Origin of the sequence: Sporomusa sphaeroides DSM 2875, from assembly GCF_001941975.2 — a bacterium.
GTDB classification, from domain to species: domain Bacteria; phylum Bacillota; class Negativicutes; order Sporomusales; family Sporomusaceae; genus Sporomusa; species Sporomusa sphaeroides.
This window is the reverse complement of record NZ_CP146991.1, coordinates 4,915,240-4,956,256: the sequence shown is the minus strand read 5'-3', so window position 1 is coordinate 4,956,256 and position 41,017 is coordinate 4,915,240. Positions and strand designations below refer to the sequence as shown.

The following is a 41,017-nucleotide window of genomic DNA, read 5'->3' as shown; positions in this document are numbered from 1 at the left end:
TTTGTAAAAAAAGTATTTAGGGCGAAAAAAAAATACAACGGCGGTACATAACAAGTCCGCAAGCGTGTATTAGCAAGTTATTTAATCTTGTGGATAAACCTGTGAATAACTATGTTTTTCTGGGGATAAGTTGATAAATGTGGATAATAAGGGACATTTCCACCAAAATTGTTGATAACTGTGCATAACTATATTAACAAATCATCTGCCAGTTATCAACAAGATATTTTCGGTCATGACTAAAAAAGGGATAATTTATCCACAGATATCCGAATTTGTCGGCATCAATATTCTTGACATAGAGCCTTACGCTGGTCTATAATCTATACTAGTGAAATTTTGTAGATTTTAGTGGGTTTCTCCCTTTTATATAAGGAGGTGTTTAGAGTGAAACGTACTTATCAACCTAATACGCTTTGGAAGAAAAGAACTCATGGTTTCCGTGAGCGTATGTCGACAGCCGGTGGCCAAACTGTATTGAAAAGAAGACGTGCCAAAGGCAGAAAAAAATTGTCCGCATAGAGCATAGTCAGTAGGCCGCTTTAGTGGCCTATTTTTTCCATTAATTAAAACTGATTATGAAACTTACTTATATTTATATGTTTTGTAAGCAGTGGCGAAAAATAATTAAGAAACCGGATGATTGAACATGGTCAAAAGGTTTACTCTGCCTAAATGGGGCAGACTTTGTAAGAATAAGAGCTTTCAGGCAGTATATCGATCAGGTAAGTCATATGCCAATAAACAATTGGTAGTATATGTCTTGCCTAATCGTTCTGCTAAACGGCAGGTTGGTTTTGCGGCAGGAAAACGTTTAGGGTCGGCTGTTGTGCGCAATCGCCTGAAACGTCTGTTACGGGAAGCCTATCGGCTGCACCAGGATAAATTTATCACCGGTGTTGACCTGGTGCTTGTTGGCCGTAAGCCATTGGTTGGAGCCGGATTGGCTCAAACAACGAAGGCTGTATTGGAGCTTAGTGCCAAAGCAAAAATATTGGCAGAAAAACTATGAAAAAACTAGTAACTTTATTAGTTATCGGTTTGATTAAGTTTTACCGGGGCTTTATTTCACCATTAAAGCCGCCAAGCTGCCGGTTTGTGCCTACCTGTTCCGAATATGCGTTACTGGCTATCGAAAAGTATGGGGTTGCCCGCGGCTTAGTGATGGCTGTGCGGCGTATCTTGCGCTGTCATCCGTTTCACCCCGGCGGATATGACCCTGTTTAAAATACATATCCTATTGCTTGCAGGAGGGAAACTTTTTTGGATTTTTTAAGCAACATTATGCAAACTGCATTGACTTTCTTCTACAATTTAACAATTAGCATGGGGTTTGCCAACTATGGTATTGCGATAATTTTGTTAACTATCGCGATTAAATTAGTGCTGTATCCGCTAACTGTAAAGCAAGTAAGGTCAATGAAAGCAATGCAGGAAATTCAGCCTAAAATGAAGGCGCTGCAGGATAAATACAAAGGCAATCCGGAAAAGCTCAATAAAGAACTGGCTGCTCTTTATAAAGAGGCAGGCGTAAACCCGCTGGCAGGCTGTTTGCCGCTGCTGGTGCAAATGCCGTTTTTAATTGCCATATTCTTTGCCATCCGTGATTACCAGTATGCTCAATTGCCGCCAAGTTTTTTATGGATGACAGATTTGGCTCAGCCTGATCCTACATATATACTGCCGGTTTTGTCGGCTGTTACTACTTATATCCAGCAAAAGCAAACAACTACCGAAATGAATCAGCAAACCAAGATGATGATGATTTTTATGCCGCTGTTTATCGGGTATATTAGCATAACTTTCCCGGGTGGTTTAGTACTATATTGGGTAGTCAGCAATATATTCCAGATTTTTCAGCAGTGGTTTATGTATCGTAATAATCCGTCTGTCGTTCAGGAGGAGGTACGCTAATTGATGGCTGGTAAGCTTACTGTTACGGAAAAGACCGGAAAGACAATTGACGAGGCAATTGAACTTGCATTGGCAGAGCTTAATGTAAGTCGTGACCGGATTGATTATGAAGTATTGGAAGTTCCTAGCAAAGGGCTGTTCGGGTTTATCGGTTCTAAGCTTGCTAAAGTAAGAGTGACTGTCCGGGCTATTGATTCGGTGGAAGAAGCCAAACAGTTCTTAAACAATGTATTTAAAGCCATGAATGTTACCGTAAGTATGGAAAAGATGAACCAGGGTGATCATGTGGTTATCAATTTACGCGGTGAAGATTTGGGTGTGCTTATTGGTAAACATGGACAAACACTGGATGCCCTGCAGTATTTGACTAATCTTGCCGCTAATCGGGAGGCTGACGAACGCACCCGGATTATCCTTGATGTGGAAGATTACCGTAAACGTCGCGCCGAAACGCTGTCCCGTCTGGCTACACGGTTAGCCGATAAGGTTAAGCGTCGGGGAGAGCGCGTGGTGCTTGAGCCTATGAGCCCGCAGGAACGCAAGATTATTCACATGGCACTTCAGAATGATAACAGAATTGTTACCTATAGTGAAGGCGACGAGCCTTACCGCAAGGTTGTAATTGCCTTAAAAAACAACGGCAGATAAAGTAGATTTAGCTTCAGGTGGGGTTTTCATCCTTGCTGAAGCTGAGTCAGCGGATAATAAAAAAACCGGGGATATTCCCCGGTTTTTATTTGTCCTGACAGCATGTATATGTTTTAAACGCTGCTGGTGCTTAACCGCCGCTTATGCATAACGGCTAGCCACGCCTCGGCGGTGGTAGCAGCGTATTAACGGTTTTGCTGTTTTTTCAATAGGTAATCAGTGTGCGCTGGTATTGTCCGCCGCAATGGCAGTATTCTTCAGTGGAGGCGTTGTCGGTATTGCTTTCCGACACATAATCACAGACTGTGCAGGCTGTTTTTAGTTTAACCAGATAGTGACCGGCTGTTTTTGCCTGGTTTATGGCAGTTGTGACTGCGTTTAGCCCTTCTTTCGGAATAATGAACATCGTATTTTGGCAACCGGCGGCATCCTGATAGCTGATCATCAGGTTTGTTTCCGGTGATGTTGCCGCAGGGGAAAGGCTGCTGATTTGGTCATAGGGAATGATTAGCCAACGGGAACTCTGATCACCGGCAGGCTTGTCAATAAAATACAAGGCATGGCTGGTGATGACTAAGGCTCCGTTTTCTCCGGCAAAACTGGCCGGAGAAATATGATAAATAGCTTCTCCCAGCCAAAGGTTATGAGGGACATTGGCAAGCAGCGCTTGTAAATCAAGACTTAACTTGTCAAAATTACGGTATAGCCTATAAAGGGGTAAAACCGGCGGCATATTTTCCGGCAGAACAGTTATTGCGGCAAATTCAGCTTTAAACGCGTTAAGTATTGGCAGAATTTTGTTGGTGTTGCCCTTATAGATAATAACAGACGGCATATTATCCAGAGCCAGTTTTATTGCCAATCGTCCGCGGAGTAGAATCTTGTCTAAACGCTGCCCCAGGCTTTCCCGGCGGGAGCAGTTTTTCAAAATAACACTGTAGTAGTTGGGTTTACAGTCCAATACAGGCACCTCGCTTTCACCAATATTGTGTACTGCTTACAGTATTTGAAGAATAACAGGGAAAATGGCCACTCCGGTTAATGAGCAGCCACTTAATTTTACTCACTATAAAATGAACCTGTCGACAAGTTCTATTAATTGATTGATTTCAGGCTTGGATACTTGTCCGTTAGCGCCGATGGATTCGCCTTTTAGGCGCATTTCTTCGTTAATAAGCGAAGAAAAGATAACTACCGGCAAATGCTTGCATTTCTCATTTTCTTTGATGCGTTTTGTGAGATGATGACCATCCATTTGCGGCATCTCAATATCTGTTATTACCAATTGGATATTATTTTCGATCGGTTCGCCACTTTTAACAAGCTGCTCAATTTTGTTCCAGGCTTCCTGCCCATTTTCTGTTGAAATTATCTTGGCATAACCGGCAGTATGCAGTGTACTTAATAGCAGATCACGCAGCATTTTGGAATCTTCGGCAACCAGGATGGTTTTATTTTTACGGTTATCAAGTATGGTGGAAGAGGTGGAATCTATTTGGCTGAACTTTTCATTCATTTCCGGGTTTATGTCGGCCACTATTTTTTCGAAATCCAGCAATACAACCATTTTTTCCGCCATCTTAATAATGCCGACAACCATATCGGAGTTTGCAATATGGGGAGGCGGTTCCATGGCTGTCCAGGAAATACGATGAATGCGTGATACTTCATCCACCAGAAAAGCTACATAGTAGTTATTAAGTTCACTGACAATAACTTTGGGGGAAGTGGTTGTTGATTGATTGCCAAGGCAGCGGGGGAGATTAACAAGCGGCATAACCCGGCCGCGCAAAGTAAATATGCCGTCAACCCATGGATGAATATTGGGCATTTTTGTGACAGGAACCGGGTTTATAACTTCCCTTACTTTGGCCACATTAATGCCATAACTGACAGGGCCAATTGAAAACTCTACTATCTCAAATTCATTAGTACCGGTTTCCAGTAAAATTCCCTTTTTATCAGACATTGCCGTCCCTTCTTTCTTATATCTTATGTCACATTTGTACCTGCTATAGTGTGTAGATAAATCGGAATAGTAAATATTTCTATACTTTGCTTACTTTACCTGCTAATAATTTATAATTAATAATAATTTTTTACAGGTATTATTCAATTTAGCCGGAGAATACTATATAGATTAATCATATTTTGCAGGAAATTGGGAAAGAGTGGGGAACAATATATTTTTGCAGTATTAATACAGCGGATATGGGACGTAGTAGATATAAGGAGTGAAAGTACTTGAGCATGCTGACAGGCGATGATACTATTAGCGCTATCGCTACAGCAATCGGCGAAGGCGGTATTGGCATTATCCGGATAAGCGGCAGTAAAGCCATGGCTATTGCCGGCAAACTGTTTATCAGTAAATCAGGTAAAACGGTTGACAGTCTTTTGTCCCATCAGGTTATGTATGGGCATATTATTGATCCCGCGAGTGGTGAGACGGTAGATGAAGCTATTTTGCTGAGTATGCGTGCTCCCAGGTCATATACTTGTGAGGATGTTGTGGAGATTCACTGTCACGGCGGGCCGGTTCCGTTAAAGCGTATCTTAGATTTGACACTTGTCCAGGGGGCGAGACTGGCGGAGCCGGGGGAATTTACCAAACGGGCTTTTTTAAACGGCAGGCTGGATTTGGCGCAGGCCGAAGCAGTCATTGATATTATCAGGTCAAAAACCGATGCGTCGCTGAAAGTGGCTGTGGGCAATTTGTCAGGTCAATTATCCGAACAAGTAAGAGCTTTGCGCCATGCTGTTTTGCGAATGATTGCCCAGCTGGAGGCGGCCATTGATTTTCCGGAAGAGGATATTGAAGAGGCGGCAGCCGCTGATGTTGCCCAATTAATTGCTGAAGCTAAGAGCCGGCTTACCACACTGTTGGCTACCGCCCAGACGGGGCGAATTTTACGCGAGGGCCTGGCAACCGTTATTATCGGCAAACCCAATGTCGGTAAATCCAGTCTGTTAAATGCCCTGCTGCGGGAGAAGCGGGCCATTGTAACCGACATTCCCGGTACTACCCGGGATATTATTGAAGAATATGTCAATATTGGTGGTATACCGCTTAAAATCATTGATACGGCAGGTATTCGCGATACGGCCGATGTAGTGGAGAAAATCGGGGTAGAGCGGGCCAAAGCTTTGGTGGAACAGGCAGATTTGATTTTGTTATTATTGGATTCATCAGCACCGCTGTCGCCGGAGGACCGGGCCGTTCTGGAGCTTTTGCCAGGCAAACAAGCTATTGTGCTGATTAACAAAAGTGATTTGCCAGCCCGGCTGGAGACCGAAGAAGTTGAGAAATATACCGGTGGCCGGCTGGTACTAAAGATCTCGGTTGCCAGGGAAGAGGGGCTGGCTGCACTGGAGCAGGCGATTGTCGATATGGTGTATGGTGGTCAAGTCAGCCCGGGTGAGGCAGCTTTTGTTAATAATGTCCGTCATAGTGCCGCGCTCCGGGCGGCGCTGGAGCGGCTTAACGATGCTGAAGCCACGATTGAGGCCGGCATGCCGTCCGACTGTATTGTTGTTGATCTGCGTGAGGCTTGGGAAAAGCTGGGTGCGGTTACCGGCGACACCGTGGGTGAAGATATAATTGATCAGATATTTACACAGTTTTGTATCGGTAAGTAAGAAGAGGTGACAATGTTGTTTCAAGCAGGAAGTTATGATGTGGTGGTTATCGGTGCCGGACATGCCGGGTGTGAGGCGGCGCTGGCAGCAGCGCGGCTGGGCTGCCGGACACTGGTTACCACTCTGAATATGGATAATATCGCTATGCTGCCATGCAATCCGTCGATAGGCGGACCGGCCAAAGGCCATTTGGTGCGGGAAGTGGACGCGCTGGGCGGTGAAATGGGGATTAATACCGATAAGACCTGCATCCAGATGCGGATGCTTAATACCGGGAAGGGACCGGCGGTACATGCCTTACGGGCGCAGGCTGACAAACGCCTGTATCAGTCGGGTATGAAGCATACTCTGGAAAGTCAGCCCAAGCTGGATGTCAAACAGGCGTTGATTGACAATATACTTGTGGAAAATGGCCGGATTAGCGGTGTTGTTACCGAGCTGGGGGAAATCTACAATGCCAAATGTGTTGTGATTGCTACCGGCACCTATCTGCGGGGTAAGGTCATCCTTGGTGAAACTACTTACCCTGGCGGGCCGGCCGGACAGCGGACTGCGGAAAAACTGTCTGAAGTGCTTAAAGCATTAGGTATTACACTGATGCGGTTTAAGACCGGCACACCGGCACGGGTGGATGCCCGGACGGTTGATACCGGTAAAATGACCATTCAGCCTGGTGACAGTGTGGTCCATAATTTCTCGTTTATGAGCGATATTGCTGACCGGGAGCAAATTCCCTGCTGGCTGACATATACCAATGAACGAACCCATGAGATTATCAGGGCCAACCTGCATCGTGCCCCGATGTATACCGGCATGATCGAGGGTACCGGACCGCGCTATTGTCCTTCGATTGAGGATAAGGTAGTACGGTTTGCCGAGAAATTGGCTCATCAGACATTTATTGAGCCGGAAGGCGCCAGTACTACGGAAATGTATGTCCAGGGTATGTCGTCAAGCCTGCCTGTAGATGTGCAGCTGGCTTTTTTACGAACCATCCCCGGTCTGGAGCAGGCGGAAATTATGCGTCCAGGCTATGCGATCGAATATGATTGTGTTGACCCGACAGAGCTTAAGCCAACCCTGGAAACCAAAAAGGTCGGCGGTTTATTTTCAGCCGGACAGGCCAATGGTACTTCCGGGTATGAAGAAGCTGCCGCTCAGGGGCTGATGGCCGGTATTAATGCCGCTTTGCTGGTACAAGGCAAGCCGCCTTTTATTTTGTCCCGGTCTGAGGCTTATATTGGTGTGCTGATTGACGATCTGGTGACAAAGGGAACAAGTGAACCTTACAGAATGATGACTTCCCGTGCGGAATACCGTCTGATCCTGCGGCAGGACAACGCCGACCTCCGGCTGACGGAAAAAGGGCGGGCCCTTGGGCTGGTTACCCAGGAGCGGTATGAACGGTTTGCGGCCAAGCGCGAGGCCATTGACACTACTCTGGAACTCTTAAAAAGCAGGCAAATTACCCCTATTCCCGAAACCCAGGCTAAAATGACAGCCCTTGGCACAGCAGAGCTTAGGACAGGGATTACCTTGTATGATTTACTCCGGCGCACAGAAGTAACGTATGAAGCCATACGGGCGCAGTTTGATTTACCGGAAATACCGTCACTGGTACGTGAACAGGTGGAAATTGCGGTTAAGTATGAAGGCTATATTCAAAAGCAGGTAGAACAGGTGGAGCGGTCAGCTAAGCTTGAGGTCAAGCATTTGCCTGAGGATATCGACTATAGCCAAATCAGCGGCTTGTCGCTGGAAGCCCGGCAAAAGCTCAACAAAATCCGGCCTCTGTCGGTTGGCCAGGCAGCCCGCATTTCCGGTGTTTCACCGGCAGACATCGCCATATTAATGGTGTATTTAGAGCAGCGGCGAAGTCGTCAGGCATAGAAAGGAGACGGTTATGGGGAGTTTTCAGGAGCTGGTGGCTAATGCTGCTGCTGAATATGGACTACAACTGACAAACGGGCAAATAGCGGCAATGGATACCTATTACCGGCTGTTGCTTGAATGGAATGAAAAAATGAATCTGACAGCCATAACTGAGCCTCACGAAGTGGCTGTAAAACATATGATTGATTCGTTATCCTGTTACCGGGAGGAAATTTTTACTGCTGCCGCCAGGATTGTTGATGTTGGTACCGGCGCCGGGTTTCCCGGGATTCCACTGAAAATTTTTCAGCCGGAGCTAGAGCTTATCCTGATGGATTCGCTCAATAAGCGGCTGAATTTTTTGCGGGAAGTTGCCGGTAACCTAGGTCTGCAAGGGGTTGCTTTTGTTCATGCCCGGGCGGAGGAAGCCGGGAAAAATAAACAGCACCGTGAAAGTTATGATATCGCCGTATCACGGGCGGTTGCCAGACTGAATGTATTATGCGAGCTATGCCTGCCGATGGTCAAGGTGGGCGGCTGGTTTATTGCGCTTAAAGGCGCCCAATATGAGGATGAAGTGCACGAAGCCGCCAAAGCGCTGACTATTCTTGGCGGCAAAGTGGCAGACATCCGGCCTGTCAGCCTGCCGGGGCTTGCTGACAAACGTGCGGTAATCTATATTAAAAAGGTTGCCGCAACACCGCCCTCGTATCCGCGCAAGGCTGGAACACCCGAAAAAAAGCCCTTGTGATTTAAAGGAAAATTCCATTATTTGTAGAATATATCAGGATAAAAGTACAACATGTCTTAATGTTGTTTTGTAGGTGGTGGAAACATGAGAAATTTGGCCAGGTTATTTGGCATCGGAGATGCTTCGCCAAATGTTCCCGAAGTTGTTGCCGAGGCTGTCCCGGAATTGGTTCCGTCAGTTGCCGGTGAACAGCGTGATACAGCTAATGATGCTTCTGATACTGCGATAGAGGTTAGTGCCAGCGAGCTGCAATCAGTGCAGCGGGTTTCACCGGAAATCATTGTGCCCAATCCTTTTCAGCCGCGTAAGACTTTCCATGACGAGTCGCTGCAGGAATTGTCCGCATCTATCCGGGAGTTCGGTGTAATTCAGCCGCTGTTAGTCCGCCGCCAGGGAGAACGCTTCGAACTTATTGCCGGTGAACGGCGGCTTAGGGCCTCAAAACTGGCTGGCCTTGACGAAGTTCCGGTCATAGTACGCGAGCTGGACGACAAGGAAATGGCTGAATTAGCGATGATTGAGAATCTTCAGCGGGAAGATCTGCATTTCCTGGAGGAGGCTGAAGGCTATCAGCATCTGATTGCCAGTTTTAATTTTACTCAGGAGGAATTAGCCAGACGGGTAGGCAAAAACCAATCAACCATTGCCAATAAACTCCGTTTGTTAAAACTTGCGCCGGAAGTGCGCCAAGCTGTTGTGGGACAAAGTTTGACAGAGCGCCATGCGCGTGCGTTGTTGAAACTGGAAGATACGCGTGTGCAAATGGAAGTGCTTGACGGGGTCAGGGAAAATGGTCTAAATGTCCGGGCAACAGAAGACTTGATTGAAACCTATACAGATAATATTTCCCGGGAAAAGAATAATAAAGAAGTCACCCCAAAACAGACGCTGGTTAAAATAATCAAAGATGTCCGCATTTTTATTAATACTATTAACAGTGTAATCAGCCAGATGAAGAAAAGCGGTATGGATATAAAGGTTAAACAGGATATTGAGGGCGATTATGTTACTATTAATATTCAGGTGAAAAATAGCCGTAAATAACTAAGTTTTATACGAATTCATTCTTCATAAGAAATTCATAATGTCGCGGTATGATATAGACAGACGGAAACAGTCCAGAATTTAACTAGGAGGCGATATTATGAGCAATAAAAAAATGTATCTGATTATTGGTGCGGCTGCCCTGATTATTCTGATGGTTGGTGCGGCAGCTATGGCTGCATCAACTGCAAATGACTGTATTGCCCCCATGGATAGCCAGCACCGGGTGATGCTGGATCAATTGGTGCAAGACCAGGTTATTTCCTCAGACCAGGCTGCAACTATTCAAAGCAGAATGGTGGAAACCATGTCACGGCACATGAATACTATGCCGGAGATGATGAATAATAAAAGGGGCGGCATGCCGGATGATACTGGTTCTTGCTGCGGCTCACAGCAGGTTGTTGCCCCGGAATAGCTATGCTGAGACAAAGCCTCCCTGTGTTAGGGAGGCTTTTGTATCGTTGATGGTGGTAATAGCGAGGGATAAACTTGTGGCTGGTTGACTGAAGGCTGCGCATCTAAGCTTCAGACGGAGGGAGAAATCATGGCCCAGTATTCTGTAGTTATTGTTGATGATGATGAAAAAATTGTCCGGTTGTTGAAAGCGTATTTTGAAAAAGAAAGCTTTGCCGTGTTTACTGCCTATGATGGTTTGGCTGCGCTGACTGCGGTAAAAGAACATGCTCCTGATATTGTTGTGCTGGATCTTATGCTGCCTGAACTTGACGGCTGGGAAGTATGCCGGCGCCTGCGGCAGGAGAGTGAGGTAGCGATACTTATGCTGACAGCACGGGATGAGGAGAGTGACCGTTTGGTTGGCCTGGAGCTGGGGGCTGATGATTATGTTGCCAAGCCATTCAGCCCACGGGAAGTGGTGGCCAGAGCCAAAGCCATTCTGCGGCGGGTAGGACGCGCAATAAATAAAGCCGATATTTTGCGTTTCGGCTTGCTTGAAATTGATTCTTTGCGCCATCAGGTTGTATTTAATGGCAATGTTGTTGAACTTACTCCCACAGAGTTTAAGATATTGGAACTGCTTGCTAAAAAACCGGGTCAGGTATTTTCCCGGCTGCAAATTGTTGACGCAGTGCAGGGCTATGCGTTTGAGGGCTTTGAGCGTACCATTGATGCCCATGTGAAAAACCTGCGCCGTAAGATTGGCGACAACCCTAAAGAACCGCGGTATATTCAAACCGTATACGGTATCGGGTACAAGTTCGGAGGAGAATATGAATAGCATTACTTACCGGATTACCGGACTCATGTTTTTGATGGTATTGTTTACCGTTGTTAGTTTGATCACACTGGCAGAATGGCAAATGACAGATTTATTTCATAATTATCTTTTAGGCAGCAGTGACAGGATGACTGACGGATTTTCGGGTCATCAGCCAATGCACGGGCAGCTGCTGGGCGCCTCTGAATTGATCTATTTATCCTCGGTACACCGGGCGCTGATCTGGGTTGGATTAGCCATTTTAGTATTTGGCTTAGGTGTCAGTTTTGCCCTGGCGCGCAGCATAACTGTACCCCTGCGAAAATTGAATCAGGCGGCGGCACAAATTGCCGAAGGCCATTTTGGCCAAAAAGTGCTGGTAGAGTCAAAGGATGAGGTGGGTCAGCTGGCCAACGCTTTTAACCATATGACCGAAGTGTTGGCGGTTAATAACCGTTTGCGCCGGCAGCTGCTGGTAGATGTCGCCCATGAGCTGAAAACACCGCTTACCGTCATTCAGGGAAATCTGGAAGGCATGATTGACGGGGTAGTGGCCAGAGACAGTGGACAGCTGCACTCTCTTTTGGATGAGACAAAACAGCTTAACCGGATGATTAAAGATTTACGGGAATTATCGCTGGCCGAGGCCGGGCAGCTGTCGCTGGAAAAGGAGCCGGCCGATTTGTGTCAGCTGCTGACAAGAGCCGTCAATATGCTAAAGCCTTTGGCTGAAGAAAAAGATATTGCCATTCAGGTTATTGCGCCACAACCGGTAATGGCAGATATTGATATTCAGCGTCTGAACCAGGTTGTATATAACCTGCTTACCAATGCTATTCGCTACACGCCTCCTGGCGGTGAGATAACGGTTGAGCTGCGGGAGACAGCAGAGGCAGGCAGCTGCTGGCGGCAGATAGCGATTCAGGATACAGGCCAGGGAATTCCCGCTGAGCATCTTCCCCATATTTTTAATCATTTTTATCGTGTGAATGCCGCGCGTGACCGCCGGAGCGGCGGGTCGGGCATTGGTTTGGCGATAGTCAAACGACTGGTTGAGCTTCATGGCGGCAAAATCATGGTTGAGAGCCAACTTGGCAAAGGCAGCATATTTTATGTTTATTTACCCCGGTAAACTTGTTCCGGTACAGGGCACCAGGATAATCGCCTATAGGTATCTTGATTAAGACAAAATAAATCCTGACACCAGGAAAGGGGTGTCAGGATTTATTCGTTTATTTACTGTGCGGAGAGTTTGCATAACGAATCGGCCAGTTCTTCTATATATTCCCGCCGGTATACTTTGGCAAGCCAGGAAGCGGGTATGCTGTTTGCCCCGTAATAGGTTCCGGCTAATTGCCCGTAGACAGCAGCGGTGGTATCGGCGTCATCACCAAGGTTTACGGCAAGCAAAGCACCCTCAGCAAAACTGTCGCTATGATAAAAAGCCCATAGTGCTGCTTCCAGGCAATCAACAACATAACCTGTGCCGCGAATGTCCGGCGGGTTTTTGGATTTATACGAGCCGGCGGCAATGGCGGCGATATTTGGCGACAATGGCCTGATCCAGCCTTCCGGCAGGGGTGAGTAATGCCGGGTAAGCAGTGTGGCCTTATCCTGATCCTGAAGTGCGCCGATCAGCAGGGCGGCTAAATAGCGGCAAGCATCAACGGCTTCAGGCGCGGCGTGGGTGGTACGGGAACTGTCTGCTGCCAGGTCGATAGCCAGCGCCGGGTTTGCTGCATACCGCAGCGGGACAGGCGCCAGGCGCATAAGGGAGCCATTGCCGGCGGTACGGGGGTCTTCCGAGCCGGTGTAAGGCTGGCCGGTACGGCTGTAAGTTTCCAGGGCGGCGCGTACGGTTTGGCCAATGGAAAAGCAGCTGCCTGTACTGCTTAGATAGCCTTCTTTGTACCACCTCAGGTAATGCTCCATTTGATCGGCCGGATCAAATTTCTGACTGTGGATCAAGCTTTCTGCCAGGCATAAGGCCATAGAGGTATCATCAGTCCAGTAGCCGGGCTTGAGCGCAAAAGTACCGCCGCCGATCAGGCCGGTTATCGGCGCAAAACTGCCCGGAGGCTTGCCTTCAAGCGTCACTCCCAGGGCATCCCCGGTTGCCAGGCCCAAGAGTGCGCCCCGGTAACGGTTATGTTTCATCGATATTCACTCCCGTATTTTTATTATATACAAGACCTGGCACGGGCGACCGTCAGCCAACGCTGCGCCGCTGGCGCTTAACCTCCGCTTATGCCTAACGGCCGCCCGTGCCTCAGTACTGTTTAGGTTCGGCCAGCCCCGGTTGCTTCCGTGACCCTCCGGCCATTGCCGGAAAAAGCGTTCCGCAGGAGAAAAGCCGGGTGGTATTCCGTTAAAAAATCCGTACTGTTTGAGCGTAGCGAGTTTACGGATTTTAGGAATACCACCCGGCTTTTCAGCTTTTGGAGGCTTCAGGCCTAGACTTTTTGTTACTTTTGGGGCAATGCCAAAAGTAAAACCGTTCTTCTTGTATTCCCGGATTTGCTGATATTGGGCAAAGCCAAAGGCCCGGGGTGGCTGCTTGGCTTAACAGCCAAGCAGTTGTTTAGCAATATTCACCGCCGCTACGCCGTTGGCCGCGTAAGCATCGGCTCCGGCCTGCCGGGCATAACTTTCGGTAAGTACAGCACCGCCTACTATGGTTTGACCGGGGAAGCCGTCAGCCTTGAGCGCGGTAATGGTGGCATCGACTTGCGGCAAGGTGGTGGTCATCAGGGCGCATAAACCGACGATATGGGCCTGATGGTTCCGGGCGGCATCAACAATGGTTTCGGCAGTAACATCTTTACCTAAATCAATGACTGTAAAGCCATTGTTCTCTAATAATGCGGCAACAATATTTTTTCCCAGGTCATGAATATCTCCTTTTACTGTGGCCAGTACTACCGTACCCAGGCTTTGGGTGGTATGGGAGGGGAGTACCTCTTTAATCGTGGTAAAAGCCGTGCGCATGGTTTCAGCCGATAAGAGTACCTGCGGCAGGAAGCAACGCCCCTGCCCGAAGGCTTGCCCGACCTCGTTCATTGCAGCTGTCAGTGCCTGCTCGGTAATGGCAAGCGGGCTATGATTTTCGGCTAAGGCCTGGCGGATCAGCGGCGCTACTCCTGTTGTTTCGCCATTGATTACTGTTTGGCGAATTTGCGTTAAGATATCAGGGGCAGTTGTGGCAGACTCCGGCGCCTGAGCGGGCATATTCACATATTTTTTGCTGTATTCGGCCACCGCCTGGCGGTTGCGTCCCCCTAAAGCCACCGCAGCCGACCAGATGTCTTGCATTAACGGATCAAAAGGATTGAGAATGGGGGCATCAAGCCCGGCATCTAACGCCATAGCGCAAAAGGCGGCATTCATTACATCACGCCGCGGCAGGCCGAAGGAGACATTACTGAGTCCCATGACTGCCGGGCAGCCGAGTTGTTCGCGATATAATTTCAGGGTTAACAGCGTTTCAGCCGCAGCCTGGGAGTCTGTTGCCACCGTCATAACCAAAGCATCCAGCAGCAGATCCTGGCGGTTTAGTCCATGCTCCTCCGCCTGCTGAATAATTTGCCTGGCTATTTTTATGCGTTCGGCTGCGGTTTTTGGTACACCGATATCTGATAGCGGCAGACATAAAACAGCTGCGCCGTATTTTTTGGCAAGTGGCAGGAAGGTATCTAAGCGTTCGGTCTCGGCGCTGACGGAATTAATCAGCGCCCGGCCGGGATAAGCTTTTAGTCCGGCTTCCAGCGCTGCCGGGTCGGTGGTATCAATAGCCAGGGGCACATCGACCAAGGCCGATAAATCTTCGATAGCCTGTTTCATGACAAGTACCTGATCAATACCGGGTACACCCATATTGACATCTAAAATACCGGCACCGGCCTTGATTTGTGCCAGTGCTTCTTTTTTTACGGTGACAAAACTACCGGCCTTGATCTCAGCCGCCAGGGCTTTGCGGCCTGTGGGATTAATTCTTTCACCGATTATTACCGGTGAAACCTGGGGGCCAAGGTATACCGTACGGGTGCGGCTGGTTAGTGCGGTGAAGGTCTGACTCTGTTTGGCCGGCGTGGTTGTCAGCTTATCAGCCGTTTGGCGAATGGCCTGTATGTGCGCAGGGGTAGTGCCGCAGCAGCCGCCAATGTAACTGGCACCGGCAGCAGCCAGTTTAGGTACCCAGACGGCCATTTCTTCTGCCGACATCGGGAATACCGTTTGACCGTTGACCAGTTCAGGCATGCCGGCGTTAGGCTGTACACTGATGGGGAGAGAGCAGGCTTGTGCCAATATTTCCACCACCGGCAACAGCTGTGCCGGTCCCAAAGAGCAGTTGGCGCCGATAACGCTTGCACCTAAAGCTTCTAAGGTAATGGCAGCCGTTCGCGGGTCGGTACCGGTTACTGTCCGGCCGTCGGCATCAAAGGAGAGTTGGCAAATCACAGGTTGTGGGCTAACGGCTTTGGCTGCCAGCAGCGCTGCCCGCATCTCCTGGATATCAATAATTGTTTCAATAATTATGTAGTCAACCCCGGCTTGAGCCAGAGCACTAATCTGCTCATAATATACCGCGTAGGCGTCAGCAAAAGTAAGTTCACCCAAAGGTGCAATAAACTTGCCTGTCGGACCGACAGAGCCGGCAATTTTAGCGTGGGCGCCTGCTGCCTGACGGGCGGCAGCTACACCGGCCGCATTTATTGCTGCGACTTTGTTCTCCAGGCCATAGTGGGATAGTTTGATACGGTTGGCGCCAAAGGTATTTGTTTCTATTATAGTGGCGCCTGCTGCTACATATTGGCGGTGAATAGCCGTTATCTTAGCTGCTGCTTCGATATTCCATATTTCCGGACATTGGCCTGGTTCCAAACCTGCTTGCTGCAGCATGGTACCCATAGCACCATCAAAAATTGCGATCATTTGCTAATAGTCTCCTTTCGTGCGTGGCAACCGGCTTGCCCGCATTTATCACAGGCCAGTTCTTGCTGATGGGATAAGTTTACTGTCTGGTGGTAGGGATATAGACCAACAATGGCAGTAACCGATTTGCGCGGTACCAGCATTTTTGTGTCGGTGACACTAAGCTCAATACTGGCACCTGTCGCTAGTTTTAATATTTCAGGCTGCACTTCGACAGACCAACTGCCATAGCCAGGACTGAAGCGGCGTCCGGCTGTCAGGCCTGAGCGGCCGGCATGCTGACCGATGATAGTGCAGACAGCATCGCAAGCTGTTTCAACTGCTGTTGTTCCGGCAGCATCTAACAGCAGGGCTAAGGTATATTGATTTTGCGAAAATAGATTAGAAACTTCCTGCTCCAGCGGCAGACCGATGGTTACCGCCATTACGGCTACCTGGGAGGCTCCATGCAAGTGTTTAATCACACTGTCGGCAGTCAGTACCAGCGGCTCGGGAGACAGGATGGTATGCTCTTCCTGATCATAGACATAAACCTGCCAGACCCCTTTCGGCATAGCTAAAAGTTGACCTTGCGTGCAGGCTTCTGCCAGCAAAGCTGCGGAAAAATCGGATTTACTGGTGAGCCCGGCATAGCGTTTGGTTTCGGCAGGGTCAATGGTAGTTAAGCGCGGGTGGTACATGGGCATTTTTAGGATACCTCCTTAGCGACAAGCGGTATTATTAGCATTATAGTATATTTTGCTGATTAGTTAAAGTAAGACTTAGCGGATTAAACAGTTTACGATCTTGTTATTAACATAACTATTTAATTATGTAATATATTAAGAAAATATTATGCTGCAAAGTAAAACTTCCTTTACTGTAAGTTCTACTTTGCAGCAGTTTTTGGCAGGAAATTGCGCAGATATGTGGAATGAAAAGATGGAACTAATTATTGCCTCATCCGGCAAGACCATGAAGTATATGCCTTTTTGCCGCCATGCTTTGTTGGTGTCGGCTTACATATGTCCGATATGCGCGCCTCCTTCGCCGCGCCTGACGACAAAAATGCTCGGCGCTATACTCCATAACCCTGCCGGATGAGTCACTATTTTGAGGTGAAAAAAGCTTGGTTAAAGTGATTGCTATCGCCAATCAAAAAGGCGGGGTCGGTAAAACCACGACTGCGGTCAATCTCGCGGCCTGTTTGGCTGAGTTGGGCAAACAGGTATTACTTATCGATATAGACCCCCAGGGTAACTCTACCAGTGGGTTGGGCTTCAATAAGGGGACTATTAAACGTTGTGTCTATGATGCTCTGGTTAATGATGTTCCGGTTGAATCCATTGTCGTCCAAACTCAAATTGATAAGCTTAAATTACTGCCGGCTACCATTCAATTAGCCGGTGCAGAAATTGAACTGGTATCAATGATGTCACGGGAGGGAAAACTTAAGCGGGCACTTGATAAGGCTAAGTTTGCTTATGACTATGTATTAATTGATTGTCCACCTTCGTTAGGCCTGCTTACCATCAACTCGTTGACAGCAGCTAATTCTGTGCTTGTACCCATTCAATGCGAATTTTATGCTTTGGAGGGGTTGACCCAGCTAATGAATACCGTTAGTTTGGTCCAGAAAAATCTCAATCCGGTGCTTACCCTGGAAGGGGTCGTACTTACCATGTTTGATGCCCGGACTAATTTGTCGATTCAGGTTGTTGACGAGGTGAAAAATCATTTCCGGCATAAGGTGTATCAAACCATTGTGCCGAGAAATGTTCGCTTAAGCGAGGCTCCCAGCCATGGGCAACCGGTGATAAAATATGATCCTAAATCAAAAGGGACGGAAGTCTATTTTGATTTAGCACGTGAGGTGATTGGTGATGAGTAAACGTGGATTGGGTAGAGGGCTGGATGCCTTATTTGCTGCACCTGATGCAGCGCAGGCTATAGATACTAACGAACCGGTGAATGAGATTGCAATCAAAGATATTACTCCCAACCTGCATCAACCCCGGCGGGATTTTGATGAAGAAGCATTGGCAGAACTGGCGCAGTCAATTAAGCAGCATGGGGTTATTCAGCCGGTAGTAGTGAGAAAGACCCTTAGCGGCTATGAACTGGTGGCCGGTGAACGGCGGTGGCGCGCCTCCCAAATAGCCGGATTGAAAATGATTCCGGCAGTGGTACGTGAATATACCGATGCGGAAATGATGGAAATAGCGCTTATTGAAAATCTTCAACGCCGTGACCTGAATGCAATTGAAGAAGCTATGGCTTTCCGCAGCCTGATGGAGGAATTTGGCCTCACCCAGGAAGAGGTGGCGCAAAGAATTGGGCGCAGTCGCTCAATGATTGCCAATACCGTTAGATTACTCAAGCTTCATCCTGAAGTGCAGAGTTTTGTTTCACGTGGAACATTAAATATGGGACAGGCTCGCCCGCTGCTTGCTTTAGAAAATCCGGAACTTCAACTAGATGCGGCTAATCAAATTATGGAAGAGGATCTTTCGGCGCGTGACGCTGAAGAGTTGGTACGCCGCCTGGCAGCTCGCCGTCCGGTAAAACCGGCTGAGCCAAAGCAGGAGATACAGGAAGATCAATTCTTCATGAATGAATTTGAGGACCGATTAAAAGTATTACTTGGTACACAAGTTAGAATTAAACCCGGCAAATTAAAAAGCAAGATTGAAATTGAGTACTATTCCAATGAAGATTTAGAACGCATTATGGAAATGCTATCTACTCGTCAGGAAGTAGCTGGTTCTAAATTTCATGGACAATTAATTGTGTAGCAGTTAGGCCAAATTACGGTAGCGGCATAGTAGTGGCTGGTGCTGTAGATGTTTCACGTGAAACATTAGCAAGGGATTCTTGGTGACGGAGGTGCGTGAGGATGCGCCTGGAAAAAGATTTGCTGGGTGAGCGGGAAGTGCCGGCAGACGTATATTATGGTATTCATACCTTGCGGGCAATAGAAAATTTTCCTCTCTCCGGTTATAAAGTATCGGTAGTGCTGATTAAAGCCATTGCGCTAATCAAAAAAGCAGCGGCTGAGGTTAATGCCGAACTGGGGTATTTACCGAATGATAAGGCCCACGCGATAGCCTTAGCAGCAGATGAGGTTATGGACGGACAGTGGGAGGAACAGTTTGTCGTTGATGCGTTACAGGGAGGGGCAGGAACTTCGACAAACATGAATGTCAATGAAGTGCTGGCAAACCGGGCTATCGAATTTCTGGGCGGGCAGCGCGGCAATTATTCGCTGATTCACCCCCTTAATCATGTTAACATGCATCAGTCTACCAATGATGTTTATCCGACAGCCCTCAGAATTGCCGCCATTTGGCTGCTGAAGCCTTTGAGCGATGGTTGTGCAGCGTTGCAAGAGGCGCTGCAGGCCAAAGAAGCCGAGTTTGCCGGAATTATCAAGGTTGGCCGAACGGAAATGCAGGATGCTGTGCCGGTTATGTTAGGACAGGAGTTTAGTGCCTATGCCAGTGCAATCGCCCGTGACCGCTGGCGCTTGTACAAAGTTGAGGAACGACTGCGTCAGGTTGGTTTAGGTGGTACTGCCATTGGTACCGGGCTCAATGCGGATAAGAAATATTTATTTATGGTTAATGAACGGGTACGGCAGTATGCCGGTGTGGGCGTAGCCAGAGCGGAAAACATGATTGATGTTATTCAAAATGCTGATGTATTTGTGGAAGTATCCGGGCTGCTAAAAGCGTTGGCTGTCAATTTAGGTAAAATGGCGCATGATTTTAGATTAATGTCATCAGGACCATGTGCCGGTTTGGGTGAGATACGACTGCCTGAACGGCAGGCCGGGTCTTCCATCATGCCTGGCAAAGTTAACCCGATAATCCCGGAAGCTGTTAACCAAACTGTCTTTCATGTTATGGCCTCCGATATGGCCATTGCTATGGCGGCACAATCAGGTCAGCTTGAACTGAACCCATTTATGCCACTTATTGCGCATCATCTGTTGGAAAGTCTGACCATCTTAAAGAATACTGTAAAAGTTGTCAATGAATTTTGTGTACAGGGAATAACGGCAGAGGTCGAACGCTGTCAAAACTTATTGCATAACAGCCAGGTTAGCGTAACAGCACTGGTGCCGCATATTGGTTATGATTTGGCATCTAAGGTGGCGCGCAGAGCCATGGAGGGAAAAATAACAGTGCGGCAAGCCGCCATTGAACTGGCCGTATTGTCTGAACAACAGCTTGACGCCATCCTGGACCCGCGGGCTATGACTAGACCGGGTATTGCCGGAGCACGAAAATAGGGGGAAATAATATGGAAGAAACACCGAAAGGTTCCCGGCTGCATATTGCCATCTTTGGCCGGCGAAATGCCGGTAAGTCCAGTTTAATCAACGCTCTTACCAGTCAGGATATTGCTCTGGTTTCTGATGTGCCAGGCACTACCACTGATCCGGTATATAAAGCCATGGAAATATTGCCGATTGGTCCGGTCATGATTATTGACACAGCCGGTATTGATGATGTGGGAGATTTAGGTGCACTGCGGGTAGAACGAACCATGCAAGTGCTTAATAAAACCGATTTGGCAGTTATGGTAATTGAGCCGGAACAAGGTGTGACAGAGTTTGAAAAAGAGCTTGTTAAAGCAATCAGAAAACGTAAATTGCCGATTGCCGGTGTAATCAATAAAAGTGATTTGCTGTCAATAAGTCCGGAGCAGCTGGCACAGTGGAGTGTCGAGATAGATGTGCCGTTGATTGGCATTAGTGCCAAAACCGGTCAGGGAATTGAGGAACTAAAACGTCTCATGATTAAGCTGGCTCCTGATGATTGGGAAGGGCCGCCGCTGATTGGTGATTTGGTTTCACCGGGAGACACTGTCGTTTTGGTTGTTCCCATTGATTTGGCAGCGCCTAAAGGGCGCTTGATTTTACCGCAGGTGCAGACCATCCGGGATATTTTGGACAATGACGCCTGTGCTGTTGTGGTTAAGGAACGCGAGCTCAAAGAAGCATTAGCGGGTTTAAAGCAGCCGCCGCATTTGGTGGTTACTGATTCGCAGGAATTTATGAAAGTAGGCGCAGATACGCCGCCGGGTGTGATGCTAACCTCATTTTCGATTCTCCTGGCGCGTCATAAAGGTGACCTGGAAACCCTGGTAACGGGTGCTAAAGCCATTGACAGTCTGGAGCCGGGCGATAAGGTGCTCATAGCGGAAGGCTGTACCCATCACCGTCAGGCTGACGATATCGGGAAAATGAAAATTCCTCGCTGGCTTAGACAGAATGTCGGTGGCGAACTGGAATTTGAATGGGTGTCTGGCGGGACTTTTCCGCCGGATTTGACAAAATATAAATTGATTGTACATTGTGGCGGATGTATGCTCAATCGCCGGGAAATGCTGTATCGTTTGGCTACGGCCAGAGAAGCAGGGGTGCCAATAGTAAATTACGGCTTGTTGATTGCTCACCTTCATGGCATCTTGCACCGGGCGCTTGCGCCTTTTCCGCTGGCACAAATGATTTTGACAGAGTAGGGGCTGAACGAATTGTGATATATCTTGATAATGCCGCTACGACGTGGCCTAAACCGGAAAGTGTGTATCAGGCGGTAGATCAGTGCCTGCGAACAAGGGGGGCTAATCCCGGACGTGGCGGACATGGCATGGCGCGGGCGGCCAGCTTGTTATTATATGAAACCCGCGAAGCTTTAGCGGAGCTATTTGGCATTGCCGATGCCAATCAACTGGTCTTTACCTATAATGCTACCGATGCCATCAGTATGGCGGTTATGGGATTGGCAGATCCGGGTGACAGCATTGTGACTACATCCATGGAGCATAATGCTGTAGCCAGAACGCTTCGGCTTGCCCAGTCGCGAGGGGTAACGATTCATGTAATTCCCTGTGATTCGACCGGGCAGCTTGATATGCAGGCAATGGCAGCAGCCATCAGGCAAAAGCCGAAAGCGGTGGTGATGACCCACGCCTCTAATGTTACCGGTACTATTATGCCGGTTGCCGAGGTAGGTAAACTAACAAAAGAGCAAGGTGTTGCGCTGGTGGTTGATGCGGCACAAACCGCCGGTGTGGAGGATATCCATGTAGCAGATATGGGGATTGATATCCTGGCTTTTAGCGGGCATAAAGGGTTGCTTGGCCCGCAAGGGACAGGCGGCTTGTATATCCATGAGGCTATTACCGTACGGCCGCTGAGGGTTGGCGGTACCGGCAGCTTGTCTGAATCTGATTTGCAGCCGGAGTTTATGCCTGACAGCTTGGAAAGTGGTACACCCAATACACCTGGTATTGCCGGACTTAATGCCGGAGTGCAATTTATTCTGCAAACCGGTCAGGCTGCTATCCGGGCGAAAGAAATGGAGCTGACCGGACAATTACTGGCAGGCTTGCTGGCAATACCGGCAGCCAGTGTCTATGGCAGGCTTGATCTTTTAGGACGGACGGCAGTGGTTTCGTTTACCCTGAAAGGGCAGGACAGTGGGCAGATAGCGCACCTGCTTGACCAGCAGTATGCCATTGCCTGCCGTTCCGGCTTACATTGCGCACCCTGGGCGCATAAAACCATCGGTACGCTCGAGACCGGCACTGTGCGCCTAAGTCCGGGATATTTCAATACACAACAAGAAATTGAGCAGGCGCTTGCCGCCATTCGCGAAATTGCCGCTCAGGGAGGATTCATTCATGAAAGGGACTTTAGTTAATGTCGCGGCTGTAGTCGTTGGCTCAGGCTTGGGCCTGGTGCTAAAACGCGGTATTCCCGAGAAATATCAGAATACCATCATGCACGGGATGGCGCTGGCCGTCGGTGTCATTGGCCTGCAGATGGCATTTAAGACAGAGAATATGCTTATCGTTATTTTGGGGTTAGCTGCCGGGGCAGTTATCGGAGAAGCGCTCAATATTGATGGCGGTTTAAACCAAATAGGTAATTGGCTGTCAGAGAAACTGGGAGGCAAAGACCAGCCCGGACAAAACAATATCGGGCACGGATTTGTTACTGCCAGTTTAGTATATTGTATTGGTGCCATGGCGGTTGTTGGGGCAATCCAGGACGGTTTAACCGGAGATACCAGTACCTTATACGCCAAATCGTTACTGGATGGGATTACTTCGATTGTATTTGCCTCCAGTATGGGGGTGGGAGTAACCTTTTCCAGCCTGTCCATTCTGGCATACCAAGGCTCGATAACTTTACTTGCCGGATTTTTCAGCTCGGTGCTGTCTGACCGGGTGGTTACCGAATTAACGGCAACCGGCGGGATTCTTATTGTCGGAGTGAGCATACTAATGCTGGAAATTAAAAAGATAAAGCTGGCCAATTTGCTGCCTGCCATACCGGCTGCCGCCGCTTTAGCCTACTTTTGGCCGGTATAGGCGTAATAGTTGGCTTTCGCATGGATTTGCCGGTCATAATAGCAGTGAAATCCAGCTTTGACATTTGATCATAGCTAATAATCCTATGCCCGGAATTTTGTATGAAACTTTTGTCGCAAAAAAGAAAGGTGATGCAATGACTAACGTGGATTTATCGCAGTATACCGCATTAATTACTGCTAATTTGCCCTATATACTTCTTATACTGACAGCCTTAATTTTTTTGGCCTTACTTGTTTTTATTAATATTAGCATTAAAATGAATAAGCTTAACAAGCGTTACCGGAGAATGATGACAGGAATCGACGGCGGTAATATTGAGCGGTTGCTGCAGGTGCATATGGAAGAAGTACGTCAGGCAGTTACCAAAGTAAATCAGCTTGACGGGGAATATCGCCGTTTGCAGGCTGTCGCCGCTGCCTCCGTACAACATGTAGGTGTTGTACGCTTTAGCGCGTTTGAGGAGATTGGCAGTGACCTTAGCTTTTCCCTGGCACTGCTTGACAGCAAAAGGAATGGAGTTGTGTTATCCAGCATTTACGGGCGCAGTGAGTCGCGGGTATATGCCAAACCGGTGGTTAACGGTCAGTCAACCTATTTATTAACAGGCGAAGAAAAAGAAGCTATAGACAAAGCGTTGGGAAAAATTTCATAGATTGGCAGGATTTTTGCGTTTTTTGGCGAATAATACCAGGGTTGGAGTAATGCAATCTTGTCTAATGACTAGCCGCTTTAAGATTTCGGGTTGTTACAAAGGGTATTTAGAGCGGACAAGCCCTTGGATGAGGACGACGAACCTTCAGAAGGGTTAAATCCACCTGAAGCTAAGTCTACTTTACGAAGAAGGTGATATTTGTTGAAACAAAAAATGCAGAAGCCTGACAAGCGCGAATATACACTAATGATTGTGCCCCATCATGGCAAATCGGTATTTAGTCTTCGTATACCTATAAAAATAGTCAAATACGCAGCAGTAACGCTGGGTATCTGTCTTACGATACTTTCCGGCACAATGTTAAATTACCGGTATCAGGCCAATATAGCCACCCAGGAAAAGATCGAGTTAGTTCAATTGCGGGAAGTGAGCAGTAAGCAAAATGTAGAGCTGGAAGAGCTGGCTAAGGCGACTGCCGAGCTCCAGGACAATATGAACCGTCTCAACCAGTTGGACAGCGACCTTCGCCGCATGGTAAACAGTGAGGAGTCGGCTGCTGTTTCCCGTTCGGCGCCGGTACGTATCGCAAACTACAACGGACAAGGCGGGCCTGAGGTCAAGCCGGATATTAAACAGTTGACCACCCTGGTCAACGAGCTTAAGGCATCAGTAAGTGAGCGGGAGAAAAGTCTTAGCAATTTGAAAGACGCGTTAATAGAGAAAAATGAACGTTTAGCGGTTACGCCCTCCATTTGGCCGACGAATGGCGAAGTATCTTCCCGCTTCGGCTGGCGCAGTTCGCCCTGGGGTATGGGAAGCAGTTGGCATCCGGGCATTGATATCGCTAACGATATCGGTACGCCTATTGTTGCCGCAGCCGACGGTACGGTTGTCAATAGCGGCTGGTATGGCGGTTACGGTAAAATGATAGAAATTGATCATGGCAATGGCATTGTCACTATTTACGGACATAATTCCCGCAACCTGGTGGAAGCAGGCCAGAGGGTTAAAAAAGGTGAAACCATCGCTCATATGGGAAGCACAGGAATAAGTACAGGGCCGCACCTGCACTATGAGGTTCGCGTCAATGGCACGGCTGTTAACCCGTCAACTTTTTTATAAAATAGGAGGTTAAGCATTAATGTTTGGCATGAAGAAGCAGGCAGGCAGCGGTAACATTGGCGAGCAAGTCGGCACTATTATTGGCAGTGATACTTCTTTTAAAGGCAGCATTACTTCACAAGGCACCATTCGTATTGATGGCCAGCATGAAGGGGATTTAACTATAGCCGGTGATCTGGTAATTGGCGAACGCGGCCAGCTCCAATCGCAGATCAAAGCCCGCAGCATACTTGTTGCCGGCATGATCAGCGGCAATATTGAGGCTACGGATAAACTGGAGCTTATGCCTACCGCCAAAGTTTATGGGGATATTAAGGTGGGTACTCTCACCATTAACGAAGGCGCCGTGTTTCGTGGTGCCTGTCAGATGCTTAAGGAAGTACCGGCCGCAGAAAACGAGTGAAATGATCATAAAAAACCCCCGGAATACTGTTTGACGACAAGTATCCCGGGGATTTTCTATATTTACCAGAATGTATAAGTTTGGCGCGCTATTACAAGGCCGGCTTATTTTCAGTTTTGTGAATGCGTATGTGAACGGCCCAGACCAAAAGATAAGCTATGGGCAATTGTGTCAGCCATTTTCATTACCAGATTCAGTCTGGTGCTTTGCAGCACCAAATGTTCCATAAAGCCGCCAACATTAACAATACCGGTGATATAAGCATTCCCTACCGGCGGCAGGTTTTTGTTGACGGCAGCACCTGGCTTAACAGAGCCATGACCCAGTGTCACGCAGCCGACATTCTCCAGTTTTCCCAGGCAGGCATCTACGGCAATGACAAAAGGATGACTGAAGGAACTGCCAATAAATTTGAGTTTGTCTTCCAGATTGGTGGCGTGTACCGGATCGTCCAGGGTGCCGTAAATGTGGGGAAATAGATTAAGCGTTTTTAGTTTTGTACCGGTTAGCGGACCGAGAGAATCACCTGTTGAGCGGTCGGTACCAATACATAATACGATAATGTCATTTCCGTCGGCCCTGGCGGTTTCAATCAGATTACGGATGGAAATGGCTAAATCGTACATAACATTCGCTTGAGTGACATTAAACTTTAATTCGCGGCTTGGCCCGGGAACCGGTGGTGATGGCTTAGGCGGAGCTAATTTGTTTAAACGGGGAAAGTTTAAAAGATTATTTAGCATAGGCAAACTCCTGTTGCATATTTACTATTACCAGTATGTGTGAAAAAGCAATAATCTATACATCCGGGCAGGAATTTTTGCCAGAAAACAGGAATACACTATGAAATGTTTACCAGGTTATATCAATAGTTAAGGAACAATAGGGAGGCAGCAAGATAGATGGAGGGGAATAACAAGTTACGTTCTATACCGTCGATCGACCGGCTACTGTCGATTGCGTCAGCCGATAAAGAGATCAACGCCTATCCGCGCGAACTGGTGGTTGCTTGTTTGCGCCAGGTGGCGGCTGAGGCCAGAGAGGCACTCAGGCTGAACTCTGAGCAGGAATGCAGTCCGGCAGCCCTGCTGGTTGAGGCCAGGGAAATGCTGAGCCGGTGCAGCCGTCCCAGCCTGCGCCGGGTTATTAATGCCACAGGCGTAGTGCTGCATACCAATCTGGGGCGGGCGCCGTTAGGCAGGCGGGCCAGGGAATGTGTAACCGATGTAATGGCAGGCTATAGCACGCTGGAATATGATACGGAAACAGGCGGGCGCGGCAGCCGTTATGCCCATGTATCGGAGCAACTGTGTCAGTTAACAGGCGCGGAAGATGCTATCGTGGTAAATAATAATGCAGCAGCTGTGCTGTTAGTTTTGTCCGCTGTAACGAAAGGGCGGGAGGTTATTGTCAGCCGTGGTGAACTTGTGGAAATTGGCGGTTCTTTCCGCATTCCGGATGTCCTCAGACAAAGCGGCGCCACCCTTGTTGAAGTGGGAACCACTAATAAAACCCATTTGTCAGATTACGAACAAGCCATTGGGCCCAATACGGGGGCTATTTTAAAGGTGCATACCAGCAATTATCGCATCATTGGTTTTACAGCCCAACCGGACGGCCGGGAACTGGCCGCTTTGGCGCATCGCTATCAATTGCCGGTTATTGAAGACTTAGGGAGCGGGACACTGCTGCCGCTGGCTGCCGGCGGACAGACAGAACCTACGGTGGCAGAACGGCTGCAGCTGGGTTTTGATGTAGTTACTTTTAGCGGCGATAAACTGCTGGGCGCAGGGCAAGCTGGTATTATTGCCGGCAAAGCCCGATATGTGGCCATGATGAAACAGCAGCCGCTGCTGCGGGCTGTACGTATTGACAAGCTATCGTTAGCAGCCCTGGAAGGAACTTTGATGGAATATGTGCTGGGAGAGCCTGAACAGACTGTACCGGCATTAGCGATGCTTACTATTGCTGAGGATATATTGAAAGAACGGGCAATACAGCTTACCCGGTTAATTCTGCAGCCGGAACTAAGCGGTCTGACGGCCGAGGTCGTACCGCTGAGTTCACCCGCCGGCGGCGGCGCGCTCCCGCTTGCCGCTTTGCGGGGCTATGGTGTGGCTGTCAATATGCCGGGGATGAGTGCTGATAAGCTTGAAAGCCGCCTGAGGCAGCGGAATATACCCATTATTGTCCGAATTCAGGAAGAGCGGATTATTTTCGATGTGCGCTGTCTGGTTGAGACAGATATGGAGGAAATTGCGGCAGCGCTCAGCGAGATATGGAGGCCTGGGGCATGAAGTATGTCATCATTGGTACGGCCGGTCATGTGGACCATGGAAAATCGGCCATTATTAAAGCCTTGACCGGGACAGAGACCGACAGGCTGAAAGAAGAACAAATGCGCGGCATCTCAATTGATCTGGGGTTTGCCTCCCTGTCTTTGGGCGATAAGCTAAAGGCAGGGATTGTTGATGTTCCGGGACATGAACGGTTTCTTAAAAATATGCTGGCCGGCACAGGCGGCATTGATCTGGCCATGCTGGTAATTGCCGCCGATGAAGGGATTATGCCGCAGACCAAAGAACATTTGGCTATGCTCCAATTGTACGGCATCAGGCAGGGAATTATTGTTATCAATAAAATTGATAAAGTAGACGGCGAATGGCTGGAACTTGTCGAAGAAGAAATAAGAGAATATATGAAAGATACTTTTTTGCAGGCTGCCGCCATTTGCCGCGTATCGGCCATAACCGGCGAAGGCTTTGCGGGGCTTAAAGCCTCTCTGGCAGAACTGGCGGAAAAAATACCTGCCCGGGACAGCACCGCTCCGTTCCGGCTGTGGATTGACAGGGTGTTTACCGTTAAGGGGCATGGCGCGGTAGTGACCGGGTCGGTGCTGAGCGGGCAAGCCGGTGTGGGTGACAGCTTGCTGTTATACCCGGCAGAAACGGTTGTACGGATTCGCGGGTTAGAATCGCATGGTGAGAAAGCCGACAATATTATTGCCGGCCAGCGGGCAGCCATTAATCTGACGGGAATAGAACAGGAACAGCTTTCCCGGGGAATGATGCTCAGTGCAAGCACCCGCGGTGAAATAAGCTGCCTCTGGGATGTAGCCGCCGACTGGCGGCAGGAAGTGGAAAACGGTTTGCGGGTCCGGCTGCATCTGGGAACAGGTGAGTTTTTGGGCCGGATTTATTCCTTTAAAGGCACGGATAATCGCTATATGCGGCTGATTTTGGAACAGCCGTTAGCCGCAGGGGCTGGCGACAGGGGGATTATCAGACTGTATTCGCCACAGCATCTGCTGGGCGGTGTGACCTTGATCGCTCCCGGGTGTAATACCAGGCGGTTAACTGCTGCCAGGACTGCTTTAGCCGCAGCGGTGGCGTGCTCCGACGAAGCGGCTTCCCTGTATTATCGTCTGGCAGAGAGTCGTCAACTGTTAACAAAAGAGGAGATCAAACGGCAGAGCGGCTATCTTCCTGACCGGGCGGTGAATCAGGCGATTGAGCGGCTGACTGCGGCGGAAAAAATTCGTAAGCTGGACAAGTCGTATATTGCGACTGTGGTTCTTGAGCGACTGAGTCATACTGTTACCGGCATTTTGCAGGATTATCATAGACGTGAGCCTGACCGGAATGGTTTGTCCAAAGAAATAGTCCGGCAAAAAATGTCCCTTGGGGAGAAAAACTTTGACACCCTGCTTGCTTGCTGGCTGGAAACCGGTGTAGTGGTAATCGACGGCGGCCAGCTGGCATTAAAAAATCACGCCGAGCGTCATGGCGGCTGGCAGCAGGAGGTTGTGGCCAAAGCGGCAGTTGCGTTTGAAAATATTGGATTGATAAATATTGATCCGGAGTTATTGGCGCAAAAAATTGGTCTGCCGCCGGATAAAATTAAAGTTGCCCATGGTGAGCTGGTCCGGGCAGGGGTATTGATTAAGCTTGGAGATATGTTTGTATACAGCAAAACAATTCAAAACATTGTACAGCTTATTCATACATATTTTCAGGAGAAAGAGACCTTAACAGTGGCAGAGTTGCGAGATATTCTGAACACTTCCCGGAAAATTGCAGTTCCAATCATGGAATATCTTGATATGAATAAATATACAATAAGAGAAGGTGATATTCGTCGACCAAGCCGTAAAATCATGGATTTTTCAGAATAATTTTTTTTAAATTTGCATATTGACAGTATAACAATTCGTTTTTATAATATACTCAAGAGAAACAGTGTACAGCGTCGTGCATCTGTTACGTACAAACGTACTTTAAGGAGTGTGCCTAGGGTTCCGCGCTGCAAAGTGGGCTGGACCAAGCGGCACAGGTGCGACGTAACGAGCACTACACCGTGGGTATAAAAGACCCGGCGGAAAGTCCTAGGTTAGGATATTTCGCCAGGTCTTTTTATTGTCTTTATTCTAACAGAAAGTATAACTTTCTTTAAACGCAGGATAAGGGCAACACCGGTTTCCGCTGTCGCCAAAGGCTCGGAGCCAGCTGTGTATTCTTTAAAAATTAAGACTTGTGAGCAAGGCCGGCTGCCAGACGCGGCAAAGCAGCCGGCCGTTTAACGAGTCTAAGAGGGTGGGAGAGAAGTAGGATGTGTAGAATTGGAGCTATTAAAAGTAAAGTGGCCTTTCATCCGTCACTGGCGTTACAGTTAATGCTGCCCCAGCAGGAAGGACATGACAACTCCGGGTTCGCCATGGTCATGCAGGATTTGGAAGGAGTATTTGCCGATTATAAGGATAAGCCGTTACTGTCATTGGCTTGTACCCAAAAGGGCGCCTCTATGGTAGAGCTTTTCATGGAAACCAATAACTTTACCCCGGTGCATGAGTGGATTCCGCGAGGTGTCCGTCAGACAGGGCTTGACATCAAGGCCATGCCTTATTATATTTTTCGGGCTTATGATTATCCTGAGTATTATCGCCAGGCCACCCAGGAGGCAAAAGCAGAACTGCTGCTGGATATTCGCCTGGCCCTCAGGGAGCTGTTAGCCAAGGAGGAAGAAGGTTATGTCTATTCTTTCTGGCCTGATGTTTTAACCTTAAAGGAAATTGGCGATCCCCGCGATATTGCCGTCTATTTTAAATTATGGGACAATAACGGCGATTTAATGGCCAAAAATGTTGTTGTGCAGTGCCGGCAAAATACCAACTATGAGATTGTGCGATATGCTGCCCATCCTTTCTTTTTGCAGGGATATACGCTGTGTGCCAATGGTGAAAATACCTTTTATACCAAAAATAAAGAATATCAAAAATCGCTGCATCGCGGCTATATCGGCTTTGAATCAGATTCGCAAAACTTCCTTTATACTTTGCATTATGTTCTTGATGTGCTCAAATGGCCGATAAAGTACTACAAGCATGTGATTACGCCGCTGCCCTTTGCCGAGATTGCCAAACGGGCAGACCACCGGGAGCTGACAGCCATCCGCCAATCCTTAGGCCATCTGGAAATTAACGGGCCTAATACCATTATTGCTATGCTGCCTGATGGGCGGATGATGACCTGTTGTGACTCGAAAAAGCTGCGCCCGGTAGTTGTGGGCGGTGACGGTACCACTATTGCGATATCCTCGGAAGTTTGCGGTATAAATCAAATTTTGCCTAACCGTAACCAGGAGCTTGATATTTATCCGAATGAACGGGAAGTTGTAGTTATTACTTCGGAATTGGAGGTGGAACGATGGAAACAGTAAAAGTGCAGGATGTCAGCGTTAATGATCTGCCGTGGAAATTACAATATGTTCATGAACGCTGTACCATGTGCGGCAGCTGTGTGGCTGCCTGTACCTTTAACGCAATAGAGGCGGCCATGGAGCGGCGGTCTGTTACCGTATCCACCGGCCACCAGCCTGAACCCAGCCAGCGGCATATGGCCATTCCGGTCATTAAGCAGAAGGCAGCTGTAGGCAACGCCTGTGTGGGCTGCGGCATGTGTGAAAAGGTGTGCCCGAACAGTGCCATTAAACCTGTGCGCAACCTGGATTCACGGATAAATTATCTCAACCGGAGCGGCGGCTCGCCGGTTAAACGCGGCGGACGCAACAATCTTAGCGGCGGCGACCGGACACTGGACCGGATTGTGGTTGGCCGGATTTCGCAAATGACCGACCCGGCGTTAGACTCTGAACGGCATACTTTTGATATCCTGGCTCCTTTTGGCCGGGTGCTTTTGCCCCATGAATTGCCGCTGGCTTCCGATGGCCGGGAACTTAAACTGACGACTCAGACACCGCCGGTAAACTGGATTTATCCGGTAATCTTCAGCGATATGTCTATTGGTGCCCTTTCAACCCGGGCCTGGGAAGCTGTTGCCATGGCCACGGCGTATCTCAACGAAAAACATAATCTGCCTGTGCGGATGTGCTCCGGTGAAGGCGGCATGCCGAAAAAGCTCCTGCAATCCGAGCAGCTGAAATATATGATTCTGCAAATTGCCTCAGGTCATTTTGGCTGGAACCGGATTATCCAGGCATTGCCGCACATGAAGGCAGACCCGGCCGGCATTCTGATCAAAATCGGCCAGGGTGCCAAACCGGGTGACGGCGGACTATTGCCGGCAGCCAAAGTATCTAAACCGGTACAGTCTATTCGCGGCGTACCTAAGGCCGACCTGTTATCACCGCCTAATCACCAGGGACTGTATTCGATTGAAGAGTCGGTACAAAAGATGTTTATGTCCATGAATGCCGCCTTCAAGTTCCGGGTACCTGTTGCCATCAAATGTGCGGCTTCAGCGACCTCGGTTTCCGTTTATAACAACTTGCTGCGCGACCCATACAAAATTTGCGGCGGCTTTTTCATTGACGGCATCCAGGGAGGGACCGGCGCCGCCAATGAAGTGTCGCTTGACCATACCGGACATCCGGTGGTGTCCAAAGCCCGCGAATGTTATCTTGCTGCGGTTAAGCAGGGCCGCCAGGGACAAATCCCGTTATGGGCCGGCGGCGGCGTAGGCTTAACAGGCAACGCGGCAGCCGATGCCTTCAAACTCATCTGTCTGGGTGCCAATGGTGTCTTTATGGGCAAAATGCTGATTCAGCTGTGCGGCTGCGTCGGCAATGAACTTGGCCGCTGCAATGCCTGCAACACCGGTAACTGTCCTGCCGGTATTTGTACCCAGAACCCGCGGCTGGTAAAGCGTCTGGATATTGATAAAGCGGCGCAAAACATTGTTGACTACATGCTGGCCTTAGACAGCGAACTCAAAAAGCTTATGGCGCCTGTCGGCAACAGCTCGCTGCCTGTGGGACGCTCTGATGCCCTGGTTAGTACCGATAAAGCCATTGCCGACAAGCTGGCTATCCAATATGTATGTTAGGGGGACCTCTGCATGTTTAAAATAAATACCATTGACGGTAACAACCGGATGTCCACGCAGGACCTCTTAGAAAGCATTAATGCAGCGTTGGCGCAGGGAGAAACCGAATTTTATATTGAAGCGGCAGGTCAGCATGATATTGGCGGTCCGCTGTGGCATCCGGAAGGAAAACCGCTTACCTTCCTGGTCAAAAATGCCGGTCAGCGGGTAGGCTCCATGTGTTTGCCGGGAACGGAAATTATTGTGGAAGGCTCTGCCTCGGCCGATATCGGCTGGCTTAACGCCGGCGGCCGGATTGTCGTAAAAGGCGATGGCGGCGATACGGCTGCTCATTGTGCCGCTGCCGGCACAATTTATGTCGGCGGCAGGGCGGGAACCCGCTCCGGTTCGCTGATGAAGCATGACCCGCTGTTTGACGCGCCGGAATTCTGGGTACTTAAAAATGTCGGCAGCTTTGCCTTTGAGTTCATGGGTGGCGGCATTGCCGTAGTGTGCGGCTATGACAGTGAACAGTTTGATTCGGTATTGGGTGACCGGGCTTGCACCGGGATGGTGGGAGGCATTGTTTACTTCCGGGGCAGTGCCGGCGGCATATCGGCCAAAGATACCAAGATTCTGCCGTTGGCAGCAGAAGATATTGCCTATCTTGACGGAAAAATGGAGGACTTTCTGAATGCAGTCGGCCGGCCGGAACTAAGAACAGAACTGACTGACTGGCAGGAATGGCACAAGGTAGTACCGCTTTCTTATGACGAACGTCCCAAAAAAGCCAACACCGACCTGTTTTCCTTCCGGAACAGTGCCTGGGTGCCTGGCAGTATTTTCAGTGATGTCTGTGACGACGACTTTACCGTTATCGATACTGTTGCGACAGGAGAATACCGCCGGCGCGTCCCTGTCTGGGAGAATGGAAAATATAGCGCCCCCTGCGAATTTAACTGCACGGCCTCAATCCCATCCCAGCAGCGTTTCAACTTGCTCCGGGACGGCAGGATTGAGGAAGCTTACCGTCTGGTGCTTGAATATACACCTTTCCCCGGTTCTGTGTGCGGCGCAGTATGCCCTAATCTCTGCATGGATGACTGTACCCGCAAAACCGTGGATATTTCAGCGCAAATCGGTAAACTGGGACGATATTCGTCAGCCGTTGACGTACCTATGCCTGAGGCTGAAACCGGCAAACATGTGGCCGTCATCGGCGGCGGCGCTGCCGGACTGACAGCTGCCTGGCAGCTGGCGCGGCTGGGGCATAAGGTAACCGTATTTGAAGCCGATGAAAAAATGGGCGGTAAAATGGAGCAGGTTATCCCGCGCTCCCGTCTGCCGCAGGAGACGCTGACACGGGAGATCGCCCGCATTGCGGCCATGGGTGTTGCCTATAAAACCGGGGTAAGTGTGGACAAAGAAAAATTTACTTCTATTAAAGAATGTCATGATGCGGTAGTGGTGGCCACCGGGACGCATGTAACCAAAGTGATTCCCTGGCCGGGGCATGAACGCATTATCAAAGGTCTGGATTTCCTTAAAGCCATCAACAAAGGAGAAAAACCGGCTATTGGTAAACAGATCATCGTTATCGGCTGCGGCAACTCGGGCATGGATGTGGCTGTCGGGGCCTATGGCCTTGGCGCAGAACAGGTTACCTGCATTGACGTGCAGCGGCCGGCTGCCTTCGCGGCGGAGCTGGCGCACGTTAAGGCGCTGGGCGGAGAAATTTGCTGGCCGGTATTTACCAAAGAGGTGACAGATGAGGGAATCATTACGCAAGATGGCAAGCTGATTAAAGGCGATACCGTAATCATTGCTATTGGTGAAGTGCCTGATCTGGATTTTGTGCCTGACGGTATTGCTTTGGAACGCGGCTTTTTGCAACCGGCCGGTAATTATAGTGTGGCTCCCGGTATCTTTACGGCCGGTGACACCATTCGTCCCGGTCGGCTGGTGGACGCCATCGGTGCCGGCCGCGAGGCCGCCCTGGCTGCCGACGCCTATCTGAGGAGTGCCGCCTATATGCCTGCAGGGAAGATTAGGATTCCGGCAGAGCGGATGAGTACCGCCTACTTTAAAAAATGTCATAGCTGCGATGTACCTGACGCCAGCGGTGACTACGCCCGCTGCATTAGCTGTGGTACTTGCCGTGATTGCCATATGTGCCTTAAATCCTGCCCGGAAAATGCCATCACCCGGCTGGCCGGGGAAAATGGCGCCGAATATGTGTCAGATCCGGCAAGCTGTATTGGGTGCGGTATTTGTGCCGGTATTTGTCCCTGCGGTGTCTGGAATATGGAGACAAATGCCGAACCGATTAAATTTTACCGATAAATGGAGACTCAGGCATAACTCCTGCTGATAGAAACCGGAAGTCTTAAAGCGGGCCGGCCTTTGGCTGCCGTGTCGTTATATCTGACGCGGCAGCTATATGCCGGCCATGTATTCTGTCAGGGGAGTTATGTTCTTTGTGCGAAAGCAGAGGCATACAGGGAACAAAAATAAATATATTGACAGTTCTGATAATTTGCAAATATAATGAATGCTACAGGATAATAAACACAAACATCTACAAGTAAAAAACATTATCCTGTTATTGGGGACGAAGGTAAATTTGTATAAGGGGGTTGAGACGCGGCCGTTACAAATCTATATTGCTGCTTAATGGTAACTCAGTAGGTTTCCCGGAAATCTGTTTTAGTGTAACGAATGAGCTAAATCTGTAAAGGGAAAGAGGAGAAATCTGTATGAAGAAAAAATGGCTGATATTGATCAGTCTGGCAGTAACTTTTACCATGTTGGCAGCTTTAGTAACAGGCTGCGGCAGCTCGACCACCTCCAAACCGGCTGACTCAAAAGTTATTAAAATCGGTGGCAACTATGAACTGACCGGTGGTATTGCCAACTTTGGCACCCAGACCTCAAATGGAATTAAACTGGCGTTCAAAGAAGCCAATGCCGCCGGCGGTGTGCTTGGCAAGCCGATTACCCTTATTCTGGCCGACAACAAGTCAGAACCGGCCGAAGCCGCCAATGCCATTACCAAACTTATCACGCAGGATAAAGTGGTAACAGTACTGGGGCCGGTATCCAGCTCCAATGTACTGGCTACCCTTCAGATTGCCGAAGACCATAAAATTCCTGTACTAACCGCTACCGCGACCAACCCTAAAGTTACAGTAGACAATGGCAAGGTGCGTCCCTATGTTTTCCGCGCCTGCTTTATTGATCCCTTCCAGGGCAAGGTAATGTCCGATTTTGCCATCAAGTCGGTTAAGGCCAAAACCGCCGCTGTCTACCTGGATAGCAGTTCTGATTATTCCAAAGGCCTGGCTGAGGTTTTTGCAGCTGCTTTTGAGCAGGATGGCGGCAAGATCGTAGCCAAAGAAGGTTTCTTGCAAAAAGATACAGATTTTAAAGCCACTTTAACCAAGATAAAAGCCACCAACCCTGATGTTATCTTTATTCCGGCGTATTACGAAGAAGTGGGCAAGATTGTGAAACAGGCCCGCGAGCTGGGAATTACTGTACCACTGCTGGGCACCGACGGCTGGGACGATGGCAAGCTGGTTGAAATTGCCGGTGCAGCTGCCCTTAATAACGGTTTCTTCAGCAATCACTATTCCTCGCAGGATAAAGACCCTAACATCGTAAAATTTGTGGAAGCTTACAAAAAAGAGTATGGGCAGGAGCCCAGTGCGCTGGCTGCCCTTGGTTATGATTCCGGTATCATGATTATTGACGCCATTAAACGTGCCGGCAGCGATGATCCGGCTAAAATCCGTGAGGCCCTGGAACAAACGAAAAACCTCCAGGTAAGTACGGGTATCCTGACGCTTGACGCTAACCATAATCCGGTTAAAAGTGCGGTAGTTATTGAAATGAAAGACGGAAAGCAAATGTTCAAAGAGAAAATCAACCCTTAATAGCAAAACAAATAAGAACAAGGTGTTAATTTCTGGCTAAGCACCTTGCTTGCGCTTGTTGGTCCTTAACCCGGGATATGCAAAAAAACAGATACTCAATGACACTGTCAGTATACAATGCGGTGAAGGGGGAAGGCGGAGGCCTTACCCCCTTTCCGGCTTCAAAGGAAACCATAGGAATATGTCCGTGTATGGTGTACATTGAAGCAGATGTACTATGCTGAGAGTATTGACAGCGATGGACAAGACCCCTATAATTACACTGTATGGCATACAATGATATGTTGTTAGTGGACACGGAGTGCTAGCAACCGGAGGACTTATCGTACATTGTTTGCTGAGTCCTCCAGCAGTATGGCGGGAGATAGTGCATATATTACCCGGACCAGCTGCATCCGTATTTAGTATTTTGGGAGGGGAAACTATGGTAAAGACAAAATTCTTCAAGCTCGTAAGTGTAATGGTTGGTGTGCTTATGGTGGCAGGGCTTGTTGCCGGCTGTGGTGGCCAGAAGGAAGATGTAATTAAGTTTGGAGCCAACTTGGAGATGACCGGCAATAACGCCACTTTCGGTCAGTCGGCTACAAACGGCGCTAAACTGGCAATTAAAGAAGTCAATGCTAAAGGCGGCGTATTGGGCAAGCAGCTTACCCTGGTAGTTGCCGACAATAAGAGCGAAGCAGCCGAGGCAGCCAATGCTATGCAAAAATTACTTACTCAAGATAAAGTGGTAGCGGTTATTGCTCCTATTGCCTCATCCAGTGTAATTGCGGCAGCGCAGGTTAATGCTGACAATAAGGTGTTGGCAATCAGCCCGACCGCATCCAATCCTAAAGTTACGGTTGATCCTAATACCGGCAAGGTTCGCGAATTCAATTTCCGGGCCGCCTTTATTGATCCATTCCAGGGTTCGGTAATGGCTACCTTTGCGCAAAACTCGCTTAAAGCCAAAACAGCAGCTTTATATATTGATAATTCCAGTGACTATGCTAAAGGCTTAGGCCAGTTCTTTAAAGAAACCTTCGAGAAAAACGGCGGCAAAATTGTTGCCAGTGAAGCTTATCTGGCCAAAGATACCGATTTCAAAGCCACGTTGACCAAAATCAAGGCCCAGAATCCGGATGTAGTATTTGTTCCCGGCTATTATCAGGAAGTGGGCATGATTATTAAGCAAGCCCGCGAGCTTGGTCTTACAGTGCCTTTCCTGGGCGGCGACGGCTGGGATTCGGCTAAGCTGCCGGAAATCGGCGGCGCACAAGCCTTAAATAATACCTTCTTCAGCAATCACTATTCGCCTGATGACAACAGTCCGGCGGTACAGACTTTCGTTGAAGCTTATAAGAAAGAATACAATCAAACTCCTGACGCCTTTGCGGCATTATCCTATGATGCTACCATGATGGTCATTGAAGCCATGAAACGTTCCAACAGTGCCGATCCGGTCAAAATCAAGGATGAATTGGCCAAAACCAAGGATTATCAGGCAGTTTCCGGTTTAATCTCTTTTGATGCCAACCATGATCCGATTAAGAGTGCCGTAATTATTGAGATGAAAGACGGCAATAAAACCTTTAAAGAAAAGGTTAATCCCTAATTAAGGGTGCGTTGCGTTCCCTGTGGCCGGGGCTTGCCCCGGCCATCCGGACCAACCGGCCCTTCAACACACTATACTATTTTGAAATGGAGAGGGGAGAGCGCATTGGAATCTTCACACATAATTGTACAGTTAGGACAACAATTAATTAATGGTATATCCCTGGGCAGTATTTATGCGCTCATTGCACTGGGTTATACTATGGTTTACGGTATAATCAGGCTGATCAACTTTGCCCACGGCGACATTTATATGGTGGGCGCCTATGCAGGGTTTTTTGCTACATCGATACTGAAGTTTTCTTTTGTGCCGGCCTTGATTTTTTCCATGTCTATGGCCAGTATCCTGGGTATGGTTATTGAACGGGTTGCGTACCGGCCACTCCGGCATGCGCCTAAAATAGCCATACTGATTACGGCTATCGGTGTATCATTGTTTTTGGAATATGGCGGAATGCTGTTGGTGACACCACAGCCGCGTACGTTCCCGGCAATATTTGCCGCGGAGATTTATAATTTTGGCGGCCTGGTAATTAACAGCCAGCAAATCGTCATTTTAGGGGTATCCCTGCTGCTTATGGTCATTCTGACCTATGTCGTACACCGCACCAAAATGGGCAAGGCTATGCGTGCCGTATCCTTTGATACCGATGCCGCCCGCCTTATGGGCATTAATGTTGACAAAGTAATTTCTTTTACTTTCGGTATCGGCTCAGCTTTAGCAGCTGCAGCCGGTGTGCTTGTCGGCATCTACTACAACTCAATTGATCCGCTTATGGGTATTATGCCTGGGCTAAAGGCCTTTGTTGCCGCCGTACTGGGCGGTATCGGCAATATTCCGGGAGCCATGCTTGGCGGCACCATTTTGGGTGTTATCGAAGCATTGGTCAGCGGCTTCTGGTCCTCCACTTTCCGGGATGCGGCAGCATTTGCCATCCTGATTATTATTTTAATATGGAGACCGGCAGGCCTCTTGGGTAAAAATATCCGGGAGAAAGTGTAGGTGGCAGGCCGTGAATAACAAAACTAAAACAGATGTGAAAGCATTATTGGCCTGTTTGGTCATTTACGCTAGTATCCAAGGCCTGATGATGGCCGATATTATCGGCTCATTTTGGCAGCTTAATATTATATTAATCGGTATCAATATTATTTTGGCAGTAAGCCTTAACCTTATTAATGGCTTCACCGGTCAGTTTTCCATCGGCCATGCCGGGTTTATGGCGGTTGGCGCTTATGTAAGCGCCGTGCTTACGGTGAAAATGCAGTTGCCATTTTTAGCTGCTATTTTAGGCGGCGCAATGGCCGCCGGGGTATTAGGCTTTGCGATTGGCTTGCCGACCTTGCGGTTAAATGGCGATTACCTGGCCATTGCCACATTAGGTCTGGGTGAAATTATCCGGATCTGTATTCTCAATATTCAGTATGTTGGCGGTGCTTCAGGCTTTATGGGCATTCCCCGCTATACTGATTTTACCTGGGTATTTGCGTTTGTTGTGTTTACCGTATATGCTATTAAGAATTTTGTTAATTCAACACATGGGCGGGCTTGTATTTCTATTCGCGAAAACGAAATTGCCGCCGAAGCCATGGGTGTGGATACGACAAAATACAAAGTATTGGCCTTTACCATGGGGGCAGCTTTTGCCGGTGTGGCCGGCTCACTGTTTTCCCATTACTTTTACATTGCCCATCCGGCCTCCTTTACCTTCATGCGGTCGTTTGACATTTTGACCATGGTGGTACTGGGCGGTCTGGGCAGCATTAGCGGCAGTATTACCGGCGCTGTTTTGCTGACCTTTATTTCGGCAGCACTGGCCAGTTATCCTGAGTGGCGGATGATTATTTACTCGCTGCTGCTCATTATTTTAATGCTTTACCGGCCGCAGGGGCTGTTTGGCAACAAAGAGCTAAGCTTGAAAATGTTTAGCCGCGTGACAGGAGGTAAGAAAGATGGCTCTACTCAAGGCAACTAAGCTATCGAAAGTCTTTGGCGGCTTAAGAGCGGTATCAAATTTCGAAGTCGACATTGCGCCAGGCGAGCTGGTTGGTCTTATCGGTCCTAATGGCGCGGGTAAAACAACAGCATTTAATCTCTTAACCGGGGTGTATGAGCCGACAGAGGGACAAATTGAGTTTGACGGCAAAAGCGTTGTCGGGCTTAAACCTTATCAAATCACGCAGCGCGGTATTGCCCGTACTTTTCAGAACATCAGGCTGTTTGCCGACTTAAGTGTGCTTGACAATGTTAAAATTGCCTATCATTTTCACGTGCAGTATGGTTTGATGGAATCGCTGTTTCGCGTCGGTCGTTACCATAAGGAAGAGGCTGAAATTGAGGAAAAAGCCATAAAGTTTCTGGAGATATTTCAGCTGGCCGATAAAAAAGATGAGATCGCCAAAAATTTGCCCTATGGTGAGCAGCGCCGCCTGGAAATTGCCCGCGCCCTGGCCGCCCAGCCCAAACTACTCTTGCTGGATGAACCTGCTGCCGGCATGAATCCCCAGGAAACACAGCAACTGATGGAAATGATCCGCTGGATAAAAACAAAGTTTGACCTGACCATCCTCCTGATTGAGCATGATATGAGTCTGGTTATGGGTGT

37 protein-coding genes (1 of these 37 cut by a window edge) are annotated in these 41,017 nt (G+C 48.7%); 31 read left to right on the top strand and 6 right to left on the bottom strand.

The window, feature by feature from the left end:
- Nucleotides 1-387 precede the first annotated feature (387 nt).
- The 5 genes from rpmH to jag all read left to right on the top strand — a co-directional run bounded on the left by rpmH (nt 388) and on the right by jag (nt 2,562).
- A complete protein-coding gene (gene rpmH, locus SPSPH_RS23060) occupies nt 388-522 on the top strand; it encodes a 50S ribosomal protein L34 (RefSeq protein WP_075756501.1) in 135 nt (44 codons plus the stop codon).
- A 127-nt stretch (nt 523-649) separates the two neighbouring features.
- A complete protein-coding gene (gene rnpA, locus SPSPH_RS23055; protein WP_075756500.1) occupies nt 650-1,012 on the top strand; it encodes a ribonuclease P protein component in 363 nt (120 codons plus the stop codon).
- On the top strand, nt 1,009-1,227 hold the full coding sequence (gene yidD, locus SPSPH_RS23050) for a membrane protein insertion efficiency factor YidD (protein WP_075756499.1): 219 nt from the start codon (nt 1,009-1,011) through the stop codon (nt 1,225-1,227). The genes rnpA and yidD overlap by 4 nt, the downstream gene beginning before the upstream one ends.
- Nucleotides 1,228-1,284: 57 nt before the next feature.
- Nucleotides 1,285-1,914 (top strand): YidC/Oxa1 family membrane protein insertase, encoded by a 630-nt coding sequence (locus SPSPH_RS23045; RefSeq protein WP_083945602.1) that lies wholly within the window; start codon nt 1,285-1,287, stop codon nt 1,912-1,914.
- A gap of 3 nt (nt 1,915-1,917) precedes the next feature.
- On the top strand, nt 1,918-2,562 hold the full coding sequence (jag, locus tag SPSPH_RS23040; protein ID WP_075756568.1) for an RNA-binding cell elongation regulator Jag/EloR: 645 nt from the start codon (nt 1,918-1,920) through the stop codon (nt 2,560-2,562).
- A 205-nt stretch (nt 2,563-2,767) separates the two neighbouring features.
- Here the strand turns inward: jag and SPSPH_RS23035 are convergent, their stop codons facing one another.
- Both SPSPH_RS23035 and SPSPH_RS23030 read right to left on the bottom strand, forming a co-directional pair.
- Nucleotides 2,768-3,523, bottom strand: coding sequence for a hypothetical protein (locus tag SPSPH_RS23035; RefSeq protein ID WP_143559001.1), 756 nt, complete (start codon nt 3,521-3,523; stop codon nt 2,768-2,770).
- A 105-nt stretch (nt 3,524-3,628) separates the two neighbouring features.
- Nucleotides 3,629-4,531, bottom strand: a complete 903-nt coding sequence (locus SPSPH_RS23030; protein ID WP_075756496.1) for a chemotaxis protein — start codon at nt 4,529-4,531, stop codon at nt 3,629-3,631.
- 281 nt (nt 4,532-4,812) lie between these two features.
- Here SPSPH_RS23030 and mnmE point away from each other — a divergent pair, with 281 nt between their 5' ends.
- The 7 genes from mnmE (at nt 4,813) to SPSPH_RS22995 (ending at nt 12,219) form a co-directional block, all read left to right on the top strand.
- Nucleotides 4,813-6,201: a tRNA uridine-5-carboxymethylaminomethyl(34) synthesis GTPase MnmE gene (gene mnmE, locus SPSPH_RS23025; protein ID WP_075756567.1), complete on the top strand. Its 1,389-nt coding sequence runs from the start codon at nt 4,813-4,815 to the stop codon at nt 6,199-6,201.
- 15 nt (nt 6,202-6,216) lie between these two features.
- A complete protein-coding gene (mnmG, locus tag SPSPH_RS23020) occupies nt 6,217-8,091 on the top strand; it encodes a tRNA uridine-5-carboxymethylaminomethyl(34) synthesis enzyme MnmG (protein WP_075756566.1) in 1,875 nt (624 codons plus the stop codon).
- 13 nt (nt 8,092-8,104) lie between these two features.
- Entirely contained in the window at nt 8,105-8,824 is a 720-nt protein-coding gene (gene rsmG / locus SPSPH_RS23015; protein WP_075756495.1) for a 16S rRNA (guanine(527)-N(7))-methyltransferase RsmG, read from the top strand.
- Between the two features lie 84 nt (nt 8,825-8,908).
- Nucleotides 8,909-9,868 (top strand): nucleoid occlusion protein, encoded by a 960-nt coding sequence (gene noc, locus SPSPH_RS23010; protein ID WP_083945594.1) that lies wholly within the window; start codon nt 8,909-8,911, stop codon nt 9,866-9,868.
- Between the two features lie 100 nt (nt 9,869-9,968).
- A complete protein-coding gene (locus tag SPSPH_RS23005) occupies nt 9,969-10,286 on the top strand; it encodes a hypothetical protein (RefSeq protein ID WP_075756494.1) in 318 nt (105 codons plus the stop codon).
- Between the two features lie 129 nt (nt 10,287-10,415).
- Nucleotides 10,416-11,108: a response regulator transcription factor gene (locus SPSPH_RS23000; RefSeq protein ID WP_075756493.1), complete on the top strand. Its 693-nt coding sequence runs from the start codon at nt 10,416-10,418 to the stop codon at nt 11,106-11,108.
- A complete protein-coding gene (locus tag SPSPH_RS22995) occupies nt 11,101-12,219 on the top strand; it encodes a sensor histidine kinase (protein WP_075756492.1) in 1,119 nt (372 codons plus the stop codon). The genes SPSPH_RS23000 and SPSPH_RS22995 overlap by 8 nt, the downstream gene beginning before the upstream one ends.
- 104 nt (nt 12,220-12,323) lie before the next feature.
- Here the strand turns inward: SPSPH_RS22995 and SPSPH_RS22990 are convergent, their stop codons facing one another.
- The 3 genes from SPSPH_RS22990 to SPSPH_RS22980 form a co-directional block, all read right to left on the bottom strand.
- Entirely contained in the window at nt 12,324-13,244 is a 921-nt protein-coding gene (locus tag SPSPH_RS22990; protein ID WP_075756491.1) for an ADP-ribosylglycohydrolase family protein, read from the bottom strand.
- A gap of 405 nt (nt 13,245-13,649) precedes the next feature.
- A complete protein-coding gene (locus tag SPSPH_RS22985; RefSeq protein ID WP_075756490.1) occupies nt 13,650-16,019 on the bottom strand; it encodes a homocysteine S-methyltransferase family protein in 2,370 nt (789 codons plus the stop codon).
- The gene (locus tag SPSPH_RS22980) at nt 16,016-16,705 is read right to left on the bottom strand and encodes a hypothetical protein (RefSeq protein ID WP_075756489.1); all 690 of its coding nucleotides are present in this window, start codon (nt 16,703-16,705) and stop codon (nt 16,016-16,018) included. Before SPSPH_RS22980 ends, SPSPH_RS22985 begins: the two co-directional genes overlap by 4 nt.
- Nucleotides 16,706-17,127: 422 nt before the next feature.
- Here SPSPH_RS22980 and SPSPH_RS22975 point away from each other — a divergent pair, with 422 nt between their 5' ends.
- From SPSPH_RS22975 to SPSPH_RS22935, 9 genes are all read left to right on the top strand, one after another.
- Nucleotides 17,128-17,889, top strand: a complete 762-nt coding sequence (locus tag SPSPH_RS22975) for a ParA family protein (RefSeq protein WP_075756487.1) — start codon at nt 17,128-17,130, stop codon at nt 17,887-17,889.
- Nucleotides 17,882-18,793 (top strand): ParB/RepB/Spo0J family partition protein, encoded by a 912-nt coding sequence (locus tag SPSPH_RS22970; RefSeq protein ID WP_109298154.1) that lies wholly within the window; start codon nt 17,882-17,884, stop codon nt 18,791-18,793. Before SPSPH_RS22975 ends, SPSPH_RS22970 begins: the two co-directional genes overlap by 8 nt.
- A 101-nt stretch (nt 18,794-18,894) precedes the next feature.
- Complete coding sequence (locus SPSPH_RS22965; RefSeq protein ID WP_075756485.1) at nt 18,895-20,292, top strand: aspartate ammonia-lyase; 1,398 nt, start codon at nt 18,895-18,897, stop codon at nt 20,290-20,292.
- Nucleotides 20,293-20,303: 11 nt separating this feature from the next.
- Entirely contained in the window at nt 20,304-21,527 is a 1,224-nt protein-coding gene (gene hydF / locus SPSPH_RS22960) for a [FeFe] hydrogenase H-cluster maturation GTPase HydF (RefSeq protein WP_075756484.1), read from the top strand.
- 14 nt (nt 21,528-21,541) lie between these two features.
- Nucleotides 21,542-22,711 (top strand): aminotransferase class V-fold PLP-dependent enzyme, encoded by a 1,170-nt coding sequence (locus SPSPH_RS22955; protein WP_075756483.1) that lies wholly within the window; start codon nt 21,542-21,544, stop codon nt 22,709-22,711.
- Nucleotides 22,692-23,384, top strand: coding sequence for a DUF554 domain-containing protein (locus SPSPH_RS22950; protein ID WP_075756482.1), 693 nt, complete (start codon nt 22,692-22,694; stop codon nt 23,382-23,384). Before SPSPH_RS22955 ends, SPSPH_RS22950 begins: the two co-directional genes overlap by 20 nt.
- Before the next feature lie 136 nt (nt 23,385-23,520).
- Nucleotides 23,521-24,039 carry a DUF4446 family protein gene (locus tag SPSPH_RS22945; RefSeq protein WP_223226262.1) on the top strand — a complete coding sequence of 173 codons (519 nt, stop codon included), beginning with the start codon at nt 23,521-23,523 and terminating at the stop codon, nt 24,037-24,039.
- A gap of 198 nt (nt 24,040-24,237) precedes the next feature.
- On the top strand, nt 24,238-25,161 hold the full coding sequence (locus SPSPH_RS22940; protein ID WP_223226263.1) for a M23 family metallopeptidase: 924 nt from the start codon (nt 24,238-24,240) through the stop codon (nt 25,159-25,161).
- Nucleotides 25,162-25,180: 19 nt separating this feature from the next.
- Nucleotides 25,181-25,564 (top strand): bactofilin family protein, encoded by a 384-nt coding sequence (locus SPSPH_RS22935; protein WP_075756480.1) that lies wholly within the window; start codon nt 25,181-25,183, stop codon nt 25,562-25,564.
- 110 nt (nt 25,565-25,674) lie between these two features.
- On the opposite strand, the gene yyaC is transcribed toward SPSPH_RS22935, so the two are convergent.
- Nucleotides 25,675-26,307: a spore protease YyaC gene (gene yyaC, locus SPSPH_RS22930; protein WP_075756479.1), complete on the bottom strand. Its 633-nt coding sequence runs from the start codon at nt 26,305-26,307 to the stop codon at nt 25,675-25,677.
- Between the two features lie 159 nt (nt 26,308-26,466).
- Here yyaC and selA point away from each other — a divergent pair, with 159 nt between their 5' ends.
- From selA to SPSPH_RS22880, 10 genes are all read left to right on the top strand, one after another.
- Complete coding sequence (gene selA / locus SPSPH_RS22925) at nt 26,467-27,861, top strand: L-seryl-tRNA(Sec) selenium transferase (RefSeq protein ID WP_075756478.1); 1,395 nt, start codon at nt 26,467-26,469, stop codon at nt 27,859-27,861.
- Nucleotides 27,858-29,738, top strand: coding sequence for a selenocysteine-specific translation elongation factor (gene selB / locus SPSPH_RS22920; protein ID WP_075756477.1), 1,881 nt, complete (start codon nt 27,858-27,860; stop codon nt 29,736-29,738). The genes selA and selB overlap by 4 nt, the downstream gene beginning before the upstream one ends.
- Nucleotides 29,739-30,172: 434 nt before the next feature.
- Nucleotides 30,173-31,279 carry a glutamate synthase gene (locus tag SPSPH_RS22915; protein WP_075756476.1) on the top strand — a complete coding sequence of 369 codons (1,107 nt, stop codon included), beginning with the start codon at nt 30,173-30,175 and terminating at the stop codon, nt 31,277-31,279.
- A complete protein-coding gene (locus SPSPH_RS22910) occupies nt 31,267-32,904 on the top strand; it encodes a glutamate synthase-related protein (RefSeq protein ID WP_075756475.1) in 1,638 nt (545 codons plus the stop codon). Before SPSPH_RS22915 ends, SPSPH_RS22910 begins: the two co-directional genes overlap by 13 nt.
- Before the next feature lie 12 nt (nt 32,905-32,916).
- Nucleotides 32,917-35,226, top strand: coding sequence for an FAD-dependent oxidoreductase (locus SPSPH_RS22905; RefSeq protein ID WP_075756474.1), 2,310 nt, complete (start codon nt 32,917-32,919; stop codon nt 35,224-35,226).
- A 413-nt stretch (nt 35,227-35,639) separates the two neighbouring features.
- Entirely contained in the window at nt 35,640-36,818 is a 1,179-nt protein-coding gene (locus SPSPH_RS22900; protein ID WP_075756473.1) for an ABC transporter substrate-binding protein, read from the top strand.
- 460 nt (nt 36,819-37,278) lie between these two features.
- Nucleotides 37,279-38,412 carry an ABC transporter substrate-binding protein gene (locus SPSPH_RS22895; RefSeq protein WP_373325934.1) on the top strand — a complete coding sequence of 378 codons (1,134 nt, stop codon included), beginning with the start codon at nt 37,279-37,281 and terminating at the stop codon, nt 38,410-38,412.
- 105 nt (nt 38,413-38,517) lie between these two features.
- Complete coding sequence (locus tag SPSPH_RS22890; RefSeq protein ID WP_083945593.1) at nt 38,518-39,414, top strand: branched-chain amino acid ABC transporter permease; 897 nt, start codon at nt 38,518-38,520, stop codon at nt 39,412-39,414.
- Nucleotides 39,415-39,424: 10 nt separating this feature from the next.
- Complete coding sequence (locus tag SPSPH_RS22885) at nt 39,425-40,387, top strand: branched-chain amino acid ABC transporter permease (RefSeq protein ID WP_075756471.1); 963 nt, start codon at nt 39,425-39,427, stop codon at nt 40,385-40,387.
- Nucleotides 40,365-41,017 carry the 5' portion of an ABC transporter ATP-binding protein gene (locus SPSPH_RS22880; protein WP_075756470.1) on the top strand. Its footprint extends 112 nt past the window's final position, so the window shows 653 of its 765 coding nt (coding positions 1-653); the start codon lies at nt 40,365-40,367; its stop codon lies off the right edge, out of view. The genes SPSPH_RS22885 and SPSPH_RS22880 overlap by 23 nt, the downstream gene beginning before the upstream one ends.

Excerpts from the sequence above, each read along its gene's own strand:
- SPSPH_RS22945 (WP_223226262.1), top strand. The coding sequence starts at position 23,521 with ATGACTAACGTGGATTTATCGCAGTATACCGCATTAATTACTGCTAAT.
- yyaC (WP_075756479.1), bottom strand. The coding sequence starts at position 26,307 with ATGCTAAATAATCTTTTAAACTTTCCCCGTTTAAACAAATTAGCTCCG.
- SPSPH_RS23005 (WP_075756494.1), top strand. The coding sequence starts at position 9,969 with ATGAGCAATAAAAAAATGTATCTGATTATTGGTGCGGCTGCCCTGATT.
- SPSPH_RS22990 (WP_075756491.1), bottom strand. The coding sequence starts at position 13,244 with ATGAAACATAACCGTTACCGGGGCGCACTCTTGGGCCTGGCAACCGGG.
- SPSPH_RS22995 (WP_075756492.1), top strand. The coding sequence starts at position 11,101 with ATGAATAGCATTACTTACCGGATTACCGGACTCATGTTTTTGATGGTA.
- yidD (WP_075756499.1), top strand. The coding sequence starts at position 1,009 with ATGAAAAAACTAGTAACTTTATTAGTTATCGGTTTGATTAAGTTTTAC.
- SPSPH_RS22985 (WP_075756490.1), bottom strand. The coding sequence starts at position 16,019 with ATGATCGCAATTTTTGATGGTGCTATGGGTACCATGCTGCAGCAAGCA.
- SPSPH_RS22980 (WP_075756489.1), bottom strand. The coding sequence starts at position 16,705 with ATGCCCATGTACCACCCGCGCTTAACTACCATTGACCCTGCCGAAACC.
- rnpA (WP_075756500.1), top strand. The coding sequence starts at position 650 with ATGGTCAAAAGGTTTACTCTGCCTAAATGGGGCAGACTTTGTAAGAAT.
- SPSPH_RS22970 (WP_109298154.1), top strand. The coding sequence starts at position 17,882 with ATGAGTAAACGTGGATTGGGTAGAGGGCTGGATGCCTTATTTGCTGCA.
- hydF (WP_075756484.1), top strand. The coding sequence starts at position 20,304 with ATGGAAGAAACACCGAAAGGTTCCCGGCTGCATATTGCCATCTTTGGC.
- selB (WP_075756477.1), top strand. The coding sequence starts at position 27,858 with ATGAAGTATGTCATCATTGGTACGGCCGGTCATGTGGACCATGGAAAA.
- SPSPH_RS22935 (WP_075756480.1), top strand. The coding sequence starts at position 25,181 with ATGTTTGGCATGAAGAAGCAGGCAGGCAGCGGTAACATTGGCGAGCAA.
- SPSPH_RS22905 (WP_075756474.1), top strand. The coding sequence starts at position 32,917 with ATGTTTAAAATAAATACCATTGACGGTAACAACCGGATGTCCACGCAG.
- SPSPH_RS23030 (WP_075756496.1), bottom strand. The coding sequence starts at position 4,531 with ATGTCTGATAAAAAGGGAATTTTACTGGAAACCGGTACTAATGAATTT.
- SPSPH_RS22895 (WP_373325934.1), top strand. The coding sequence starts at position 37,279 with ATGGTTGGTGTGCTTATGGTGGCAGGGCTTGTTGCCGGCTGTGGTGGC.
- selA (WP_075756478.1), top strand. The coding sequence starts at position 26,467 with ATGGAGGGGAATAACAAGTTACGTTCTATACCGTCGATCGACCGGCTA.
- SPSPH_RS22900 (WP_075756473.1), top strand. The coding sequence starts at position 35,640 with ATGAAGAAAAAATGGCTGATATTGATCAGTCTGGCAGTAACTTTTACC.
- SPSPH_RS23045 (WP_083945602.1), top strand. The coding sequence starts at position 1,285 with ATGCAAACTGCATTGACTTTCTTCTACAATTTAACAATTAGCATGGGG.
- SPSPH_RS23000 (WP_075756493.1), top strand. The coding sequence starts at position 10,416 with ATGGCCCAGTATTCTGTAGTTATTGTTGATGATGATGAAAAAATTGTC.
- mnmE (WP_075756567.1), top strand. The coding sequence starts at position 4,813 with ATGCTGACAGGCGATGATACTATTAGCGCTATCGCTACAGCAATCGGC.
- jag (WP_075756568.1), top strand. The coding sequence starts at position 1,918 with ATGGCTGGTAAGCTTACTGTTACGGAAAAGACCGGAAAGACAATTGAC.
- SPSPH_RS22950 (WP_075756482.1), top strand. The coding sequence starts at position 22,692 with ATGAAAGGGACTTTAGTTAATGTCGCGGCTGTAGTCGTTGGCTCAGGC.
- SPSPH_RS22965 (WP_075756485.1), top strand. The coding sequence starts at position 18,895 with ATGCGCCTGGAAAAAGATTTGCTGGGTGAGCGGGAAGTGCCGGCAGAC.
- rsmG (WP_075756495.1), top strand. The coding sequence starts at position 8,105 with ATGGGGAGTTTTCAGGAGCTGGTGGCTAATGCTGCTGCTGAATATGGA.
- SPSPH_RS22915 (WP_075756476.1), top strand. The coding sequence starts at position 30,173 with ATGTGTAGAATTGGAGCTATTAAAAGTAAAGTGGCCTTTCATCCGTCA.
- SPSPH_RS22910 (WP_075756475.1), top strand. The coding sequence starts at position 31,267 with ATGGAAACAGTAAAAGTGCAGGATGTCAGCGTTAATGATCTGCCGTGG.
- noc (WP_083945594.1), top strand. The coding sequence starts at position 8,909 with ATGAGAAATTTGGCCAGGTTATTTGGCATCGGAGATGCTTCGCCAAAT.